The sequence below is a fragment of the Variovorax sp. 01N425 genome (assembly GCF_056399465.1).
In genome coordinates this window covers 168,362-224,400 of record NZ_JBFTRJ010000006.1, presented here as the reverse complement: position 1 = coordinate 224,400, position 56,039 = coordinate 168,362, and the positions used below count along the sequence as shown (strand labels likewise).

Genomic DNA, 56,039 nt, shown 5'->3' with positions numbered 1-56,039 from the left:
AGCGCATGCGCGTGCCGCGCCAGAGGCAGACGCCCATTGCCGCAAGCACCAGCAGCGCCATGCTGAAGGCATGCAGCATGTTGGCGACCCAGCTCCAGAAGCTGCGCTCGGCGCCGTCCTCGGGCTGCCATTGAACTTCATCCGCGGCAGCGCCGTGGGCATGCGCCGCGTCATGGCCGTGGCCTGCAGGCGCGGCCTTCTGCGATTCGTAGCTTTCGGCCGCCTGGATGATCGGCGTGGCCTGCCACTGCTGCACGCCGGTCTGCACGCTGCCCACCAGCACGGCCGCCGCCAGCGCGGACCAGATCAGTCGTTGGAAGATCATGGGACGCTCCGCGCTCAGTGGCAGGGCTTGACCGTGACGTGGCGCACGTCGTGCGCGGCGTTGTGGGCGAGCGGGCTTTCGGCAAAGGCGACGCCGTACAGGACGAACAGGCCCAGCGCTGCGGCGCCGGCCAATTGCAGCAGCAGGCTGCGCGCCGTGCCGGCATGGGCGAAGCCGCCGGTGTGGGAAGTGGTGTGCGTGGAGGAGGCGTTCATTGCGGGTTCCATTCGAGAGAGTGAGGGTTGGAGTTCATCAGGACATGCGCGCGATCGAGACCGTCGCGTGGCGCCCGTCGGCGCCGCGGTGCTTGTGCTTGGGGACGACCAGCGCCGCCATCGGCAGGCCGCCGCCGGCCAGCAGCGCGGCCGCCTCGCTGACCGAAGGCGTGCCGGTGTGGCGGCGCACCGTTTCCGACGGATGCGGCACGGGCACTTCTGCCAGCTGCGCGGCAGAGTAGAAGCGCAACGCCCAGCCGTGGGCCGCGGCCAGTGCCAGCAGGCCCGGTTCGTCGGCCTTCAGGTCGATGCTGGCTGCCGCCGCCACCTGCGCGAGCTGCGTGCCGATGCCGGCCAGCGCTTCGTCGATCGCCTGCTGCAGCGTGGCCTGCGGCGTGCCGCGGTCGCAGCCCAAGCCGATGGCGTAGCGCACGGTGCTCATAGCGGCGGCCGATAGACGACGAGCCGCTCGGCCAGCGCGCTCCAGCGTTCGGCGCTGACTTCGGCCTGCGTGATCCACAGCACGGCCTTGAAGCGCGCGAGGTCGACCTCGTCGAAGCGCGCGAAGCGGTGGATGTTGGCGGGCAGGGGCGTGGGGCGGGTCCACCAGCCGGCGCTGCCCGCTTCCTGCACCACCGCAATCGGCTCGCCGTTCACCACATGGGCCGAGACGCGCGTGATGTTGATCTTGGGTGCCTCCACCTTCCAGCCGAGCTCGCGGCCGAGGATGTCGACCGGAATCGTCTTGCCCACGTCCGACGCGGTGGTCAGCACCGGCGTGGCGCCCAGCAGCGAAGCGACCTGCTCGGCCATCGCGTTGGCGCCACCCACGTGGCCCGAGAGCACCGGAATCACGAACTGCGCGGCGTCGTCCACCACCAGCACGCCCGGGTCCTCGTCCTTGCTCTTGAGGTGCGGCGCGATCAGCCGCACCACGGCACCGAGCGAGACGAAGAACACGACCTGGTCGAAGTCCGCGAACAGCGCTGCGATCTCGTCGCGGAAGGCGCCCGCGTAGGCGCGCACCGGGTTGGGCAAGCCGGCCATGAGCGGCGCGAACTTGTCCGCCACGCACACGCTGGCCTCCGGCAGCTGGCGGGCCAGGCCGGCGGCCTGCTGCGCGCCATGTTTGGTGATGGCCACAAGCACCACACGGGGTGCGGCTTCATTCGTCATTCGGGTTGTCCTCTTCGATTTCGGTGCTGGTCTTCTTGCGGCAGCCGCGCACCAGTTCGCCGCGTTCGCGGCCGGGGTTCTTCACCAGCAGCAGCGACAAGTAGTTGACCTTGCTGCCCTTCAGGCTGGCCACGTCGTGCACGATGCGTTCGACCGGCGAGCCGGCCTTTTCGATGAAGCGGCTGTGCGCGAGCAGGCCGCGCCGCGCCAGCAGGTCGATCAGGTCGTCGAGCAGCGGCTTGACCTTCATGAGCACCAGCGTGTCGAAGTCGTCCAGCATCTTCTCGACCGCCGCAATGCCGTAGGCCGCCGGCACGATGGCCACGGTGTCGTCCTGCTCCGAGAGCGGCAGCTGCAGGCGCGCGCAGGCCGCGTTGAACGAGGTGACGCCGGGCACCACGTCGATGCGCGCGGCCGGGTCGAGCTCGCGCAGCACGCGCGCCAGGTAGCAGAAGCTCGCGTAGGTGGAGGCATCGCCCTCGACCAGGAACAGCACGTCCTGCCCGGTGGCCAGCAGCGCCTGCACGGTCTCCGCGGCCTTCAGCCAGTGGCGCGCGAGCTTCTCGGCGTCGTGGGTCATCGGGAACAGCAGCGCCTGGTGCTGCGCGGGCGCCGACAGGCCGGCGCGCAGCGCGATGTCGAGCGCGTAGCTTTCCTTGCGCAGGCTGCGCACCGGGTAGGTCCAGACCGCATCGGCGCGCGTCAGCAGGGACCAGGCGCGGCGCGTGATCAGGTCCGGATCGCCCGGGCCGAGCGATACGCCGTGGAGCATGCCGGGTGCCGTCATGCCACACCGCCTGCTTGCGCACAGACCAGCCACACCGGGTTCTCGGCCGCGAGCCGGTGCATGTGCAGGATCGGCTTGCTGCGCGAGGCCTGCAGCTGCAGCACGTCCCAGGCCGCGCCCTGCGCCTTGAGCGCCTCGACCGCAGCCGCGAGGTTCTCGATGGTCACGAAGTTCATCACCAGCCAGCCGCCCGGCCGCAGGCGCCGCAGCACCAGCGCGATGAGCTCTGCCAGCTCGCCGCCGGAGCCGCCGATGAAGACCGCATCCGGATCGGCCCAGGCCGCCAGGCCCTCGGGCGCCTTGCCGTGCACCAGGCTGTGGTTGCTGATGCCCATGGCCTGGCGGTTGCGCGCGACGATGGCGCTGTCGTCCGCGTTCTTCTCGATCGCGTAGACATGGCCGCGCCAGCACAGCCGCGCGGCCTCCAGCCCGACCGAGCCGGAGCCCGCGCCGATGTCCCACACCACGCTGTCGGCGCGCAGCTGCATGCGCGCGAGCGAGACGGCGCGCACCTCGTTCTTGGTGATCAGGCCCTTCTCGGGATGGCGCTGCTCGAAGCTCGCATCCGGCAAGCCGAACAGCACCTGCGGCGCGCGCAGCCGCGTGCGCCAGAGCAGCACCACGTTCGGATCGGCAAAGCGCATCTGCGCCGCGGCCGTGATGCGCATGCCGCTGACCACGCGCTCCTCGGGCTGGCACAGGCGCTCGGCCACGGCCATCTCGAAATCGTCGGCCAGGCCTTCGGCCACCAGCATGCGCGCGATGCGGTCGGGCGTGTTGTCGGGGCTGGTGAGCACGGCCAGCCGGTCGTGCTGGCGGATGTCGCGCAGCAGCGCATAGAGGCCGTGCGCGGGCGGCGAGCCGGGGAGCCAGTCGCCCGCATCCTTCGCATGCACGGAGGCAAACTTCATCTCCTGCCACGGCAGGCCGAGCCGCGCGCAGGCCAGCTGCAGCGTCGATACGTTCGGAATGACCTCGATCGCCTCGATGCACAGGCGCGCGGCCAGGAAGGCCGCAATGCCATGGCACAGCGGATCGCCGGTGGCCAGCACGACCACGCGGCGCTCTTCGGCCTGCGCGGCGCGGATCCATTCGGGCACCTGCGACAGCGCGCCCGTGAGATCGCGCTGCACCGCGCCGGGCGCGATGTGCGGCGCGAACAGCGCCAGCGTGCGCGCGGCGCCGATCACCAGTTGCGCCTTTTGCAGGTGGGCCATCGCGCCGCGCCCGAGGCTCGCATCGCCGTCGTCCAGCACGCCGAGGATGCGGCATTTGTTGGTCATGTTGTTGTTCTCGCTGTCGTTCACGGGGCCTCCGCGATCTTTCGGCCTTCGAAGTCGCAGACCAGCACCTTCAGTTCGAACTGGTCGGGGTAGCGCGTGCGCAGCGTCTGGATGACGCGCTGCGCGAGCGCCGTGTGAAAGGCGGTGCCGAGCCCGAGCGCGTCCATGCGCTCGCCGGCATAGCGCGCGGTCTCGTTGCCGCGGATCGCATCGCACACATCGGGCGGCGCGCCGAGTCCGGCGGCCAGGTCGGCCAGCAGGCCGGTGTCGACCTCGGCCCGGCCGGCGTGGGTGATGGTCTCGCCCTGCGCGATCTTGGTGAGCTTGCCGACCATGCCGCCGATCACCACCTTCCGGATTCCGGCCTTGACCGCGGCGCCCATCGCGTAGCGCAGGAAGTCGCCCATCTGCACGAAGGCCGGCTCGGGCAGCTCCGGCATTTCGGCCATCACGAATTTCTCGGTGCGCCCGCCGGTCGTGAGCACGACCACGCCATGGCCCAGCGTGCCCGCCACCTGCACGCCCTGCACCACGCTCGCGCGGTAGGCGGCGGTGGAATACGGCTTGACGATGCCGGTGGTGCCGAGGATCGAAATGCCGCCGAGGATGCCCAGGCGCGCATTGAGCGTCTTCTTGGCCATCTCCTCGCCCTGCGGCACGGAGATCGCGACTTCGAGGCCGACCTCGTCGAGCAGCGCCGCGCCCACCGCGCGCACGTTCGCCTCGATGTTGCGGCGCGGCACCGGGTTGATGGCCGGCCCGCCCACGGCGAGCCCGAGGCCCGGCATGGTGACGGTGCCCACGCCGGTGCCGCCGGCCAGCACCACCTGGCCCGCCAGATCGGGCAGCAGGCGCACGTCGGCCGTGAGATGGGCCTTGTCGGTGCAGTCGGGGTCGTCGCCGGCGTCCTTGATGACCATGGCGTGCGCGCTCGCGCTGTCGACGCGGCCATCGTGTACCGCGAAGCGCACGAGATCACCGTTGGGCAGCAGGCACTCGACGTGGTCGGGCACCTGGCCCGTGACCAGGCCGATCACCGCCGCGCGCGCCGCCGCGGCCGAACACGCACCGGTCGTGAAACCGGTGCGGGTGCCGCGGGGCGCGCCCTTGTCCATCATGCGGCGTGTTCGCGCGCCTCGGCCAGGCCCAGCAGCGCGTGGATCGCGGCCACCACCAGCGTGGAGCCGCCCTTGCGCCCGCGGATCACGATCCAGGGCACCTCGTCTTCGAGCGCGGCCAGGTCCTTCGATTCGGCCGCCGACACGAAGCCCACCGGCATGCCCACCACCAGCGCGGGGCGCGCGCCCTCTTCGCGGATCAGCCGCACGATCTCGATCAGCGCGGTCGGTGCATTGCCGATGCCGACGATCGCGCCGTCGACCAGCCCGAGCCGGTGCGCCTTGCGCATGGCCTGCACCGCGCGCGTGGTGCCTTCGGCCATCGCCTGCGAGATCACGTCCGGGTCGCTGATGAACTGGTGAGTGCCCATGCCGAAGTGCGCGAGGCGCGGCGCCGAGAGGCCGACGCAGATCATCTCGACATCGGCCAGCACGCGGCTGGCGCGCGAGCGGATGGCGGCAATGGCGGCGTCGACTGCCTCCGGGTGGAAGTCGGTCAGGCCGTTGAAGTCGAAGTCGGCGTTCGCATGGATCATGCGGCGCACCACGGGCCACTGGTCGGCCGTGTAGGCATGCGAGGCCACCTCGCGGTCGATCACCGCGAAGGAGTCGTGCTCGATGGCGCGGCCCGCCGCGGTGAGCTGCTCGGTGACGACGTTGGCCGCCGGGGCGTGCGTCGGCTTCATCGCAGCGCCGGCACCGCGTCGTGCGCATGGACGTGGCCATGCGCGTGGTCGTGATCGTGGTCGTGGTCGTGGCCGTGCGCCGCCGCATCGCCATGGTGGTGGCCGCCCAGCCCGTGCTCCACCGCAAAGTCGCGGAACTTGCAGCCGTCGCAAGGCATGAGCGCGGCCGGCGCGCCGCGCCGCAGGTCGTCCACGCGCTGTTCGAGCAGCGCGAAGATCTCGGGCTCGAAGCCGAAGTAGCGCGTGGAAACGAAACGGATCGTCGGGTACTGCGCCTTCAGGTGCTCGACCTGGCGCGCGATGCGTTCGACCAGCGTGCCGTTGAACAGGTAGTAGGGCAGCACCACCACCTGCTTCATGCCCAGCAGGCCCTGGCGCTGCACGGCCTTCTCCAGGCGCGGGTAGGTGATGCCGGTGAAGGCAAGGTCGACCAGCTCGTGGTCGGTCTCCTCCATCAGCCAGCGCGCCATCTTGGCCATGTCGCCATTGGCCTGGCGGTCCGACGAACCCCGGCCCAGGATCACCACGCCGGTGGTGGTCGGGTCGGGCATGTCGAGCGCCTGCATCGCGTCCTTGAGGCGGCGCTTGAGGATCGCGAGGATCGGATCGCAGGCCGTGAGGTGCGGCGCGTAGAGGAACTGCACCATCGGGTACTTGAGCCGGGCGCCGTCGATGGCCTGCGGCACGTCCATCTTCACGTGGCCCGCGGCATTGAGGATGAGCGGCACCACGATCACGCGCCGCGCGCTCTCGGCCGCGCGGCGCAGGCCCTCGCTCATCGTGATCTCGGAGAACTCGATGAAGCAGACCTCGATGCGCCAGCCCGGCTGCCGCTCGCGCCATTGCGCGGCAAAGGCCTCGATCTCGTCGTTGCCGGATTTTTCGCGCGAGCCGTGGCCCACCAGCAGAATGGTTTCGGAGTTCATGGGAGTTCCTGGCGCAGGGTTTGGACGGGAACGCTCGCGCGCCGGAAGCGGTGCGTGAAGCTCGCGTCGTAGAGCTTGGATTTGGCGAGCGTGGTCCACTGCCGCGCGCCCAGCGTGGGGCTGGCGATGATCATCGACTGGCTCGCGATGCGGGCCTCGCGGCACAGCGCCTGGATGGTCGCGACCGTGCCGCGCACGATCTTCTCTTCGCCCGGCCAGCTTGCCTTGTGAACCACCACCACGGGCGCATCGGGCGACCAGCCGGCGGCCGTGAGCGCGGCCGTGACCTTGCCCATCAGGGTGATGCTCAGGAAGATGCACAGCGTGCTGTGGTGCGCGGCGAGCGCCTCGAGCGACTCGCCCTCGGGCATGGGCGTGCGGCCTTCGACGCGCGTGAAGATCACGGTCTGCGTGACCTCGGGCAGCGTGAGGCTTTCCACCGCCGCCGCCGCCGAGGCCATGGCGGAGGACACGCCCGGCACCACGCCGATCGGCACGCCCGCCGCATCCAGCGGCTGCACCAGCTCGATCAGTGCGCCGTACAGGCCCGGGTCGCCGGTCTGCAGGCGCACCACGGTCTCGCAGCGCGCGGCCTGCGCGATCAGCCAGGCCGACATCTGCTCGAGCGTCATGTCCTTGCTGTCGGCAATGGCGCAGTCCGGCCGCGCCCAGCGCATGGCGGTTTCGCTCACGAGCGAGCCCGCGAACAGGATCGCCCCGGCGCGCTCGACGAGGCCGCGGCCCTTGACGGTGATGAGTTCCGGATCGCCCGGGCCCGCACCGACGAACCACACGGTTCCCGGCGTCGGCGCACTGCCTGGAGCGATGGCTCGCTTGTTCATGATGATGATTCCTCCGCGCCCGCCGCGCGATAGATGGTCGGTACGACCGGGCGGGGGGAGAGAAATCGGAGGGGCGCCAGTGGATGCGGTTCCGGCGGATGCACACCTGCATCGAGCCGGACGCCATGCGCCGCCCGCCGATCCTCGCCCACCGCAAGGTCATGCGCTGGTCGTCAGGCCGGTCTCCGGGCTCACGAGCGCAGAGCCATCGGCTCTGCAGCAAGACCACCTTCCCATGCCGTTCGCGGCACAGTGGCGCGGGACCGAATCCCGGGGTCTTGCTTCTTGACTCGTTTACCGTTGCGGGGGCAGCGTCGGCATTGCGCGGTGTTCTCTCCACCGCCGCGCACCGACTTCCCGTTTCACCCTGGCCACCCCGCCGTTTACACGGGGCGCCAGGACACCTGACAACGCGCGCAAAGTGTATCAGCCGCTTGCGGCGGGGCGGCGGGCGATCACCTGTCCAGGCCGAGACGCCCGCGCAGTTCCTTGCGGGCCGCGGCGAAATCGCCCTGGTACGCGGGGTTGTTCTGGATCAGAACAGCCGCGCGTCGGCATGGCTCCCGGGTCTGTGTGGGCAGATCAGCGGGCCGGCCGCAGCCGCAGGCCAACCAGGAGTTCGTTGTAGGACGCGGTCACTGCGGCGTTGCCAGGCAGGTAGCGTTCGAGCGCGGCGCCCAGCTCGTCCTGCTCCGAATGGTTCAGCTCGCTCGCCACGCGCCTGAACTCGGCGTGGTAGCAGGGCAGCATCAACGCCGCCGTGAGCGCGTGGACGTCGTTGCCGCGCGCAAGGCGCTCGTTGCACGCCGCGATGCTTCGATAGATGCCGAGCGCCTGCGCGACGCGGTCGTTCTTGCTGCTGTTCCTGCTGTTCCTGCTGTTGCTGCTCATCGCCGGCTCCTTGTGGCGCGCCGTGGTTGGCGCCGCAAGGCAACTCTAGGGACTGGCGAGCGCAGCGGGGAGTAACAAGATCGTCGTGAATCCGGCCTACTCGACCGCGACCTTCCCCTCCTTGACCAGCCTCGCGAACTTCGCCGTCTCCTCGCGGATGCGGGCCGCCATCTCGGCGGAGCTGTCGCCGATCGGGTCGGCGCCGATCGCGCGCATCCGCTCGGCGAACTCCGGCGACTTGATGATCCTGGCCATCTCGATGTGGAGCTTTGCGGTGATGTCCTTCGGCGTTCCGGCCGGCGCGAGCACGCCGAACCAGGTGCCGATGTCGAAGCCCTTGAGCCCGGCCTCCTCGAGCGTCGGCACCTCGGGCAGTACGGCGGAACGCTTGGCGGTGGTGACGGCCAGCGCGCGCAGCTTGCCGCCCTTGATGTGCTGCAGCACGGGCGTGATGGTGTCGAAGGACATGTCCACCTGCCCGCCCAGCAGGTCGGTGGTGAGCGGACCGCTGCCCTTGTACGGCACGTGCAGCAGCTTGACGCCGGTGCTGGCCTGGAACTGGGTGCCGATCAGGTGTTGCGCCGTGCCGTTGCCGTTGGAGCCGTAGGCCAGCTCCTTCGGCGACGCCTTGGCAAGCGCGACCAGCTCGGCCACCGACTTGGCCGGCGTGAGCGAGGCATTGACCACCAGCACGTTCGGCACCATCGCCACCGTGGTGATCGGCGCGAAGTCTTTCTGGAAGTCGTAGGGCAGCTTCTTGTAGACGCTGGTCGCGATGGTGTGGTGCACCGCGCCCATCAGCAGCGTGTAGCCATCGGGCCTGGCCTTGGCGACGTAGTCGGCGCCGAGCGTGGCGCCGGCGCCCGGCTTGCTTTCCACGATCACGGGCTGGCCCAGGGCCTTGGACAGCGCATCGGCGAGCGCGCGGGCCAGCACGTCGGTGGTGCCGCCGGAAGGAAAGGGCACGACCAGGCTGATCGGCTTGGCCGGCCACGGCTCCTGGGCAGTGGCCCAGGGCGCGATGCAAAGGCCGAGGGCCGCCAGGGCGGTTCCCGCGAGGGCGCGGCGGCGCCCGATGGCGAATGGTTGCTTCAACATGTCTTTGTCTCCTGGCTGACGGTCTGCGCCGTGTGTTTGATTGGGTTACGCGAGCCGTGCGCACACGGCCTGCGTGACCTGCGCGGTGGTGGCGCGGCCGCCGAGATCGCGCGTGTGCAGCGCGGGGTCGGCCGTCACGGCTTCGACCGCCTGCATGACGCGCCGGGCGGCCTCGGCCTCGCCCAGGTGCTCCAGCATCATCACGACCGACCAGAAGGTGCCGACCGGATTGGCCAGGCCCTTGCCCATGATGTCGAAGGCGGAGCCGTGGATCGGTTCGAACATCGACGGGTAGCGCCGCTCGGGGTCGATGTTGCCGGTGGGTGCGATGCCCAGGCTGCCCGCGAGCGCGGCGGCCAGGTCGCTCAGGATGTCGGCATGCAGGTTGGTGGCGACGATGGTGTCGAGCGAGGCCGGCCGGTTGATCATGCGTGCGGTCGATGCGTCGACCAGTTCCTTGTCCCAGGTGACCTCCGGGAACTCCTTCGAGACCTGCAGCGCGATCTCGTCCCACATCACCATCGCGTGGCGCTGGGCGTTGCTCTTGGTGACGACCGTGAGCAGCTTGCGGGGCCGCGACTGCGCCAGTTTGAAGGCGAAGCGCATGATGCGTTCGACGCCGGCGCGCGTCATCATGGACACGTCGGTGGCGGCCTCGATCGGATGGCCCTGGTGCACGCGGCCGCCGACGCCGGCGTACTCGCCCTCGGAGTTCTCGCGCACGATGACCCAGTTCAGATCATGGGGGCCGCAGCGCTTGAGCGGGCCGTCGATGCCGGGCAGGATGCGCGTCGGGCGCACGTTGGCGTACTGGTCGAAGCCCTGGCAGATCTTCAGGCGCAGGCCCCAGAGCGTGATGTGGTCGGGAATATGCGGATCGCCCGCCGAGCCGAACAGGATCGCGTCCTTGCCGCGCAGCGCATCGAGGCCGTCGGCCGGCATCATCGCGCCGTGTTCGCGGTAGTGGTCGCCGCCCCAGCCGAAATTCTCGAACTCGAACGTGAAGCTGCTGCCGGCCGAAGCCAGCGCTTCGAGCACCTGCTGGCCCGCGGGCACGACTTCCTTGCCGATGCCGTCTCCGGGAATGGTTGCGATCTTGTACGTCTTCATGGCGATGCCTGCGGGAGGTTGAAAAAGAGATTCCACTGTAAGAAGCAGCAGCCCGCGGAATCGGCGCTAAAGTGAAGCCATTGTTAACCTGAGTTCAACAGTGGGGCCACGATGAGCAGCGCCATCCTTCCGGCCGATCTCGGCTTCTTTTCCACCCTGGCCAGCGCCGGCAGCCTGAGCGCCGCCGCGCGGGAGCTGGGCATCACCACACCCGCGGTCAGCAAGCACCTGGCGCTGATGGAATCGCGCGCGGGCGTGCTGCTGGTCAACCGCTCCACGCGCCGCATGAGCCTCACGCCCGAGGGCGAGCTGTACCTGGAGCATGCGCGCCGCATCCTCGGCGAGATCGACGGCATGGAGGAGCTGCTGGGCGTGTCGCGCGCCACGCCGCGCGGCCTGCTGCGCGTGAACGCCACGCTGGGCTTCGGGCGCAGCCATGTGGCGCCGCTGATCTCGCGCTTCGTGCGCAAGCATCCGGCCGTGGAGGTGCAGCTGCAGCTGTCGGTCAATCCACCGGCGCCGAGCGAAGACCTGTTCGATGTCTGCGTGCGCTTTGGCGCGCCGCCGGACAGCCGCGTGGTGGCAAGGCACATCGCATCGAACCGCCGGCTGCTGTGCGCATCGCCCGCCTACCTGGCGGCGCGCGGCATGCCCAAGGTTCCGAACGACCTGGCCAGGCATAACTGCATCGGCATTCGCCAGGGCGAGGAAGCCTACGGCGTCTGGCGCCTGACGAGCGGCCGAGGCCGCCATGCGCGCACCGAATCGATCAAGACGCGCGGCAGCCTCGCGACCAACGACGGCGAGATCGCCGTGAACTGGGCGCTCGAAGGCCACGGCATCCTGATGCGGGCGGAGTGGGACATCAACCGCTACCTGCGCAACGGCCGCCTGGTGCAGGTGCTGCCGCAGTACTTCACGCCCGATGCCGACATCTACGCGGTGTATCCGCAGCGGCACCAGCTGGCCGCGCGCGTGCGGGCCTTTGTCGATTTCCTGGCGCTTTCATTCACGCAGCAGGTGGCGTCCGGCAAGGCATAGCCGGACGCGCGCGAGCCGGTCGCGGCAGCTCAGCGTGCCATCGCGCGGCACGCGGCTGCGCAATCGCGGCAGGCCTTGGCGCAGGCCTGGCAGTGCTCGTGCTTGTGCCTGGCGCATTCCTCGCCGCAGGCTTCGCAGATGCCGGCGCACAGCGCGCAGATGGCTTTCGCATGTTCGCTGCCGCGCGCCATGGCGGCCGCGGCAAACTGGCAGGCGGCCGCGCAATCCATGTCGAGCGCGATGCACCGGGCCATCATCTGGACGTCGGGCTCCTTCAGGCAGGACGCGGCGCAGTGATGGCATGCGGTGGCGCAGCCGTTGCACGCCTCGATGCATGCGGCGTAGGTTTGATGTGGCATCACTGTCCCCTTCGAGATTCGAGCCGCGGGAGTTCGCTGCTGCTGACGGCCCATGCTCGCTGGCCCGCCCACCGCAGCTGTAGGAAAGGGGCGCGTCGGTGCGTGAGAACGGCTTGCCGCCGTGCAGCACGGGTGAGAATCCGCGGATGCATCCAACCAGCAGCACCTCATTCCTGCAGTCCACCATCCGGCCCGCCCTTGTGGCCGCAGCCACCGCGGCGCTTGTCGCGGGCTGCGCTTCCGCACCGCCCGGGCCGGCGTCGCAGCCGCCGGGCTCCACGGCGAGTCAGCGGCCCGCAACTGCGCCCGCGCCCGCAGCCCCTGACGCTGCCGCGCTCGAGCAGCAGCGCTTCGCCAAATGGGTGGCAGACTTCCGCGCCACCGCACGCGCATCCGGCATCCGCGAAGCCACCTTGCAAAGCGCCTTCGACCAGGTGCAGTTTCTTCCGCGCGTGATCGAGCTGGACCGCGCCCAGCCCGAGTTCACACGCACGGTCTGGGACTATCTCGACAACACCGTCTCGCCCCAGCGCATTGCCACGGGCCAGGACAAGCTGCAGCAGGTGCGCGCCGAAGCCGATGCGGCCGCCGCGCGCTATGGCGTGCCGGCCACCGTCGTCGTCGCCATCTGGGGCATGGAAAGCAACTACGGCGGCAACTACGGTAGCACCCCGGTCATCGACGCGCTGGCCACGCTCGGCTTCGAGGGCCGGCGCGAAGACTGGGCGCGCCGCGAGCTGCTCGCGGCACTGAAGATCCTCGACAGCGGCGACATCGCGCGCGACCGCATGATCGGCTCCTGGGCGGGCGCCATGGGCCAGACGCAATTCCTGCCGTCGAACTTCCTGGCCTACGCGGTGGATGCCGACGGCGACGGGCGCCGCGACATCTGGGGCAGCATGCCCGACGTGGTGGCCTCGACGGCCAACTTTCTCTCGCGCTCGGGCTGGCAGGCCGGCATGCCGTGGGGCGTGGAGATCAAGTTGCCCGCGGGCTTCGACTACGGCCGCGCCGACATGGCCGTGCGCCAGCCGAGCGCGCAGTGGGCGGCCGAGGGAATCACGAGCATGGACGGCCAGCCGCTGCCGGAATTTGCCGATGGCTCGGTGCTGCTGCCCGCGGGCGCGCAGGGGCCGGCCTTCCTGGTCGGGCCGAACTTTCGCGCCGTGCTGCGCTACAACAACTCGACCAACTACGCGCTCGCCGTGGGCCTGCTCGCGCAGCGCCTGGGCGGCGGCCCCGACGTGCAGGCGCCATGGCCGAGGAACCTGACGGCGCTCTCGCGCAGCCAGATCGCCGAACTGCAGGCCGCGCTCACCCGGCGCGGCTTTGCCACTGGCGCGGCCGACGGCGTCATGGGCCCCGCCACGCGCGAAGGGCTGCGCCGCTACCAGCGCAGCGTGGGCCTGCCCGCGGACGGCTACCCGAGCGCGGAGCTGCTGCAGCGCCTGCAGCAGCCCTAGCCGGCGGGCCCCGTTAAACTGGGGCTGGGTGCGGGGCCGCTTGCTTCTTGTTGGCGGCGCCGCAGGTTCATGCGATGGTCGGGCCGCCACGCGGATCAACCACGCCATCCGTCCCATGCAAGAGCCCACCATCCAGTACCTTGCCGCAGCGATCTTCGCCGTCGCGCTCGTCCACACCTTCGCCGCCAAGCAGTTCGAGCGGCTGTCGCACCGCTTTCCCCGCCATGCCGGCCTCTTTCACCTGCTGGGCGAGGTGGAAGTCGTCTTCGGCTTCTGGGCCATCGTGCTTGTGCTTGCGATGGCCCTGGTCGTTGGCGGCGGGCCGGCACTCGGCTATGCGGAGTCGCGCAACTACACCGAGCCCCTGTTCGTCTTCGTCGTGATGGTGGTGGCCGCCTCGCGGCCCGTGCTGCGCACCGTCATGTCGGGCGTGAGCCTTGTCGCGCGGGTGCTGCCGCTGCCCACGCCCGTTGCGGCGGCATGGCTCGGCCTGGCGGCCGTTCCGCTGCTGGGCTCGCTCGTCACCGAGCCCGCGGCCATGACCATTGCGGCGCTGATGCTCGCGCCGCAGATCTTCAGGCCGCAGGTGCCCGAAGCCGTGAAGTACCTCGCGCTGGGCGTGCTGTTCGTCAACGTGTCGATCGGCGGCACGCTCACGTCGTACGCCGCGCCGCCGGTGCTGATGGTGGCCTCGACCTGGCAATGGGACAGCGCCTTCATGCTTGCCACCTTCGGCTGGAAGGCCGCCGTGGCCGTGCTCGTCAACGCCACCGTGGCCACTTTCGTATTGCGCAAGCACCTGCCCGCGGCTTCGAGCGCGCACGCGGCGCTCTCCGAAGCGCCCGTGCCGCCCGCCGTGGCGCTGGTGCACCTCGTGCTGCTGGCCGGTATCGTGCTGTTCGCACATCATCCGGTGGCGTTCCTCGGGCTCTTCCTGATGTTTCTCGGCTACACGCAAGCCTACGAGCGCCACCAGAGTCCGCTCATCATCAAGGAGGCACTGCTCGTCGGCTTCTTCCTGGCGGGGCTGGTGGTGCTCGGCGGCATGCAGCAGTGGTGGCTGGAGCCGGTCGTATCGAGCCTGCAGCCGCTCGCCTTGTTCTTCGGCGCACTGGGCCTCACGGCCATCACCGACAACGCGGCGCTCACCTACCTGGGTTCGCTGATCACCAACATCTCGGACGAATCGAAGTACATGCTCGTGGCCGGCGCGGTGGCCGGCGGCGGCCTGACGGTGATTGCCAACGCGCCCAATCCCGCGGGCGTCGCGCTGCTCAAGCGCGGCTTCTCCGACGAGACCATCGGCGCCGGCGGACTGCTGCTGGGTGCGCTCGGGCCCACGCTGGTGGCCGCCGCGGCTTTCATGCTGTTGTAGCGATGAAACCGCGCATGGCGCGGATCGAAAGGAGACGAGAACATGCGCACGTTCTTTCGCATCGGCTCGGCCGCAGCTGCGGTGCTCGCGGCGGCCCTGGCCATCGGCGGCTGCTCTTCGCATGGCGGTGCTGTTTCATCCAGGAGCGCAAGGGCGGCACCGCCGCCCACCGATTGCCGCGCCTGGGTCGGCGTCGACCGCAACCACGAACTGCCCGGCTACCGGCTGCCGCAGTCCGATGGCCGCACCGCCTGCGTGCCGTTCGGCGTCAATGCCTACCGCCCGCCAGCGGGCTATGCGGACAGCGACTACTACGTCGACGAATTCACAGATGCGCGGCTGAAGGAGCGCTGGCGCGCCTGCAAGGCCGATGCCGCCTGCTTTGCGCGCATCGATGCGCAGATGCAGCGCTGGCTGCCGCCGAACAAGGCGCGCGCGACGCGCTCGACCGGCGTGGTCGATCCTTCCGGCAGGATCGATCCGGAAGGGCCCGTCGACCTGCGGCAGATCCGGCGTCCGGCCTTCTTCGCCAAGGCGCCCTATGCCGAGGCGATTGCGCGCGCCGATGCCGGCACCTTCGTGGTCGAGTTCACCGTGCCGCGCGACAGCTTCGAGCGCATCGACCTGCAGATGGCCGATCCGGTCAAGCTGCGCGGCTGGTACATCGAAGGCCGCGGCGTCGACGATGGCAAGGGCGGCAGGATGCGCGCGCTGGTCGTCATGGCGCCGGGCGGCGGCGGGCAGCTCACCGCGATCCAGCACCCCGACGAAAAGCCCTACCGCATCGACCCGGCCACGGGCCGCGCGGTCGACGTCAAGTTCCCGAACGCCACCACCGAGACCATGGGCCAGCGCTGGTGGCGCGAGAACCTCGATGCGCTCAACCAGGCGGGCTTCGACGTGCTGGCCTACGACCGGCGCGGCGAGGGCATCTCCGGCGGATTCAGCGACACCCACACGCTGGAGCAGGGCGAGGACGTGTTTCGCGTGCTCGCGCAGTTCGACAGCGGCGACGGCCTGCGGCTGCTCACGCCCGACGGCCGCGTGCTCGAAGGCAAGGAGGCGGCCGGCAAGCTGCTGGGCGGCATGAAGTCGACGCGCATTCCGATCCTGCTTGGCGGCTATTCGCGCGGCTCGATGTCGACCGCATGGGCCATGGCCAAGAACTTTTCGGGCGCGTGCAGCTACGACATGCCGGTGCCCGAATGCCAGCCGCCCAAGGGGCTTTCGAACATCAAGGGCGCCATTCTGTTGTCTTCCTTTGCGAGCGGCGCGGGCTACCTGCCCGCATCGCCCGACCTGGCCGATCGCAACCTGTTCCTTGGCGGCATGGCGGCGGACCACCACATCCTTTTCTATCCGAACTCGGCGCCGCTCGCGGGCATGCACAAGTGGCCGGCCGCCTTCTTCGGCAAGGGCCTGTGGGACCGCGCCGAAACACTCGAAGGCACCATCGCCGCCTACGACCGCATTCGCGGTGCGCGCGAAATCGTGGTGGCCCGCGCGCCCCATTCCATCGAGACCTGGCCCGAGAGCGACAGGCAATACCTGCGCGAGCGGATGGTCGCCTTCGCGAAGGTGGCGATCACGGGCGGCACCACCGTGCCGGGCGCAAAGCCCTGGTCCAACCTCAAGGAGCTGGTCGCGACCACGCCTGATTCTTGGGAGCCGTCGTCGAGGCCGAAGGACGGGCAGGACGCTCCCGCCGGTCGATAACTCGCCTTGACTTCTATTCCATGATGTTGGATATTCATCCGGCATCATGGAAACTCAGCCGCCCAGCCTCAACGACCGCATCGCGCAGCGCGTGCGGGACCTGCGCGCCGACCGCGGCCTTTCGCTCGAGGCGCTGGCGGCGCATTGCGGCGTCAGCCGCTCGATGATCTCGCTCATCGAACGCGGCGAAAGCAGCCCGACGGCGGTGCTGCTCGAGAAACTTGCAACCGGCCTCGGCGTTCCGCTGGCGTCGCTGTTCGAGGCGCCGGTGCCTGCGTCGGGGCCGGTGTCCCGGCTGGCCGACCAGCTGCAATGGCGCGATCCGCATTCGGGCTATGTGCGCCGCAACGTGTCGCCCGGCGGCTCCGCATCGCCGATCCACATCGTCGAGATCCTTTTTCCGCCCAAGGCGCGCGTGGCCTACGAAACCGGCGCGCGGGAACCGCAGGTCCACCAGCAGGTGTGGGTGCTCGAAGGAAGCATCGAAGTCACGCTCGGCGACGAGCGCCACCGGCTCGGCACGGGCGACTGCCTGGCGCTGGTGCTCGACCGTCCCACCAGCTACTACAACCCCACGCGGCAGATCGCGCGCTATGCCGTCGTGATCGCCACCTCGCCCTCTTCCTGGAGATGACATGACCCAACCTGCGGCAACAGACTCCGCGCCACGCATCCGCCTTCTCTCCAGCGTCGGCGACGCGCATGTCCGGCAGCTGGCCGACCTGCTCGTCGACTGCGTCGAAGGCGGTGCCTCGGTCAGCTTCATGCTGCCGCTCACGCCCGAGCGCGCCCAGGCCTTCTGGCAGCGCGTGGCCGAAGGCGTGGCAAGCGGCGAGCGCGCGCTGCTGGTGGCCGAAGACGCGCAAGGCATCGTCGGCACCGTGCAGCTGGTGCTCGGGCAGCCCGAGAACCAGCCGCACCGCGCCGAGGTTTCGAAGATGCTCGTGCACCGGCGCGCCCGGCGCCAGGGCATCGGCGCACTGCTGATGCAGGCCGCCGAACAGCTCGCGCTCGAACACCGAAAGACCCTGCTCGTGCTCGACACCTCCAGCGCCGAGGCCGAGCGGCTCTATGCCCGGCTCGGCTGGACGCGCGTCGGCGTGATTCCGGGCTATGCGCTGCTGCCGGGCGGCGCGCCCTGCGACACCACCTACTTCTATCGCGCGCTGGCGCCGCAGGCGCGGTAGCCCGCGGTGCTGTTGCCGCCCGCGGCGCGCGCTGCGGGTGCGGCTGCCGCCCTGCGGCTCGCGGCCGTATGCAGCAGCAGTCCGCCGACCACCATCGCCATGCCGGCCAGCTCGTGAGCCGATGGCAGCTTGCCCAGCGCGACGCCCATCAGCAAGGCCGACACCGGAACGAAATTCAGGAAGGCCGTGCCGGTGACGGCGCCCAGCGTGCGAACGCCATAGTTGAAGGCCAGCACGGAGATGGCGGAGGGCACCAGGCCCACGAACAGCAGCGCGTGCCACGACAGGCGCAGGCCCTCGGCGCTGGGTGCGTGGCTCGCGCCGAAGGCGGTGGCGAGCAGCGCGCCCGCCAGCAGCAGCGGCCACGAAGCCAGCACCGTGAGCGCCGAATACTCGACCACGTCGAGCGCCGGAAAGCGCGCCGCGCCGCGCGTGTACCAGATCCAGCCCAGCGTGCCGGCAAAGGCCACCGCGTCGCCGAAGAGCGTCGAGCCGGCCGACGAGGCGCCGCCAAAGAGCAGGCCCGACACCATGGCAACGCCCGCGAGCGCCAGCGCCGTTGCCAGCAGCGCCAGCCGCGCGGGCCGCACGCCATCGAAGGCCCAGCGCACCAGCTGCGTAGTCATGGGCGTGGTGGCCACGATCACCGCGCCGTGCGAAGGCACCGAGTGCGCGAGCCCGACGAACAGCATCACGCTGAAGACGCCGAAGCCCGCGGCGCCCCGCAATGCCAGCGGCACCGCATGCAGGCGGAGCTTGCGCCAGGGCACCGCGCCGCGCGGCAGCAGCAGCGCGGCGAACAGCAGGGCCGACATGCTGTAGCGGATCAGCGTGAGCCACATGGGTTCGACGTGGTGCAGGACGTCCTTGCCGACAAGGAACATGGCACCCCATCCGGAGGTGGCGAGCAGCAGCGCGGCAATGCCGAGCGGGCGTGGGTTGGCGGTGGACATGGTGTGCGGGCCTCGTTGCATTGAATCGATGGCACCAAGCTTCGGCTTTTCCGCGCCGCGCGGCCATTCGCTTCTTTGGACCAGGGCCTCCGAAAAAACGAAGGGACGCGGGCCGCGCCAGCGCTCACAATTTGCGCCATGGAGCTCTACCAATTGAAGACCTTCGTCGCCATTGCGAAGGAGGGCAGCCTCACCCGCGCGGCCGAGCGCGTGTTCACCAGCGCGCCGGCTGTCAGCGCCCAGCTCAAGGCGCTGGAGGACGAACTGGGCGTGAAGCTGTTCGAGCGCACGCCGCGCGGCATGGTGCCCACGCAGGCCGGCCGCAGCCTGCTCGAGGAGGCCGAGCGCACGCTGGCCTCGGCCATGCGCATGCGCTCGGCCGCCGAGCAGCTGCGCGGCGCGGCGCAGGGCGTGGTGCGCTTCGGCACCGTGGTCGACCCGGTGGCGCTCAGGCTCGGCGAGGTGCTGGTGAAGCTTGCCGAGCGCCACCCGCAGGTCACGCTGCAGCTGCGGCAAGGCCTGTCCTTCGAGACGCTGGCGGCGGTGCAGCGCGGCGAGCTCGACTGCGCCTACGCGCTCAGCGACAGCGAGCAGGTCGAAGGCATGGAGCTGCTGCGCCTCGTGCCGGTCGAGCTGGTCGTGACGCTGCCGCTGCCGGTTTCCGAGGCCCACCCCGGCCTCACGCTCGACGAGCTCACCCGCCTGCCGTGGGTGGGAACGCCGCCCTCGTGCATCCTGCGCACGCACCTCGAGAAGCTCTTCGCGGGCGCCGGCCGCGACTACCGGCAAGGGCGCACGGCCGACAGCGAGAGCGCGGTGCGCAGCATGGTCGCGAGCGGCATGGGCGCCGGCCTGCTGCGGCTCGACCAGGCCGAGCAGGGCCAGCGCAACGGCGAGCTCGCGATCTGGAACGGCTGGCGCTCGCGCACCTGGCTTTGCTGGCTCGCGGCCGAAGGCCGGCATGCGAGCGCCGTCGAGGCGGTGCGCAGCGCGGTGCTCGAAACCTGGACCTGAGCGGCGCGCGGGGAGGCCGCCGAATTTGCAGCGGGCGCGCGCGGCCTGTCATCATTCGCGCCTGCATGACCCAAGAACCGACTCTTTCCATGGATCTGTTGAACCGCGCCAGGCAGATACTGGCCGCCCCGGACGGCACGCTGCCCGGCGCCGCCGCCACGCCCGAGGCCGGCTGCGTGGTACTGATTGCCATGGGCGACGGCACGAGCCGCGCGCGCGTGGTTGCCGGGCGCGCCGAAAGCGCCGAGCAGGCCTGGCAACAGGCCAGCGATGCAGCAGTTGCGCTCGCACAGCGCATCGGCATGCAGCCGCGCCATGTGCGCGTGGAACTGGTCGACCAGGTCGAGCCCATGAGCTGGGGCGCGCTGAAGGCCCGCCTGGCGGGCACCAGGCGCAACTACTTCAACCATGGCGTGTCCTTCGACGCGAAGTTCGAGGTGGCGCTGCTCGCGCCGGAGATCAACGGCAGCGCCGTCTTCTACAACGGCACCGTGGACCATGCCGAGCCCAATCCGGGCAACCTGCGCCTTCATGCGAAGCGGCGCTTCGGTGCCGAACTCGATTTTCCGCAGGATGACGCGGCGCCGGTGTGGTGCTTCACCACGCGCGCGGCCTATGCCGATACCGAAGGCGCGTGGCCGATCACTCCCGCGGGCCAGTCGGCGGGCTACCGCACGCTGCCCGAGTGGGGCGCCGGCCAGGTGCGCAGCCTCGTGGACAGCGCGAGCGACTATCTTGCGGCGCAGGTCAAGCCCACGGGCGAGTTCCACTACGGATGGTTCCCCTGCTTCGACCGCGCGATTCCCACCTACAACACGCTGCGCCACGCGAGCTCGACCTATGCGTTGCTCGAGGCCTGGGAGCTGACCCGCAGCGACAGCCAGAAGGCGGCCATCGACCGCTCGCTGTCGCTGCTGACGAAGCGGCTGATCCGCCAGGCCGAGCTGCCGGGCGGCACGCGCGCGGCCTACCTGCTGGACGTCGGCGACGAGATCAAGCTCGGCGGCAACGCGGTGTGCCTGCTGGCGCTCGTCAAGTACACGGAGCTCACGGGCGATCCGCAGTACCTGCCGCTGATGGAGCAGCTCGCGCTCGGCATCCAGGCCATGCAGGACCCGGCCAGCGGGCGCTTCGTGCACGTGCTCAACTACCCCTCGCTCGAAGTGAAGGACGCCTTCCGCGTCATCTACTACGACGGCGAAGCCGCCTTCGGCCTGATGCGCCTGTACGGCCTCACGCGCGACGAGCGCTGGCTCGCGGTGGTCGAGAAGGCCTTCGAGCATTTCATTGCCGCGGAGCACTGGCGCGCGCACGACCACTGGCTGAGCTACTGCGTCAACGAGCTCACGCGTGTTCGGCCCGAGACGCGCTACTACCAGTTCGGGTTGCGCAACGTGGCCGACTACCTGGACTTCGTGCTGGAGCGCATCACCACCTTTCCGACCCTGCTCGAGCTCATGATGGCCGCGCGCGAGATGGTGGAGCGCCTGGCCGCCGACCCCGCGCTGCGCCCGCTGCTCGAAGGCTTCGACCGCGCCAAGTTCGACCGCGCGCTCGAGCACCGCGCGCGCTACCTGGCCAACGGCTACTTCTGGCCCGAGCTCGCGATGTTCTTCCGCAACCCGGACCGCATCACCGGTTCGTTCTTCATCAAGCACCACAGCTTCCGCGTGCGCATCGACGACGTGGAGCACTATCTCTCGGGCTACGTGGCTTACCACCGGCTGTTGAAGCACCGCGAAGCATCGGGACTCCCGGCTGCGTGCGGAATTCCCCAAGCCACTTCTGCGCCAGCGCCGGCGGACAGTGGCCGCGCGCCCGTCGCGGTCTGGGGCGGCGACGTGAACCTCGGCCGCCGGCTGCACTACCGCCTGGCAGAGCTCGGCGGCCCGCAGGAGATGCTTGGCGGCATCGCTGCACTTCGCGAGGCGGACCTGCGCATCGCCAACCTCGAATGCGTGGTCGCCACCACCGGCGAACAGGGCGTCGAGAAGGATGAGAGCAGCCCCTACTACTACCGCGCCCGGCCCGAGATGCTCGCGGTGCTGGCCGAAGCGGGCATCGGCATGGTCGCCACCGCCAACAACCACAGCGGCGACTACGGAGCCGCCGCGCTGATGGAGCAGCAGGCGCTGCTGGATGCCGCCGGCATTGCGCACGCGGGCACCGGGCGCAACCTGGATGAGGCGCTGCGGCCGGCCATCGGCCGGGCCGGCGGCGTGCGCGTGGCGCTGTTCTCGCTCGACGCCACGCAGCCGCGCTTCGCGGCAACGGCCGATGCTCCGGGTGCCGCCTGGCTGCCGCTCGGCGATCCCGCCGCCTGGACTGCCACGCTTGCGCCGCGCATTGCCGCCGCGCGTGCCGAGGCCGATGTGGTGCTGGTGGCCGTGCACTGGGGCGCAAACCTCGAAACCGCGCCTTCGCAGGCCGAAATCGATGTCGGCCATGCCATCGTCGATGCCGGTGCCGACGCAATTCTCGGCAGCTCGGCCCATGTGCTGCAGGGCATCGAGATCTACCGCGGCCGGCCGATCCTGCACGATGCGGGCGACCTGCTGTTCGAGTCCATCCGCAACGACCTCGGGGATTCCGGTGTGTTCTCGCTGGCGCTGAGTGTGCGCGGTGTCGAAGAGGTGGTGTTCACGCCCATTGGCGTGGGTTTCGGTTTCTCGCGGCAGCACACGGGCGCGCCGGCCGAGGCCGCGAGTGCGCGCTTCGCCGAGCAATGCCGCGCACTGGGGACCGAAATGGTGCCGGTGGCGGGAGGCCGGTGCGCGGTGAGGCTGTCGCCACCCGAGCGGCGGCCCGCCCTCGCCGCCGCAGCGCCCGCCGCGCGCGCGCCTCGCGCCATCAGGCCGCTCCTCGCGCCCCGGCCCGAATGGATGGCCGATGCGGTGCCGCCCGACGCATGGGTGCCGCCTCTCCAGGCCGGGCCGCTGCGCCTGGTGGGCGTGCGTTGCGCGCCGCGCCAGCTCGTCGGGCGGCGCATGCTGTGGGTGGAGTCTTTCTGGACCGCCGACGCGCCCGTAACGGCCGACCTGCGCATCCAGTTCCGCGCGGTCCCGCTGCGCAGCACCCGCATGCCCGCGTGGGGCGAAGGCATGGACCACGAGCCCTGCGACTGGATGTGGCCGACCAGCCGATGGGAGCCGGGCCGCATCTATCGCGACCGCTACGGGCTGCGCGCGCCTCGCGCCGGCCTGCTGGAGAGCGATGTGCTGCAGCTCGAGCTGCGCGTACGCGGCGCGCTGGCTGGGCTGCCGCCCGCGCGCCGGCTGTCCATCTGGTGCGGCCTGCGCGTGCCCGGTGCGCCGGTGCCATTGCCCGCGCGGCCCGCGCCCGTGCCCGCGGCCCTGCATCCCGGTGCCAGCCCGACCCCGGCGCCGGTCTGGACCGCCGAGCAGCTGCAGCGCATCACGGGCGGCCGATGGCTGGTCGAGCCTCCGCCAGGCTGGTTCGTGAACTCGGTGGTGCGCGGGCCGCGCCATCTGCCGCTGCTGCCGCCGCCTGCGCTTTTCGTCGCGGCCGACTACGACACGCTGGCCGCGCACGAGAACTACAGCAAGCGCCTGCCCGGCAATCCGGACCGCCACGCCGACCTGCCGCCGCTCGAAAAAAAGCTGGCAGGCGCGGTGGTCGCGCATGCGGTGGAAGGACTGGCTCCCGACTTTCCGCTGCTGCAGCTGGACGATCCGATCCGCGGAATGATCGCGCTCGGCGAGGCGGCGCGCGCGCGTTTCAAGGGCTTGGTGGTGGGGGTGACCGGCACGGTCGGCAAGTCGTCCACCATTGCCATGCTGCGCGACCTGCTGCCCGAAGCCGCGCGCGTGCACACCACCGTGGACAACTACAACTCGCGCGTCGGCGTGCCGGCCATGCTGGCCAATCTCGGGTCCGATGCGGACGTGTGCATTCTCGAAATGGCGCAGAGCGGCCTGTGGATGGACCGGGGGCCGATCTCGCTGATGGCGCGGCCGCACGTGGCCATCATCACCGAGGTCGGGCTGTCGCAGACCCGCCAGGCCTCGACCCTCGAACAGACGGCGGCCTTCAAGTCGCGCATCTTCCTGGGGCTGGAGCCTGGCGGCGTCGCGATCGTGCCCGACCACATTCCCTGCCTCGCGCAGGTGGTGCGCGCCGCCGCACTCACGGCGGGCGCCATCTGGGTGGTGGGGCCCGGGCCGGACGCCAACATCCGCGTGCTCGACACGCACCCCGAGCCCGGCGGCGGCTGCCGCGTGCGCATTGCGACGGAGGGCCGCAGCTTCGAGTACCTGTTTCCCATCGCGAGTGCCGGGCTGGTGCGCAACTCGGCCCTGGCGTTTGCCGCGCTGCTGGCGATGGGCTTCGATGCGGATGCCGCCTGCGCGCGCATGCCCGGGGTGCGGCTTCCCGCGTCGGTGATGCAGGTGCGCACGCTGCGCACCCGGGCCGGCATCGAGGCCACGCTGATCGACGACAGCTGGAACGCCGAGGTCATGTCGATGCGCAACGCGATGGAGTTCGTGCGCACCTACCGGCGTGCGGACGATGCGCCGGTGCAGCGCAAGATCGGCGTGCTCGGGCGCATCGTGAACCTCGGGCGCGATTCGCAAGCCCTGCACCGCGGCCTTGCCGAACCGCTGCTGGCCTCCGGCATCGAGCACCTGGTGACGCACGGCGCAGAGATGCGCTGGCTGCGCGAGGATGTACCGGCCGGGCTGCTCGGACCGCACTTCGACGATGCCGAGAAACTCGCGGACTACCTCGGCACCTTCCTGCGCGACGGCGACCTGGTGCTGCTGAAGGGCGACCGCGTCGGTTCCGACTTCGGCACCATCCCCCAAAGGCTGCAGCAGCTGTGACACCCATGGGCGCATGGCGACGGTGCACCCGCTTCGCGTGGCTCCTGCTGGCGCTCGCGCAAGCGGCGTGCGCACAACGCGCAGGCCCCGATCCGCGCGTGCCGGCCGCCTCCAAAGACCAGGCGCTGCAATGGAACCAGCCTGCCGTACGCGCGAACTGCCCCGACCGGCGCGGCTACCTCTGGGTGCAGCCGGCCGAAGGGCCGGCCTGCATCCGCTACTTCGCAAGCGACGAGATCGATGGCGCGCGCGTGGCCATCGTGCAGTTCTCCGGCGACCGCGACGGCGTGATGGACCAGCCGCCCGCGCGCATCCCCGGCAACACCGCGGCGCTGCGCACGCTCGACGCGCAGCGCAGCCGCAACCGCTCCGGCGTGCCGTGGATCTTCATGGCACGGCCCGGCACCTACGGCTCGTCGGGGGACCATCGCAAGCGGCGCGAGCCCGTGGAATTCCATGCCCTCGACGCCGCGCTCGATGCGCTCATGCAGCGCCACCAATTGCAGCGCATCGTGATCCTGGGCCACAGCGGCGGTGCCACGGCCGGCGCGGCGCTCCTCACCATGGGCCGCACGCGCGTGGCCTGCGCGGTGCTGACTTCGGGCGCCTATGGCCTGCTCGAACGCGCGCGCATGCTGGGCATGTCGAGGGGCGGCCGGACCGACACCACCGGCAGTGCGCAGTTCTACGATCCGCTCGAGCATGTGGGCGGCATCGTGCGCGACCCGTCGCGGCGCATCGTGCTGATCGGCAACCGCGACGACCGGAACACGCCCTTCGCCCTGCAGCAGCGCTTTGCCGATGCGGTGGCGCAGGCGGGCCACCGCATCGAGCTGCAGACCCACGCGGCCGAGCCGCCCACCCACCACGACCTCACGGACGGCATCGGCCTGCAAACCGCATCGCTGTGCGCGCGCGAGGCGCTTTTTCCACCAACTCCAGCAACCGAATGAGCAGCAACATCACCACCCGCGAATTCGGCCGCATGCCCGACGGCCGCATCGTGACCGAATACACCCTGGACAACGGCCTGGGCCTGCGCCTGGGTGCCATCAACCATGGCGGCATCGTCACCGCATTGCACGTGCCCGACCGGCATGGGCACAGCGGCAACATCGTGCTCGGCCTGCCGAGCCTTGCGGACTACCTGGGCCCGCATCCGCACCTGGGCACCATCGTCGGGCGCTATGCGAACCGGATCGCGGGTGGGCGCTTCACGCTCGATGGCGCCCAGCACCAGCTCCCGCTGAACAACGGCGCCAACTCGCTGCACGGCGGGCACCGGGGCTTCGGCACGCGCTTCTGGCAGATCGAGCCGGTGCCGGCGGACGGCGCGGCGGGCGAGGAAATCGCCATCGAGCTTCGCTACACCAGCGCCGATGGCGAAGAAGGCTTTCCGGGCGAAGTGCAACTGACGGTGCGCTACGCGCTCAGCACCCGCGAGAACACCTGGCGCATCGACTACCGCGCCGTGACCGACCGGCCCACGGTGCTGAACCTGAGCCACCACGACTACTTCAACCTGGCGGGCGAGGGCGCGGTGCTGGACCATCGGCTCACCATTCCCGCGAGCCGCTACTGCCCCGTGGATGCAGGCCTGATTCCGCTCGGCCTTGCGCCGGTGGCCGGAACGCCATTCGACTTCCGCGCGGCCACGCCGGTCGGCGAGCGCATCGATGCGCCGCACGAGCAATTGCGCGTCGCCGGCGGCTACGACCACAACTGGGTGCTCGACCGCGAGCCCGCCGGCCTGGCGCTGGCGGCGCGGCTCGAGCACCCGCCGTCAGGGCGCGTGATGGAGGTGCACACGACCGAGCCGGCGGTGCAGTTCTATTCGGGCAACTTCCTCGACGGCAGCCTGCGCGGCGCCGATGGCGAGAGCTTGCGGCGCGGCGCCGGGTTGTGCCTGGAAACGCAGCACTATCCCGATTCGCCGAACCAGCCGGACTTTCCTTCGACGGTGCTGCGGCCGGGCGAAGTGTTCAGCAGCAGCACGCTGCACCGCTTCGGCACACTGGCCTAGCCCCCGAACTCGGCCGCAAGCAGGCCGGGGCTGCCGATGCGCACCGCGAACAACCCGCCGGCCAGCGGCTCGGCCTCGAGCTGTTCGGCCGTGAGCCCGCTGCGCGCGGTGCTGATGTAGAGCGTGCACAGGTCCTCGCCGCCGAAGGCGCAGTCCGTGACGTTGCTTGCGGGCAGTTCGATGCGGCACAGCTCGGCGCCGCTCAGCGGGTCGTGGCAGCTCACGCAGTGGCCGCCCCAGCGCGCGATCCAGAGGCGGCCGGCCGCGTCGGTCGTCATGCCGTCGGGCAGGCCATCGCCCTCGGCAAAGCGAAGCCACACCCGCTTGTTGCCCACCGTGCCGGCTGCGCTGTCGAAGTCGTAGGCATAGACGCAGCCTTCCACCGTGGCATTGAAGTACATCGTGCGTTCGTCGAGCGACCAGGTCGGCCCGTTGGTCACGGCAAAGCCGTCGTCGTGGCGCGTGCAGCGGCCGTCGGCGTCGAAGCGGTAGAGCGCGCCGGTCGGTGCCACGCAGTCGAAGTCCATGGTGCCGCCCCAGAAGCGGCCCTGGCGGTCGCACTTGCCGTCGTTGAAGCGGTTGCCGGGCCGGTCGGGCTCGGGCTGGTGCAGGTAGCGCGGCGCCGCATCCACCGCGGGATCGAACAAGGCGAAGCCGCGGCGCATGGTGACGATCAGCCCCGGCGCGTTGGCGCGCTCGGCCAGCGCGGTGATCTCCTCGTCGAACTGCCAGCTGCGCCGCGCGCCGCTGGCCGGGTCGAGCCGGTACAGGCGGCTTTCGAGGATGTCGATCCAGTAGAGCGCCCGTTCGCGCGGCGACCACAGCGTGCCCTCGCCGAGCGTGGCGCCCGCGGGCCACAGGCACTCGGGCTGGCCGAGGATCGATGGCACGCCAAGGGGCGTGGGAGTGGATGCGGTGCGGCCGGTCTGGGTCATTTGTTTTGCGCCTTTGTTGTCTCTGTCCTTGACGCGGCGGATCGTATCAAGGCATATTGATAATAGAAACCAAACTATTTGGCATCAAGTGATATTGATTTTGCAATGTCACCGCCAGCTCTCTGGAGACACGCATCTTGAAGGATTCCCCGCAGCTTTCGATCCATCCCAGCCTGAAGGGCCGCACGGTGTTCGTCACCGGCGGCGGCAGCGGCATTGGCGCGGCCATGGTGGCCGCGTTCGCCGCGCAGGGCGCACGCGTGGCCTTCGTCGACATTGCCGAAGGCGCCAGCGCCGCGCTCGCCCAGCGCATCGCGCAAGAAGGCCATGCCGCGCCATGGTGGCGCGCTTGCGACGTGCGCGACATCGGCGCGCTGCAAAAAGCCATTGCCGACGCGGCCGCCGAGCTCGGCGACTTTGCGGTGCTGGTCAACAACGTGGCAAGCGACGACCGCCACACGCTCGAATCGGTCACGCCCGACTACTACGACAACCGCATGGCCATCAACGAGCGGCCCGCGCTGTTCGCGATCCAGTCGGTGGTGCCGGGCATGCGGCGGCTGGGCTTCGGCTCGGTCATCAACCTGGGCTCCACGGGCTGGCAGACCAAGGGCTCGGGCTACCCCTGCTACGCAATTGCCAAGTCCTCGGTCAACGGCCTCACGCGCGGCCTCGCAGTGGAACTGGGCCGTGACCGCATCCGCATCAACACCGTGTCGCCCGGCTGGGTGATGACCGAGCGGCAGGTGCAGCTCTGGCTCGACGACGAAGGCGAGCAATCGCTCAAGCGCAACCAGTGCCTGCCCGACAAGCTGATGCCCGAGGACATCGCGCGCATGGTGCTGTTCCTCGCGTCGGACGACGCCAGGATGTGCACCGCGCAGGAGTTCACCGTGGACGCGGGCTGGACCTGATCAGTCCATTTCAAGTTTGCGGCCGTAGACGCTCAGGCTCGCGGTCTTCAGCGCCTTCATCATCACCTTGGCCGCCGGCGACAGCAGCCGGTCGGTGCGCGTGATGATGCCGAAGGCGTCCATGTGGCAGGGCATGTCCAGCGGCAGCAGCGACACGATGCCGTGCGCGGCGTAGTAGCGCGCCACGTCGGTCGCGAGCACGGCCACCATGTCGCTCTGCTGCAGCATGCGCGTGATGAAGAGCAGGGCCGAGCTCTCGATGATGTTGTTCGGCGGCACCAGGCCCTCCTCCTGGAACATCAGTTCGAAGCGGTGGCGCAGCACGCTGCCCGCGGGCGGCACGATCCAGCCGGCGCCCACCACGTCGCGCAGCGTGAGGCCGCTCACGCCCAGGAGCGGATGGCCCGGGCGCACCAGCGCGCACACCGGCTCCTCGGCCAGCGCTTCGTAGCGCAGCTGCGACTTGTCGTGCTCGGCGAAGAGCCGCGCCACCAGGATGTCGAGCTTGCCCTGCTCGAGCCGCTCGATCAGCACCGCACTCGTTTCGATCTCGAGCGACACGCGCAGGTCGGGCTGCTCGCGCTTCACCATCGCTACCGCGGGCGGCATCAGCGTGAGGCCGGGCGCGGTGATGGCGCCCACGCCCACCTGGCCGAAGCGGCCGGCCTTGAGCGCGGTGAGTTCGTCGTGCGCCTGGTTCAGGCTGGCCAGCGCCACGCGGGCATGGCGGATCATGGTTTCGCCGTACCAGGTGGGCCGCATGCCGCGCGGCAGCCGGTCGAACAGCGGCACCTCCAGCACGTCTTCCAGGTCCTTCAGCAGCTTGGAGGCCGCTGGCTGGGTCATGTTGAGCACCTGGGCCGCGCGGTGGATGTTGCCTTCCTCCGCCAGCGCCACCAGCAGGAGCAGCTGCCGCGTCTTGAGGCGGGCGCGGATGAACCAATGGTTGTAGTTGGTCATGTCTCGTGGGTTGTTGTTTGTTAAAGCTTTGTGATCAGAGGGTTTTCCAGAATCCAGCGATTGATATGCATTTTGTCGAAAAAATGATTGGATTGATATCAATTCTGTTCATAGACTCGCCGCACTTCCAAAACCAGAGACAAGGTTGGCGCGCAGGTGATTCACGGCGAGATCCATCAGAACGTGCGGCAATACATCAACGGCCGCTGGGAAACCAGCGCGACCACCGGTGTGAGCGCCAATCCTTCGGACACCAGCGAAGTGGTGGCCGAATACGCACGGGCCGATCGCCGCCAGGTGGAGTCCGCGATCCGCGCAGCCGCCGATGCCTTTTCCCACTGGAGCCACAGCACGCCGCAGCGCCGGGCCGACGTGCTCGACCGCATCGGCACCGAACTCCTGGCGCGCAAGGACGAGCTGGGCCTGCTGCTGGCGCGCGAGGTTGGCAAGACCCTGCCCGAGGCCGTGGCCGAGGCGGCGCGCGCGGGGCAGGTGTTCAAGTTCTTCGCGGGCGAGGCACTGCGCGGCGGCGGCGAGAACATGGCCTCGCTGCGCGCGGGCGTGCAGGTCGACGTCACGCGCGAGCCGGTGGGCGTGGCCGGGCTCATCACGCCGTGGAATTCGCCGCTCGCGGTGCCGGCCACCAAGATTGCACCGGCGCTCGCGCACGGCAACTGCGTGGTGTTCAAGCCGGCCGAGCTGGTGCCGGCCTGCGGCTGGACGCTGGCCGAGATCATCAGCCGCGCGGCACTGCCCGCGGGCGTGTTCAACCTCGTGATGGGCAGCGGCCGCGAAGCCGGCCAGGCGCTGGTCGACAGCCCGCTGGTCGATGCCCTGAGCTTCACCGGCTCGGCGCGCAACGGCGAACGCATCCTGCAGGCGGCCGCCGCGCGGCGCGCCAAGGTGCAGCTCGAGATGGGCGGCAAGAACGCGCTCGTGGTGCTGGCCGATGCCGACATCGACCACGCGGTCGACTGCGCGGTGCAGGGCGCCTATTTTTCCAACGGCCAGCGCTGCACGGCGTCGAGCCGGCTGATCGTCGAGGCCGCGGTGCACGATGCCTTCGTCTCGCGGCTTCGCGAGCGGCTCAAGGCGCTGAAGATCGGCCATGCGCTCGAACGCGGCGTCGACGTCGGGCCGCTGGTCGATGAAGAGCGCCTCGCGCGCAGCCTGGCCTGGGTCGGCATTGCGCGCGAAGAGGGCGCTGAGCATGTGTGGGGCGGCGAGCCGCTCCAGCGCGCCACGGCCGGCCACTACATGAGCCCCGCGCTGTTCCTGGCCCAGCCCGGGCACCGCATCGCGCGCGAGGAAATCTTCGGCCCGCTGGCCTGCGTGCTGCGCGCGGCCGACTACGACGAGGCGCTGGCGCTGTGCAACGACACGCCTTCGGGCCTGAGCGCGGGCATCTGCACCAATTCGCTCAAGCACGCGATGCATTTCAGGCGCCATGCCGAAGTCGGCATGACGATGGTCAACCTGCCGACGGCGGGCGTGGACTTCCACGCGCCCTTCGGCGGGCGCAAGGGGTCGGGCTACGGGCCGCGCGAACAAGGGCGCCATGCCGCGGAGTTCTACACGACGGTCAAGACCGGCTACATGCTGGCCTGACCACCACGGACGGTTTTCATCAGCAAGCAAACATAGCACTCAGAAAGAAGGAGACATTCCAATGAAACTCAATCGCCGCACCCTCAATATCGCACTCGCCGCCGCCTCGCTCGGCGGGCTCCTGCCCGCCACCGCGCTGGCGCAGAAGAAGATCGTGCTCGGCTTCAGCCAGGTGGGCGCCGAGAGCGAATGGCGCACCGCCAACACCGAGTCGATCAAGGCCTCGGCCAAGGAAGCCGGCATCGAGCTCAAGTTCTCCGACGCGCAGCAGAAGCAGGAAAACCAGATCAAGGCGATCCGCTCGTTCATCGCGCAGAAGGTGGACGTGATCGCCTTCTCGCCGGTGGTCGAATCGGGCTGGGAGACCGTGCTGCGCGAAGCCAAGGCCGCCAAGATCCCGGTGGTGCTGACCGACCGCTCGGTGAACACCAAGGACGACTCGCTCTACGTGACCTTCATGGGCTCCGACTTCGTCGAGGAAGGCCGCAAGGCGGGCCGCTGGCTGGTCGAGAAGATGAAGGACCAGAAGGGCGAGGTGAACATCGTCGAGCTGCAGGGCACCGTGGGCTCGGCGCCGGCCATCGACCGCAAGAAGGGCTTCGAGGAAATCATCAAGGCCGACCCCAAGTTCAAGATCCTGCGCTCGCAGACCGGCGACTTCACGCGCGCCAAGGGCAAGGAAGTGATGGAAGCCTTCCTGAAGGCCGATGGCAAGAAGATCAACGTGCTCTACGCGCACAACGACGACATGGCCATTGGCGCCATCCAGGCCATCGAGGAAGCGGGCCTGAAGCCGGCCAAGGACATCACGATCATCTCGATCGATGCCGTCAAGGGCGCCTTCGAAGCCATGATCGCCGGCAAGCTCAACGTGTCGGTCGAATGCAGCCCGCTGCTCGGCCCCCAGCTGATGAGCGCCGTGAAGGACATCAAGGCCGGCAAGCAGCTGCCCAAGCGCATCGTGACCGAAGAGACGATCTTCCCGATGGAAGTCGCCGCCAAGGAATTCCCCAACCGAAAATATTGAACTCCCCCAGTCTTCGCGCACTTCGTGTCGCTACGCCAACCCCCTCACCGGGGGCGACACCAGCGGCCCGGCGAAGCCGGTTCCGCGGTGTCCCTGGAAAAGACAGTAATTATTGAAAAAACGGATCGAATCATGAAACGCAACTTCCTCAAGGCCTCGCTCGCAGGCATCGCACTGGCCATCGCCGGCATCGCGCCGCTCGCGCATGCGCAGGACAAGGGCCCGATCGCCATCTCGATGCCGACCAAGTCGTCGGCGCGCTGGATCGCCGATGGCGCCAACATGGTCAAGTACTTCAAGGAGAAGGGCTACAAGACCGACCTGCAGTACGCCGACGACGACATCCCGAACCAGCTCGCGCAGATCGAGAACATGGTGACCAAGGGCTCCAAGGTGCTGGTCATCGCGGCCATCGACGGCACCACGCTGTCCGACGTGCTGCAGAAGGCCGCCGACAAGGGCGTGAAGGTCATTGCCTACGACCGGCTCATCAAGGGCTCGAAGAACGTCGACTACTACGCCACCTTCGACAACTTCCAGGTCGGCGTGCTGCAGGCGCAGTCGATCGAGTCGGCGCTCGGCCTGAAGAGCGGCAAGGGCCCGTTCAACATCGAGCTGTTCGGCGGCTCGCCCGACGACAACAACGCCTTCTTCTTCTACAACGGCGCGATGTCGGTGCTGGAGCCGTACATCAAGAGCGGCAAGCTGGTGGTTCGCAGCAAGCAGATGGGCATGGACAAGGTCGGCACGCTGCGCTGGGACGGCGCGGTGGCGCAGGCGCGCATGGACAACCTGCTGTCGGCCTACTACAGCAAGGACCGCGTCGATGCGGTGCTGTCGCCGTACGACGGGCTGTCGATCGGCATTCTCTCGTCGCTCAAGGGCGTGGGCTACGGCTCGGCGTCGCAGCCGATGCCCGTCGTCTCGGGCCAGGACGCGGAGATTCCGTCGGTCAAGTCGATCCTGCGCAAGGAGCAGACCTCGACCGTGTTCAAGGACACGCGCGAGCTGGCCAAGGTCACGGTGGCCATGGTCGACGCCATGCTGTCGGGCAAGACGCCCGAGGTGAACGACACCAAGACCTACAACAACGGCATCAAGGTGGTGCCTTCCTACCTGCTCAAGCCCGTGAGCGTGGACGGCGGCAACTGGAAGCAGGTGCTGGTCGACAGCGGCTACTACAAGGAAAGCCAGGTCAAGTGAGCGTTGGAATGGCAGCAGCAGCAGCAGCAGCGGACAGCCGCAGCATCCTCGAGATGCGCGGCATCACCAAGACATTTCCGGGCGTGAAGGCGCTCAGCGATGTCAACCTGGCGGTGCGCGCGGGCGAGATCCACGCGGTGGTCGGCGAGAACGGCGCGGGCAAGTCGACGCTCATGAAGGTGCTGAGCGGCGTCTACCCGTGCGACTCGTACACCGGGGAGATCCACTTCGAGGGCGAGCTGCGCCGCTTCAAGGGCATTGCCGACAGCGAGAAGCTCGGCATCATCATCATCCACCAGGAGCTGGCGCTGGTGCCGCTGCTGTCCATTGCCGAGAACATCTTCCTTGGCAACGAAATTGCGCGCGGCGGCGTGATCGACTGGTTCGCCGCCTATGCGAAGACGCGCGAGCTGCTTGCCAAGGTGGGCCTCAAGGAGCCGCCCACCACGCTCGTGACCGACCTGGGCGTGGGCAAGCAGCAGCTGGTGGAGATTGCGAAAGCACTGGCCAAGGAGGTCAAGCTGCTGATCCTCGACGAGCCCACGGCCAGCCTCAACGAGAACGACAGCGACGCGCTGCTGATGCTGCTGCTGGAGCTCAAGCGCCAGGGCATCGCGTCGATCCTGATCTCGCACAAGCTCAACGAGATTGCCAAGGTGGCCGACTCCATCACCGTGCTGCGCGACGGCGCCACGGTGGAGACCATGGACTGCCGCGGCCAGCCGATCAGCGAGGACCGCATCATCCGCGGCATGGTCGGGCGCGACATGGCGCACCGCTATCCGCAGCGCGATCCGAAGATCGGCGAGACGGTGTTCGAGGTGCGCGACTGGCGCGTGCACCATGCGCTGCATGCCGACCGCGAACAGATCAAGGGCGTGGACCTGCATGTGCGCAAGGGCGAGATCGTCGGCATCGCGGGCCTCATGGGCGCGGGCCGCACCGAGCTGGCGATGAGCGTGTTCGGCAAGTCCTACGGCCAGCGCATCAGCGGCACGGTGCTGATGCACGGCCAGCCGGTGGACGTGGGCACGGTGCGCAAGGCCATCGACCATGGCATTGCCTACGTCACCGAGGACCGCAAGGGCCTCGGGCTGGTGCTGGAGGAAAACATCCAGAAGAACGTGAGCCTGGCCAACCTGGAGGCGGTCTCCAGTTCGATGGTGATCGACGACGCGCGCGAATTCAAGGTGGCGAGCGACTACCGCCGGGCACTCAACATCCGTTCATCGGGCGTGGAGCAGCTGGTGGTGAACCTGTCGGGCGGCAACCAGCAGAAGGTGGTGCTCAGCAAATGGCTCTTCACCAAACCCGAACTCCTGATTCTCGACGAACCCACGCGCGGCATCGACGTGGGCGCCAAGTACGAGATCTACACCATCATCGACCAGCTCGCGAGCGAGGGCAAAGGTATTCTCATGATTTCTTCCGAACTGCCGGAACTGCTCGGCATGTGCGACCGCATCTACGTGATGAACGAGGGCCGCTTCGTGGCCGAATTTCCGGCCGCCGAGGCTTCGCAGGAGCGCATCATGCACGCCATCGTGAGCGCGGGGAGTTCCGTCCATGTCGCAGCCTGACGCCAACGCGGTGAACGCCGCCGTCCCCATCGCAGAGGCCGCCCCGAAGCTGCACGCCGGCTTCCTCAAGAACAACCTGCGCGAATACGGCATGCTGATCTCGCTGGTCGCGATCATGGTGCTGTTCCAGGTGCTGACCGACGGCACGCTGCTGCGGCCGCTGAACCTCACCAACCTGCTGCTGCAGAACAGCTACGTCGTCATCATGGCGCTGGGCATGCTGCTGGTGATCGTGGCGGGGCACATCGACCTGTCGGTGGGCTCGGTCTGCGGCTTCATCGGCGCGCTGGCGGCGGTGCTGATGGTGGAGTATGAATGGCACTTCGTGCCGACGGCCATCGTCAGCATTGCGGCGGGCGCGCTCATCGGCGCTGCGCAAGGCTGGTTCGTCGCGTTCCGCAAGATCCCGTCATTCATCGTCACGCTCGCGGGCATGCTGGTGTTCAAGGGGCTCACGCTGGCGCTGCTGGCGGGGCAGTCGGTGGGGCCGTTCCCGGTCGAGTTCCAGCGGCTGAGCTCGGGCTTCATTCCCGATCCGCTGGGCGGTGACACGTTGCGCACCACCTCGCTGGTGGTCGGCGCGCTGGCTGCCGCGGCGCTGGTGTTCTTCAAGCTGCGCGGGCGCGCCAAGCTCGCGGCGCACGGCATGGAGACGGAGCCGTATGTGTTCTTCCTGGTGAAGAACCTGTTCTTCGCGGCCATCATCCTGTTCTTCAGCTACCTGCTCTCGACCTACAAGGGCCTGCCCAACGTGCTGATCGTGATGGCGGTGCTGATCGTGGTGTACGACTTCGTCACCAACCGCACCACCATCGGCCGGCGCATCTATGCGCTGGGCGGCAACGAGAAGGCAGCGCGGCTGTCGGGCGTGAAGACGCAGCGGCTCGCCTTCCTGACCTTCGTCAACATGGGCGCGCTGGCCGCGCTCGCGGGCCTGGTGTTCGCGGCGCGGCTCAACACGGCCACGCCCAAGGCGGGCCTGGGCTTCGAACTCGACGTGATCGCGGCCTGCTTCATCGGCGGTGCCTCGGCCTCGGGCGGCGTGGGCCGGGTGATGGGCGCGGTGATCGGCGCCTTCATCATGGGCGTGATGAACAACGGCATGTCGATCCTGGGCATCGGCATCGACTACCAGCAGGTCATCAAGGGCCTGGTGCTGCTGGCGGCCGTGTTCATCGACGTCTACAACAAGAACAAGTAGGCGAGCGCATGAGCCAGAGCAGCACCAGCCCCGTGCTCGAACTGCGGGGCATCCACAAGCAGTTCGGCGGCATCCCGGTGCTGCGCGACGTGCAGCTGAAGCTCTACCCCGGCGAGATCCATGCGCTCATGGGGCAGAACGGCGCGGGCAAGTCGACGCTCATCAAGGTGCTCACGGGGGTTCTTCCGTCGAGCGGTGGCGAGATGCACCTGGACGGACAACCCATTCATCCCGCCTCGCCGCTGGAGGCGCAGAAGCTCGGCATCAGCACGGTCTACCAGGAGGTCAACCTGTGCCCGAACCTTTCGGTGGCCGAGAACGTGTTTGCGGGCCGCTATCCGCGCTGCGGCGCGGCGCAGGGTTTTCGCATCGACTGGGCGGCGGTGAACCGGCGCGCCGAAGAGCTGCTGGCGCGCATCGGCCTGGACATCGACGTGAGCCGGCTGCTGTCGAGCTATTCGGTCGCGGTGCAGCAGATGGTGGCCATTGCGCGCTCGCTGGGCGTGTCGTCGAAGGTGCTGATCCTCGACGAGCCGACCTCGAGCCTGGACGACGACGAGGTCGAGAAGCTGTTCGAGGTGCTGCGGCGCCTGCGCAGCGAAGGTCTCGCGATCGTCTTCGTGACGCACTTCTTCAACCAGATGTATGCGGTGTCGGACCGCATCACGGTGCTGCGCAACGGCAACTGGGTGGGCGAGTGGCGCGCCGCGGACCTCGGCCCGCAGGCACTGATTGCCGCGATGCTGGGGCGCGAGCTGGCGGCGCAGTCAGCCCGGCCGGCGGCGCTGCCGGCCTTCGATGAAGCGGCGCCCGCCCTGCTGCAGGCCGAGGGCCTGGGCCAGGCGGGCCAGCTGCAGGCCACCGACCTGCGCGTACGCGCTGGCGAGGTGGTCGGCATCGCGGGCCTCTTGGGCGCGGGCCGCACCGAGCTGGCGCGCCTCCTGTTCGGGCTCGAAGCGCCCGACCGCGGCGTGCTGAGCATCGATGGCCGCTCCGTCAGCTTCTCGAACCCTGCCGACGCGATCCGCGAAGGGCTCGCACTGTGCCCCGAAGAGCGCAAGACCGACGGCATCGTGGCCGAGCTCTCGGTGCGCGAGAACATCGCGCTGGCGCTGCAGGCGCGCCTGGGCGTGCGGCGCTTCCTGTCGCGCGCCGAGCAGACGGCGATCGCGGAGCGCTTTGTCGCGTCGCTGGGCATCAAGACCGCGAGCGTGGAAACCCCCATCGGCCTGCTCTCGGGCGGCAACCAGCAAAAAGCCATGATCGCGCGCTGGCTCGCGACCGAGCCGCGCCTGTTGATCCTCGACGAGCCCACGCGCGGCATCGACGTGGCGGCCAAGCAGGAGATCATGGAAGAGATCCTGCGGCTCGCGAAGGCGGGCATGGCGGTGATCTTCATCTCGTCGGAGATGAGCGAGGTGGTGCGTGTCGCGCATCGCATCGTGGTGCTGCGCGACCGGCAGAAGGTGGGCGAACTCCCAGGTGGTTCGACCGAGGACGAGGTCTACGAAATGATTGCCGCAGCATGACGCCTTCTTTGTTTTTCTCCCTCCCCTCCCGGGGGAGGGCAGGGGTGGGGGCACAGCGGCCTTCCGTTGAGCGCTGCCGCATTGCTGGCGCCGCCTGCCCCCATCCCAGCCTTCCCCCGGAAGGGGAAGGAGCAAGGCGGAACACATGACACGCCTCTCCTCCTTCATGAGCCACCGCCTCGCCTGGCCCATCGTCACGCTGCTTCTGCTGCTCGCGGTCAACACCGCGTTCAACGCCAGCTTCCTGCACCTCGAATGGCGCGACGGCCACCTGTACGGCAGCCTGGTCGACATCCTCAACCGCGCGGCGCCGCTGGTGCTGGTGTCGCTGGGCATGACGCTGGTGATTGCCACGCGCGGCATCGACATCTCGGTGGGCGCGGTCGTGGCCATTGCGGCGGCCGTCGCGGCCTGGATGATCGGCGGCTCGGTGGCGAGCGACGTGAGCCGGTTCCCGATGCCGCTTGCGATCCTCGCGGCCCTGGGCGTTGCACTGCTCTGCGGCCTCTGGAACGGAATGCTGGTGGCCAAGGTCGGCATGCAGCCGATCATTGCCACGCTGATCCTCATGGTGGCGGGCCGCGGCGTTGCGCAGCTCATCGCCGACGGGCAGATCATCACCATCTACTACAAGCCCTTCTTCTTCCTCGGCAGCGGCTACCTGCTGGGCCTGCCGTTCTCGCTGTTCATCGTGGCCGCGGTGTTCGTGCTGCTCTACCTGGCCATCACGCGCACGGCGCTCGGGCTCTTCATCCAGGCGGTGGGCATCAACCCGACGGCCGCGCGCGTGGCCGGCGTGCAGGCGCGCAGGCTCGTCGTGGGCGCCTATGCGTTCTGCGGGCTGTGCGCGGGCGTGGCGGGCCTTTTGATCAGCTCCAATGTCAAGAGCGCGGACGGCAACAACGCCGGCCAGCTGCTGGAGCTCGACGCGATCCTGGCCGTGACCTTGGGCGGCACCGCGCTCACGGGCGGACGCTTCAGCCTCATGGGCAGCGTGATCGGCGCGCTCATCATCCAGACGCTGACCTATGCAATCTATTCGCTGGGCGTGCCGCCGGAGATCAACCTCGTCGTGAAGGCGGTGGTGGTGTTCGCGGTGATGCTGCTGCAATCGCCGGAGTTCCGGGCACAAGTGCGCACGCTGGTGCAGCGGCCGGTGCATGAGGGGGAACGGGCATGAGCGCGGTGATCGAAGCGGCACCCTCACCCCAGCCCTCTCCCGCGAGCGGAAGAGGGGGCAGGGCAGGGTTCAATCCCAAGTATTTGCCGCTGGCCGCAACCATCTCGCTCTTCGTGCTGGTGGCCACGCTGGGCTCGGTGTTCTACGACGGCTTCTTCTCGGCGCAGGTGTTCCTCAACCTGCTGATCGACAACGCCTTCCTGATCGTCGTGGCCGTGGGCATGACCTTCGTGATTCTTTCGGGCGGCATCGACCTGTCGGTGGGCTCGGTGATCGCGCTCACCACGATGGTGTCGGCCTCGCTGGTCGAGAAGCACGGCTGGAGCCCGGCGGTGGTCATTCCGCTGGTGCTGGCCATGGGCACGGCCTTCGGCGCGTTCATGGGACTGCTCATCGAGCGCTTCAGGCTGCAGCCCTTCATCGTCACGCTCGCGGGCATGTTCCTGGCGCGCGGGCTTTGCTACCTGATCAGCATCGACTCCATCAGCATCACCAACGCCTTCTATGCCGAGGTCTCGCAGATCCGCATTCCGGTCTGGGGCGAGGCTTCGCTGTCGATCAGCGCGGTGATCGCCATCGGCGTGCTGCTGGCGGCGGTGTTCATTGCGCACTGCACGCCCTTCGGCCGCGCGGTGTATGCCATTGGCGGCAGCGAGCAGTCGGCCCTGCTGATGGGCCTGCCGGTGCGCTCCACCATCATCGGCGTCTACACGCTGTCGGGCTTCTGCTCGGCGCTCGCGGGCGTGATCTTCACCTTCTACATGCTCTCGGGCTACGGCCTGCATGCGCTGGGGCTGGAGCTCGATGCGATTGCGGCGGTGGTGATCGGCGGCACGCTGCTCACGGGCGGCGTCGGCTATGTGGCGGGCACGCTGTTCGGCGTGCTGATGCTCGGGATCATCCAGACGCTGATCTCCTTCGACGGCACGCTGAGCTCGTGGTGGACGCGCATCGTGGTGGGTGCGCTGCTCTTCGTGTTCTGCCTGCTGCAGCGCTTCTTCACTTCGCGTGCGCCACGGCGCTGACGCTTTTTTTCTTTCTCGCTTTCAGGAAACTTCCGCATGCCGGACAACACCCCCAAGAAGAAGCTGCGCTCGACCGAATGGTTCGGCTCGGCCGACAAGAACGGCTTCATGTACCGCAGCTGGATGAAGAACCAGGGCATACCGGACCACGAGTTCGACGGCCGGCCGATCATCGGCATCTGCAACACCTGGTCGGAGCTCACGCCCTGCAATGCGCACTTCCGCAAGATCGCCGAGCATGTGAAGCGCGGCATCTCGGAGGCGGGCGGCTTTCCGGTCGAGTTTCCGGTGTTCTCCAATGGCGAATCGAACCTGCGGCCCACCGCCATGCTCACGCGCAACCTTGCGAGCATGGACGTCGAAGAGGCCATCCGCGGCAACCCGGTCGATGCGGTGGTGCTGCTCACGGGCTGCGACAAGACCACGCCCGCATTGCTGATGGGCGCGGCCAGCTGCGACATCCCGGCCATCGTGGTCACGGGCGGACCGATGCTCAACGGCAAGCTCGACGGCAAGGACATCGGCTCGGGCACGGCCGTGTGGCAGTTGCACGAGTCGCTCAAGGCCGGCGAGATCAACCTGCACCAGTTCCTCTCGGCCGAAGGCGGCATGTCGCGTTCGGCCGGCACCTGCAACACCATGGGCACGGCCTCCACCATGGCCTGCATGGCCGAGGCGCTGGGCACTTCGCTGCCGCACAACGCGGCCATTCCCGCGGTCGACGCGCGGCGCTACGTGCTCGCGCAGATGTCGGGCATGCGCGCGGTCGAGATGGCGAAGGAGGGGCTCACGCTGTCGAAGATCCTCACGCGCGAGGCCTTCGAGAATGCCATTCGCGTCAATGCCGCCATCGGCGGGTCGACCAATGCGGTGATCCACCTGAAGGCCATTGCGGGGCGCATCGGCGTCGACCTGGAACTGGAAGACTGGACGCGCATCGGCAGCAACACGCCGACCATCGTCGACCTGTTGCCCTCGGGCCGCTTCCTGATGGAGGAGTTCTACTACGCGGGCGGCCTGCCCGCGGTGCTGCGGCGCCTGGGCGAGAACGGCCTCTTGCCGCACCCCGGCGCGCTCACCGTCAACGGCCAGTCGATCTGGGACAACGTGCGCGAGGCGCCGAGCCTCAACGACGAGGTGATCCGCCCGCTCGACAAGCCGCTGATCGCCGACGGCGGCATCCGCATCCTGCGCGGCAATTTGTCGCCGCGCGGCGCGGTGCTCAAGCCCTCGGCCGCATCGCCCGAACTGCTCAAGCACCGCGGCCGCGCGGTGGTGTTCGAGAACCTGGAGCACTACAAGGAGCGCATCGTCGACGAGAGCCTCGAGATCGACGCCAGCTCGGTGATGGTGATGAAGAACTGCGGCCCCAAGGGCTACCCTGGCATGGCCGAGGTCGGCAACATGGGCCTGCCGCCCAAGCTGCTGCGGCAGGGCGTGAAGGACATGGTGCGCATCTCGGATGCACGCATGAGCGGCACGGCCTACGGCACGGTGGTGCTGCACGTCGCGCCCGAGGCGGCTGACGGCGGACCGCTTGCGGCGGTGCGCGACGGCGACTGGATCGAGCTCGACTGCGATGCGGGCCGCCTGCACCTGGACATCAGCGACGAAGAGCTGGCCGCGCGCCTGGCTTCGCTCAGCAGTGCCGACGCGCAGCCCATGAGCACGCGCGGCGGCGGCTACCAGAAGCTCTACGTCAACCACGTGCTGCAGGCCGACGAAGGCTGCGACTTCGATTTTCTGGTGGGCTGCAGAGGCTCCGCCGTTCCCCGCCATTCACACTGATCCACCATGACCCCCAGATACCGCGGCATCTTCCCGGTGGTGCCGACCACCTTCACCGAACAGGGCGCGCTCGACCTCGAGAGCCAGAAGCGCTGCGTCGACTTCATGATCGACGCGGGCTCGGACGGCCTGTGCATCCTGGCCAACTTCTCCGAGCAGTTCGTGCTGTCCGACGACGAGCGCGAGGTGCTCACGCGCACGGTGCTCGAGCATGTGGCGGGCCGCGTGCCGGTGATCGTCACCACCACGCACTACAGCACCCGCATCTGCGCCGAGCGCAGCCGGCGCGCGCAGGACATGGGCGCCGCCATGCTGATGGTGATGCCGCCCTACCACGGCGCCACCTTCCGCGTGCCCGAGCCGCAGATCTTCGAGTTCTACGCCGGCCTGTCCGATGCGGTGAACATCCCGATCATGATCCAGGACGCGCCCGCGAGCGGCACGCTGCTGTCGGCGGCCTTTCTCGCGCGCATGGCTCGCGAGATCGAGCACGTCGCCTACTTCAAGATCGAAACGGCCGGTGCCGCGTCGAAGCTGCGCGAGCTGATCCGCCTGGGCGGCGATGCGGTCGAAGGCCCGTGGGACGGCGAAGAGGCCATCACGCTGATGCCCGACCTCGATGCCGGCGCCACCGGCTCGATGACCGGCGGCGGCTATCCCGACGGCATCCGCCCGATCATCGAGGCGCACCGCGCGGGCGACCGCGACAAGGCCTTCGCCCTCTACCAGCAGTGGCTGCCGCTCATCAACTACGAGAACCGCCAGGCGGGCCTCCTGGCCTGCAAGTCGCTCATGAAGGAGGGCGGCGTGATCGCTTGCGAGGCGCCGCGCCATCCGCTGCCGGCGATGCACCCCGAGACGCGCGCCGGCCTGATCGAGACGGCGAAGCGGCTCGACCCGATGGTGCTGCGCTGGGGGCGTTGACAGTGGCGCCGCGCCCCTTGACGAAGTAGGGCGCGACGATCTCGGTCAGCCAGTCCATCACGGCCAGCACGCGCGGTGCGAGCTGGCGCCGGTTGGCATAGAGCAGCGAAACCGGCATCGGGCGCGCGCTGAACTCCGGCATCACCTGCACCAGCCCGCCCGCGGCCAGGCTCGCTTCCAGGCCCGCGAACGGCGCCTGGATCAGGCCCAGGCCGGCCCGCGCGGCCGCCTGGTAGGCGTCGGTGCCGTTCACCGTGACGGTCGCCGCCACGGGCCATGTCCTGTACACGCCATCGGCGGGGTCGAGGTACTCCCAGCCTGCGTCGCTGGAGGCGAGCGTCTGCGCGAAATGAACGACCTGGTGCTGCGCCAGGTCGTCGAGCGTGCGGGGCGTGCCGTGCGCGCGCAGGTAGCCGGGGCTCGCCGCATTGGCCATGCGCAGTGCACCGAGCGGCCGCGCGACGAGTTCCGAATCCCCGAGCATGCCCACGCGCAGCACGCAGTCGAAGCCTTCGTGCACCAGGTCGACACGGCGGTCCGAGGTGCTGATGCCGACTTCGAGCGCGGGATGCCGCGCGAGGAATTCGGGCAGGCGCGGAATGACGAGGTCGCGCGCGATGGCGTTCGGCAGGTCGACGCGCAGCCGACCCGTGAGGCCGCCGGCGTGCGAACGGAACATGGTGGCGAGCTGCTCGCCCTCGGCCAGGTAGTCCTTGCAGCGGTCGAGGAAGCGCGCCCCGTCCTCGGTGAGCCGCACGCTGCGCGTGGTGCGCTGCAGCAGCCGCGTGCCCAGCCGCTCCTCGAGCTGCTGCACGGCCACCGAGACGCGCGCGCGGGTCAGGCCGAGCTGGTCCGCAGCACGGCTGAAGCTCGCGAGCTCGGCCACCCTCGAGAAGATGCGCAATTCATCGGTGTTCATGGCCGAGGATTGTTTCCTTTTTGGTTGACAGTGTGCGCAGTTTCCCGGAATTTATCTTTCTGACGGTAATTTTTAAAGTCCACCCATCGACTCATCGATCAACCCACCAAGGACTTTGAAATGACAGCTTCCACAACCGCCAACCCCTTGCGCATCGCACTCGTCACCGGCGGCAGCCGCGGCCTCGGCCGCAGCGCCGCGCTGGCGCTCGCCGCCGATGGCGTCGACGTGATCCTCACCTACGTGTCGAACGACGCCAGCGCGCAGGCGGTGGTGGCGCAGATCGAGGCGAAGGGGCGCCGCGCCGTCGCCCTCAGGCTCGATGTCGGGGACAGCACGACCTTCGCCGCATTCGCGGATTCGGTGAAGGCGGCGCTGGCTGCCACCTGGCAGCGCGAGCGCTTCGACTTCCTGGTGAACAACGCCGGCGTGGGCCTGCACGCGAACTTCGAGGACACGACGGAAGCCCAGTTCGACATGCTCTTCAACGTGCACTTGAAGGGGCCGTACTTCCTCACGCAGAAGCTGCTGCCGCTCATCAACGACGGCGGACGCATCGTCAACGTATCGTCGGGGCTCACCCGGTTCTCGATCGCCGGTGCATCCGCCTATGCCGCGATGAAGGGCGGCGTGGAAACGCTCACACGCTACCTCGCGAAGGAACTCGGCGCGCGCGGCATTGCGGCCAACACGATCGCGCCGGGTGCGATCGAAACCGACTTCAGTGGAGGCATGGTGCGCGACAACCCGCAGGTGAACGCGATGGTGGCCGGTTTCACCGCGCTCGGACGCGCGGGCCAGCCCGACGATATCGGCGGAGTGATCGCGCTCTTGTTGGGGGAGGGCAGTCGCTGGGTGAATGCCCAGCGCATCGAAGCTTCCGGAGGGATGCTGGTCTGAGCGCGCAGCCCCGGCCGCTTGGGGCTCAGCTCTTCTCGAGCTCGCTCACTTGCAGGGACAGGTCGAACAGCTTCGACTTGCTCGCGTAGTAGCGGTCGAGCCGCCATTCCTTCAGGATGTCCATGGCGAGCTCGAAGCTCTTGTAGTCGAGGCTGTAGAGCGTGACCAGCTCGAAGCTGCGTTCGGATTCGAGCGCCAACACGAGCTGCGCCAGGATTTTGGACGACTCGTTGGCCGGGTCCGTTTCTATGAATCGGCGAGCGACCTTGATGGCATTCATGGGATAGTGTTCCTCGGTAGGCAGAGACCGAGAACTATAGCTAGCACGCCCTCGTGCTTTATGACAGTCGTGTGACATGCGAAGGTCATTGCCCTTGACGGGCATGGCGCATGCATCCACCGCCGCCCGGTGCGGGCGGCGGGGACGCCGCTGGATCGCGTGCTTCAGCGCTTCAGCGCATCGGTGCCGGCATGGGAGCCGGCATCGGCGCCGGCTCCATCGGCGCGATGGGCGCAATGGCCGGCGGCGGGACCCGCGAAGGCGCGGGCATCGGCGCCGGCATCGCGGCGGCGGGTGCCGGCATGACGACGGTGGTGACCGATTCGCGGATCACGCCGCCGCCCATCACGCTGCCATCCACATTGCCGCGGGTGTTGCCGCTGCCGCCCATCACGCGGGCCTCGCAGTCGGCGCGGTCGGCCGGTGGCTGGAGCCCGCAGCGCGCGAGGGCGTTGCGCTGGTAGTCGGGCGCGCTGGTCAGGCCGCCGCGTGCGGCTTCCTGGCGTGCGGCGCCGGCCTCGCGGATGCAGGCCGCGCGGTCCTGCTGGTTGTGGCCGCAGACCGCGAGTTCCTGCTGGTAGGTGGAATCGCCGCGGCGCGGCTGGGCCGAGGCCGAGGTGGCGGCGGCCAGGCCGCCCACGGCAATCAGGGCGGCAATCATCGAACGGGTGGTGCTGTTCATGGGGTGCTCCTTGGAGTGACCTGAAACATGAAACTGTTGGACAAGTCGGGCCGCGCCGGGTTCCTTGCGGCCCCTGCCGGTCAGCGCGCGGGTGCGGCCGGCTGTACCGGCTGTGCCGGCAGCGGTGTCACTGTTTCGCGGATGACGCCGCCGCCCATCACGCTGCCTTCGGTGCTGGTGCGTGCGCCGCCCTGCAGGCGCGCCTCGCAGTCGGCGCGGTCGGCCGCGGGCTGTTCGCGGCAGCGCGCCATGGCATTGGCGTCGTAGCGGCCGGGGCTCGCGCTCGTGAGGCCGTTGCGGCCCGCTTCCTGGCGCGCGGCGCCGGCTTCGCGCAGGCAGGCCGCGCGGTCCTGCTGCACGCCGTCGCAGGTGGCGCGCTCCTGCTGCGCACGTGCGGCCGTGCCGGGCGCCTGCGCTTGTGATGCGCCGGAAAAAAGCAGGCCGCTTGCTGCAAGAAGCGCGGCAGCACAAAGGGTGGAACGAACTGTTGTTGTCATCGGGTGCTCCTGGTTGAGGCGCGCCCTCCGAAAGCGCGACCGGACACGCAGTGTGGTCCGGTGCAGGCCGTGCGGGGTGTGGGACGGCACAGACAGCAGCCCCGGCCGGACTCGCCCTTGCGTGTGGGACGTGTCCGGCATGGGCCGGCGCGCGGCCGGCCCGGTGCGGGTCAGCCCGCCGCGATGCGCTGCGCCAGGTGCGCGAGCGCTTCCTCGACCTGGTCGACCAGGATCAGCGACAGGTCGCCCGGCTGCAGCCGCGCAAGCGCGGTGTCGATGGCGACGAACTCGCCGCGGATCTCGTCGATGTAGCGCGTGCGCGCCGCGCCCTGCAGGCCCTGGCGCAGCAGCGCCATCACCTCGCCGTCGGCACGGCCGCGCTGGGCCGCGTCCTGGTAGAGGATCACGTCGTCGAAGGCCTGGCCGAGGATGGCGGTCTGGTCGCGGATGTCGGAATCGCGCCGGTCGCCCGCGCCGCTGATCACCACCGAGCGCTTGTTGGCCGGCATGGTGTCCACGGCCGAGACCAGCGCGCGCATGGCGTCGGTGTTGTGGCCGTAGTCGGCGATCACGGTGGCGCCGCGGTAGTCCATGACGTTGAAGCGCCCCGGCACGCCGGCCGCGTCGTTCAGGAAGCTCGCGAGGCCGCTGCGGATGGTGTCCCAGTCCAGGCCCACGGCCCATGCGGCGGCCACGGCCGCCATCACGTTGTCGACCTGGAAGCCGATGGTGCCGCCGCGCGTGATGGGCACGTCGCGCAGCGCGATGCGCTCGCGCCAGGAGCCTTCGGCCGCGACCAGCGTGTCCTGGTCGACGTAGACGGTGCGCTTGCCCTGCGCGCGGTGCGTGGCCATCACGGGGTGCTGGCGGTCGGCGGTGAAGAAGATCACGTGGCCCGGGCAGCCGGCGGCCATGGCGGCGACGTTGACGTCGGCGGCATTGAGCACCGCGTAGCCGTCGGGCGCGACGTTGCGCACGATCACGCGCTTGAGCACCGCGAGGTCTTCGACGGTGGTGATGTAGTTCAGGCCCAGGTGGTCGCCGCTGCCGATGTTGGTGACCACGGCCACCTGGCAGCGGTCGAAGCCGAGGCCTTCGCGCAGCACGCCGCCGCGCGCCACTTCGAACACGGCCGCATCCACGTCGGGGTGCATGAGCACGTTGCGCGCGCTCTTGGGGCCGCTGCAGTCGCCGCTGTCGGTCTGGCGGCCGTCGACGTACACGCCGTCGGTGTTGGTCATGCCGGTGCGCAGGCCGCTGGATGCGAGCAGGTGGTTGATGAGGCGCGCCGTGGTGGTCTTGCCGTTGGTGCCGGTCACGGCCACCACCGGAATGCGGCCGTCGTCGCCATGCGCGAACAGCGTGTCCATGACGGCTTCGCCCACCGCGCGGCCGCGGCCGAACGAGGGCGAGATGTGCATGCGCAGGCCGGGCGCGGCATTGACCTCGACCACGCCGCCGTGCTGTTCCTCGAGCGGGCGCAGCACGTTCTCGCAGACCATGTCGACGCCGCAGATGTGCAGGCCGACCATCTGCGCCGCATCGACCGCGCGCGCGGCCACTTCGGGGTGCACGGTGTCGGTCACGTCGGTGGCGGTGCCGCCGGTGGACAGGTTGGCATTGTTGCGCAGTACCACGCGCTGGCCGCGCGCGGGCACGCTGTCGGGCATGAGGCCCTGGGCCTCGAGGCGGCCGATGGCGATGTCGTCCAGGCGGATCTTGGTGAGCGAGGTGGCATGGCCTTCGCCGCGCCGCGGGTCGAGGTTCACGGCGTCGATCAGCTGGCGCACGGTGGCGCTGCCGTCGCCGATCACGTGCGGCGGATCGCGCCGCGCGGCGGCCACCAGGCGGTCGCCCACCACCAGCAGGCGGAAGTCGAAGCCCGGCAGGAATTTCTCGACCATGACCTCGCCATAGGCGGCGGCCGAATCGTAGGCGGCGGTGAGCTGCTCCTGGGTCGTGATGTTGACCGTGACGCCCTTGCCCTGGTTGCCGTCCTGCGGCTTCACCACCACGGGCAGGCCGATCTCCACGGCCGCGGCCCAGCCGTCCTGCGCATCCGAAACCGGGCGGCCCAGCGGCACCGGCACGCCGGCCGCGTTGAGCAACTGCTTGGTGAGTTCCTTGTCCTGCGCGATCGATTCGGCCACGCCGCTGGTGCTGTCGACCTCGGCCGCCTGGATGCGGCGCTGCTTGGAGCCCCAGCCGAACTGCACCAGGCTGCCGCTGGTGAGCCGGCGGTAGGGAATGCCGCGCGCCACGGCGGCATCGACGATGGAGCCGGTGCTCGGGCCCAGGCGCTCGGACTCGTCGAGGTCGCGCAGCTCGGTGATGGCGGCGGCGGCGTCGAAGGCGGTGTCGGCCTGCGCGGCCGCGATCAGCTGTTCGGCCAGTTCGATGGCGCGCCGGCCCACGGCCTCTTCGCTGTACTGGAACACGACCTGGTAGACGCCTTCTTCCACCGTGGGCGAGGTGTGGCCGAAGTTGACCGCGCAGCCGGCCTGGGCCTGCAGCGCCACGGCCGCGTTCTCGAGCACGTGCGCCAGGGCCATCGGCTGGCCCAGCACCATCGGATGCAGCTCGCCGATGTGGGGGAACAGCGCGCGCAGGCGTGCTTCGAAGCCCGGCAGGCGGCTGATGGCGTTCTCGTCGCCTTCGCAGGCAACCACCGCTTCGATGGCGGTGTGGCGGCTCCAGAGGTTGGGGCCGCGCAAGGCGCGGATACGGGTGACTTTCATGGGGCGGCGGTGCGCTTCAGGCGAGTTGCAGTTGGGGGGACGAAAGCGGCTGTGTCTGCGAAAGCTGCAGCGAGGCCAGCGCCGCCTGCAGGTCGGCCTCGAAGGCCTCGACGCCGGCGCCGATGAGGTTCAGCGGAATGCCCAGCGCCCAGGCCGCGGCCACCGCGGCCAGCACGCTCTCCAGGCTCACGCCCGCGTGCGTGGCGCGCCAGACGGTCAGGCGGCCGAGGCCGGGCAGGAAGGATTCGCTGCTGCCGTTGGCCAGCACCACGCGGTCCTGCCGCACCAGCACGGCCTTGCCGCCGGCGGCCTGGTGCGCGGTGAGCGCGGCAGCCTGCGGGTCGGCCGCATAGAGAATGACGGCGCCGTCGCACAGCGGGGCCAGGCCCGCCACGCGCGGATCGCCCGCGTTGAGCACCGCGGTGCCTTCGCCCAGCACCACGTCGACCTGCGTGCGCAGCACCTTGACCATCTGGTCGCTCTCGGTGATGTCGTAGTCGGCCAGCGCCTCGGCGCCTTCGAGGTCGGTCACGATGCCGAGCTCGCAGCGGTCGTAGGCCAGGCCGTCGCGCAGGATGGTCTCGGCGCCGTTCTCGATCACCACGGCTTCCACCGCGCGGTTCACCAGCAGGCGGCGGCCGGCTTCCCAGTTGGCGCTGTCGCGCGCATCGACGCGGCGGCGCTCCAGGAACAGGCCGTCGCGGCAGGCCAGGCCCGTGTGGCGCCCGCCCAGGTTGATGAGCCAGGCGACCAGGCGCGCGAGCACCGCGGTGTCGCGCGAGCCGGCCACGCCGATCACGGGGATGCGGCCCGGCGCATCGCCCGGGAACAGGTGGTCGCAGATCGCGCGGCCCACCGGGCGCGGCGAGCCGACGGCCGGCTTCAGGTGCATCAAGAGGCCGGGGCCGGCATTCACTTCGACGATGGCGCCGCGCTGCGGGCCGAGCGGCTTGCCGATGTCCAGTGCCACCAGGTCGATGCCCGCGATGTCCAGGCCCACCACGCGTGCGGCCAGCACGGCGGCATGCGCGACTTCAGGATGGACCTGGTCGGTGCAGTCGTTGGCCATGTTGCCGTTGCGCTGGATCGTAACCACGCGGCCGGCCGCCGGCACCGAGGCGCCGTCGAGCTCCTGGCGCTTGAGTTCGAGCTGCAGCTTGGCGTCGGTGTCCAGCACGATCAGGTCGAGCGGGTATTCCTCTTCGGCGCCGCGGCGCGGATCGCTGTTGAGCTGCTTGTCGATCAGCTCGGCCACGGTGCTCTTGCCGTCGCCGGTCACGGTGATGATCTCGCCGCGCGCGGCCGCCACCACCTCGCCGCCCACCACCAGCAGGCGGTGTTCGTGGCCGCGGATGAAGCGCTCGACCATCACGTCGCTGCCTTCGGGCTCGGCCACCGCGAAGGCGGCCATGACTTCGTCGCGCGTGGTCAGCTCGAGCGACACGCCGCGGCCGTGGTTGGCGTCCGAGGGCTTCACGACCACCGGCAGGCCGATGTCCTCGGCCGCTTCCCAGGCTTCCTCGGCGCTGGCCACCACCTGGCCCTCGGGCACCGGCACGCCGCAGCTCGCGAGCAGCGACTTGGTCAGCTCCTTGTCGCTCGCGATCGATTCGCCGATGGCGCTGGTGTAGTCGGTCTCGGCGGTCCAGATACGCTGCTGGTTGGCGCCATAGCCCAGCTGCACCAGGTTGCCGCTGTTGAGCCGGATGTGCGGAATGCCGCGGTCGGTGGCGGCGGACACGATGGCCGCGGTGCTCGGGCCGAGGTAGCAGTCCTCGACCTTGGCCTTGACCGCATCGACCGCCTTCTGCACGTCGTCTGCGGTGAAGGGATCGTTGTTGATCGCCGCCATCAGCAGGCGGTGGCCCTGGGCCAGCGCCACGCGGGCCACCTGCTCGTCGCGCGCGCGGAACACCATGCGGTAGACGCCGTGCTCCGAGGTGCTGCGGGTCTGCCCGAAGCCGGTCGGCATGCCGGCCAGGTTCAGCAGCTCGATCACCACGTGCTCCAGCACGTGGCCCGACCAGGTGCCTTCGGTCAGCCGCTGGATGAAGCCGCCGCGCTCGCCCACGCCGCAGTGGTGCTCGATGAGCGCCGGCAGCAGCGCCGTGAGCCGGTCGGTAAAGCCGTCGATCTTGTTGGAGGGGTAGTCCTCCAGCTGGCCCAGGTCGAGCCAGACTTCCAGCACGGGCCGGTAGGTCCAGAGGTTCGGACCGCGCAAATAGTTGATGCGCAGCAGGCGGATGTCGTCGAAACGGGTCATGCAAACGTTCGATGTGCTTTGGCCGAGCACCGCGGCGCCTTCAAGCGCGCCCATGGCAATCGGTCAGAATCGGCGCCCGACAAAGGACGCCATGGCGCGGTCCCTGCGGCCCGCGACGGGCAAGAGTCAAAGAAACACAATGCAACATCACGATCCAGTCGGCACCCGGGAGGGCGAAATCGAGGCGGCCTCAGACGCGCTGAAAAGCCGGCTCGCAGCCGCGGAAAACGTTCTGGTCACACTGCCGGTTGACCTTGACGATGAACTTCTGTTTACCTTTGGGCTCGTGGCCCTCACCGACCGGCGGCTGCTGGCGCTGCAACCGGATGGCCAGTGGTGTGAGTGGACACTATCAGATTCGGCCCTCCGTTTGCATTTGAGCGACCATTCGGGCGTTGGAACGCTCGATCTGGTGGGTGCCGAAGGGCGCCTTGCGCGCTGGCGCTACACGCTGGCGAGCCAGCCGGCCGCGCTGCGGCTACTCAAGCTCTTCGGCCAGCGCGAGAACGGCACTGTCGCCGAGGCGACAGCCGAGCCCGACGGCGACGACCTGGCCCTGCCCGACGCCGAGCTCCAGGCACCGCCCTCCACCTGGGTGCTGCTGCGGCTCGGCCGCTTCGCCAAGCCCTACCGCAAGCAGCTGATCGCAGGCTTCCTGCTGACGCTGGTCTCCACGGCCGCGACGCTGGTGCCGCCCTACCTGACCATCCCGCTGATGGACGACATCCTGATTCCGTTCCAGAACGGGCAGAAGATCGACCCGGCGCGCGTCGGGCTCTACCTGAGCGGGCTGCTGGGCGCGGCGCTGGTCGGCTGGGGCCTGGGCTGGGCGCGCACCTACCTGCTGGCGCTGGTGTCCGAGCGCATCGGCGCCGACCTGCGCACCACCACCTACGAGCACCTGCTCACGCTGCCGCTCGACTATTTCGGCGGCAAGCGCACCGGCGACCTGATGGCGCGCATCGGCTCGGAAACCGACCGCATCAACGTGTTCCTCTCGCTGCACGCGCTCGACTTTGCGAACGACGTGCTGATGATCGTGATGACCGCGGTCATCCTGGTTTCCATCAACCCGCTGCTGGCCGTGGTCACGCTGGTGCCGCTGCCCTTCATCGCCTGGATGATCCACGTGGTGCGCGACCGGCTGCGCACCGGCTTCGAGAAGATCGACCGCGTGTGGTCCGAGGTGACCAACGTGCTGGCCGACACCATCCCGGGCATCCGCGTGGTCAAGGCCTTTGCGCAGGAGCGCCGCGAAGCCGAGCGCTTCCGCGTGGCCAACGCCTACAACCTGCAGGTCAACGACAAGCTCAACCGCACCTGGTCGCTGTTCACGCCCACCGTCTCGCTGCTGACCGAGATCGGCCTGCTCGTGGTCTGGGGCTTCGGCATCTGGCAGGTGGCGCGCGGCAGCATCACGGTGGGTGTGCTCACGGCCTTCATTGCCTACATCGGCCGCTTCTACACGCGGCTCGATTCGATGAGCCGCATCGTCTCGGTCACGCAGAAGGCGGCGGCCGGCGCCAAGCGCATCTTCGACATCCTGGACCACGTGAGCAACGTGCCCGAGCCCGCCAACCCGGTGAAGATCGAGCGCGTGCAGGGCCGCATCGAGATGAGCGGGCTGGGCTTTCGCTACGGCTCGCGCGCCGTGATCCACGACCTCGACCTGACCATCGAGCCCGGCGAGATGATCGGCCTGGTGGGCCACAGCGGCTCGGGCAAGAGCACGCTGGTCAACCTGATTTGCCGCTTCTACGACGTGACCGACGGCGCCATCAAGGTCGACGGCACCGACATCCGCCGCTTTGCCGTGGCCGACTACCGGCGCCACGTGGGGCTGGTGCTGCAGGAGCCGTTCCTGTTCTTCGGCACCATCGCGCAGAACATCGCCTACGGCAAGCCCGACGCCACACGCGCCGAAGTGGTGGCCGCCGCGCGCGCCGCGCATGCGCACGACTTCATCCTGCGCCTGCCGCACGGCTACGACTCGCTGGTGGGCGAGCGCGGCCAGGGCCTGTCGGGCGGCGAGCGGCAGCGCATCAGCATTGCGCGCGCGCTGCTCATCGACCCGCGCATCCTGATCCTTGACGAGGCCACCTCGGCCGTGGACACCGAGACCGAGAAGGAAATCCAGAAGGCGCTCGACAACCTCGTGCAGGGCCGCACCACCATCGCCATTGCGCACCGCCTCTCGACGCTGCGCAAGGCCGACCGGCTGGTGGTCATGGACCGCGGCGAGGTGGTCGAGGTCGGTCCGCACGACGCCCTGATGGAGAAGCAGGGCGCCTACTGGCGGCTCTACCAGGCGCAGCTGCGCCAGGCCGACGAGGAGGCGAGCGAAGGCGCCGTCGACGAACGCGCCGGCGCGCAGCTGCCCCTGGTCATCAGCCATGCGGCCCATCCCGCCGGAGACGCATGATGAACGACACCATTCCCACTTTCGACCTCGAGCGCGATGCCTTCGGCCGCCTGGTGCTGACCGATGCCGAGGGCGAGCGCCACGTGGGCGTGACGCCTGTGCGCGCCTTTCCGCTCAGCGCGCCCGGCGAGGGCGTGTCGCTGGTCGGCAGCGAAGGCCGCGAGCTGGTCTGGATCGACCGCCTCGAGGCCCTGCCGGCGGCGGCGCGCGCGCTGCTCGAACAGGAGCTCGCGGTGCGCGACTTTGCACCCACGCTGCTCAAGTTGCATGGCGTGTCGAGCTTCGGCGTGCCCAGCACCTGGACCGTGAGCACCGACCGCGGTGACACCAGCTTCGTGCTCAAGGCCGAGGAAGACATCCGCCGGCTCGAAGGCGGCGCACTGCTGATTGCCAGCGCGCACGGCGTGCAGTTCCGCATTCCCGACGTGAAGGCGCTCGACCGCGCCTCGCGCAAGCTGCTGGAGCGCTTTCTCTAGACCGCCGCGCGTTCAGGCCGACGCGGCGCCGCCCGATGCGGCCGGCAAGGCAGGCGCCGGCTGGGTGGCCGCCCGGGCCTGCCGGTGGCCCCAGTCGGTGATCGGCTTCTCGAACCGGCGGTAGAGAAAGTCGGAGACAAGCAGTGCCACGCCGAAGGACGCGAACAGCAGCGTCGCCCCCGCCACCGTGGTGGGCGAGATGCCGATCACGGCCTGCGCCGCGAGGTACTGCACCAGGTACATCGCGTACGAGCGGCGCCCCACGAACAGCATGAAGCGCGACGAAAGAAGCCTGCGCAGCCAGCTGTCCGCCGCAACCAGCGAAGGCAGCCACAGGCCCACCAGCACCACGTACACGGCAATCAGCTGCGGCTCGCCGAAGCGCGCGCTGATCGTGAGCGACTTGCGGTGCACCAGGAACAGGGCGAGCGCGATCGCGATGGCGGCCGTCTGCGTCATGAGGCCGCGCATCCATGCGAAGGTCCGGCGCGTGTGCATCGCGATCGCCACCATCGAGCCCACCAGCATGCCAAGGTAGTGCCAGGGCGAGAATCCGGCCGGGTGGGCACCGGTCATCCAGACGGCAACCAGCAGCGCGAGGCTGCATGCAGCGGTCCCGAAGCGCGAGGCGGCGGTGGAACCGAACAGCGTGAACAGCGCCGGCCACACCAGGTAGTACTTCCACTCGACGCCCAGCGTCCAGGTCATCTGCAGCGGCGCGAAGCCGGCAAACTCGTTCAGCAGCGTGAGGTAGTAGGGCGTGGCCGCCTTCATCTGCTCCCAGGCCGCGCCCTGGGCGAGGTAGCTCAGCGCGAGCACCAGCAGGTAGACCAGAAAATAGAGCGGCAGGATCCGGGCCGCGCGCCGGATGTAGAAGGCCTTGAGCGACACCGTGCCGGTGGCATCGCGCTCGCGCAGCAGCAGCGTGGTGATCAGGAAGCCGGAGAGCACGAAGAAGGCATGCACGCCGAGCCAGCCCGAGAACTTGTCCCAGCGCGGACCGCCGAAGTGGAACCCGAAGACAAGAAAGACGGCCACCGCCCGCAGCCCATCGAGCGCTGCGAAATTGCGGGTCTCCAGGTAATCGCCGAGGCCGTGGATCGACCCTTGTTCGCGCATGTTGTGCGTTGCCTCTCCTTCGAATCGCGCGGATTCTGCCCGAGATAGCACTTTGGTGGTGCATCGGCAGGGCCGGACGGCCGCGGCTGTTGGTGCGGCGCCACGTTGCGCCGCCAAGGCTGCGAAAATCGCGGTTTTGAAGAGACGGACATGCCCCTGCACACCACCGCCCTCGTCCTGTTCTCCGGCGGCCAGGATTCGACCACCTGCCTTGCGGACGCGCTGTCCAAGTACCAGCGCGTCGAGACGCTGGGCTTCGACTATGGCCAGCGGCACCGCATCGAGCTCGACGTGCGCGGCACCATCCTTGCCAGGATGCGCGAGCGCTTCCCCGACTGGGCGCCGCGCCTGGGCGAGGACCACGTGCTCACGCTGGCCGCGCTGGCCCAGCTCGGCGGCTCCTCGCTCACCGAGGAGGTGGCCTTTGAAATGCAGGCCGACGGCCTGCCCAACACCTTCGTGCCGGGGCGCAACCTGCTGTTCCTCACGCTGGCCGGCGCGCTGGCCTACCGGCGCGGGCTGCAGGTGATCGTCACCGGCGTCTGCGAGACCGACTTCTCGGGCTACCCCGACTGCCGCGACGACACCATGAAGGCCATGCAGCTCGCGCTCTCGCTCGGGCTGGAGCGCCGCCTGGTGATCGAGACGCCGCTGATGTGGATCGACAAGGCCGAGACCTGGCAGATGGCGCATCGCCTGGGCGGCGAGCCGCTGGTCGAGCTGATCGTGGAAGAAACCCACACCTGCTACCTCGGCGACCGCGAACATCGCCAGGCCTGGGGCTACGGCTGCGGCGAGTGCCCGGCCTGCGAGCTGCGCAAGAAGGGCTGGGAGCGCTACGCCTCGCGCCCCCAGCAGGTCTAGGTGGCCGCAGTCTCCAGCCGGTAGCGCGCGCCGCCCGCCGGTGCGCCTTCGGGCTGGGGCACCAGCGTCCAGCGCTGGTTGTGGAAGTCGCCGACCGCCGCGCGGTGCGCGATCGACACCATGGCGCCGCCCGCGGCCTTCACCCGGTCGGAGAGCCGCTTGTAGAGCACGCCCTCGGCCTCGGCATCGAGTGCGCTGGTGATCTCGTCGGCAAAGAGCCACGACGGCTTCTTCAGCAGCACACGCGCGATCGACAGCCGCTGCTGCTCGCCGCCCGAAAGCTTCTGGCTCCAGGCATCGCTGTCGTCGAGGCGGTCCACGAGGTTGGGCAGCAGCGCATCGGCCAGCGCCTGGCGCAGCTCGGCATCGCTGTAGTTCTCGGCCGGATTCGGATAGGTCAGCGCATTGCGCAGGGTGCCGTCCGGCACGTAGGGCCGCTGCGGCATGAACACCGCGCCCTCGGGCACCTTCACATGGCCGCGTGCGAACGGCCAGATGCCGGCAAAAGTGCGGAACAGGGTCGACTTGCCGCTGCCCGACGGCCCCTGCAGCAGCACGCTGTCGCCCGGCTGG

General features: G+C 69.2%; 49 protein-coding genes, 1 pseudogene and 1 riboswitch (2 of these 51 running past the window's edge). Of the genes and pseudogenes, 25 read left to right on the top strand and 25 right to left on the bottom strand.

All coding sequences use genetic code 11. The annotated features are described in order from the left end of the window. The 13 genes from AC1DSC_RS12920 to AC1DSC_RS12860 all read right to left on the bottom strand — a co-directional run. Positions 1-325 carry the 5' portion of a CbtA family protein gene (locus AC1DSC_RS12920; RefSeq protein WP_012746164.1) on the bottom strand. Its footprint begins 467 nt before the window's first position, so the window shows 325 of its 792 coding nt (coding positions 1-325); it begins with the start codon at positions 323-325; its stop codon lies off the left edge, out of view. A 14-nt stretch (positions 326-339) separates the two neighbouring features. After that, positions 340-540: a CbtB domain-containing protein gene (locus tag AC1DSC_RS12915; RefSeq protein ID WP_012746165.1), complete on the bottom strand. Its 201-nt coding sequence runs from the start codon at positions 538-540 to the stop codon at positions 340-342. A gap of 37 nt (positions 541-577) precedes the next feature. After that, positions 578-982 (bottom strand): cobalamin biosynthesis protein, encoded by a 405-nt coding sequence (locus tag AC1DSC_RS12910; RefSeq protein ID WP_012746166.1) that lies wholly within the window; start codon positions 980-982, stop codon positions 578-580. Next, the gene (locus tag AC1DSC_RS12905) at positions 979-1,716 is read right to left on the bottom strand and encodes a cobalamin biosynthesis central domain-containing protein (RefSeq protein ID WP_012746167.1); all 738 of its coding nucleotides are present in this window, start codon (positions 1,714-1,716) and stop codon (positions 979-981) included. Before AC1DSC_RS12905 ends, AC1DSC_RS12910 begins: the two co-directional genes overlap by 4 nt. After that, a complete protein-coding gene (gene cobI / locus AC1DSC_RS12900) occupies positions 1,706-2,503 on the bottom strand; it encodes a precorrin-2 C(20)-methyltransferase (protein ID WP_012746168.1) in 798 nt (265 codons plus the stop codon). Before cobI ends, AC1DSC_RS12905 begins: the two co-directional genes overlap by 11 nt. After that, on the bottom strand, positions 2,500-3,786 hold the full coding sequence (cbiE, locus tag AC1DSC_RS12895; protein WP_196230432.1) for a precorrin-6y C5,15-methyltransferase (decarboxylating) subunit CbiE: 1,287 nt from the start codon (positions 3,784-3,786) through the stop codon (positions 2,500-2,502). Before cbiE ends, cobI begins: the two co-directional genes overlap by 4 nt. Positions 3,787-3,806: 20 nt before the next feature. Continuing rightward, on the bottom strand, positions 3,807-4,904 hold the full coding sequence (locus AC1DSC_RS12890) for a cobalt-precorrin-5B (C(1))-methyltransferase (RefSeq protein ID WP_012746170.1): 1,098 nt from the start codon (positions 4,902-4,904) through the stop codon (positions 3,807-3,809). Then, positions 4,901-5,590 carry a precorrin-8X methylmutase gene (locus tag AC1DSC_RS12885; RefSeq protein WP_012746171.1) on the bottom strand — a complete coding sequence of 230 codons (690 nt, stop codon included), beginning with the start codon at positions 5,588-5,590 and terminating at the stop codon, positions 4,901-4,903. The genes AC1DSC_RS12890 and AC1DSC_RS12885 overlap by 4 nt, the downstream gene beginning before the upstream one ends. After that, a complete protein-coding gene (locus tag AC1DSC_RS12880; RefSeq protein WP_012746172.1) occupies positions 5,587-6,516 on the bottom strand; it encodes a sirohydrochlorin chelatase in 930 nt (309 codons plus the stop codon). Before AC1DSC_RS12880 ends, AC1DSC_RS12885 begins: the two co-directional genes overlap by 4 nt. Further along, entirely contained in the window at positions 6,513-7,358 is an 846-nt protein-coding gene (cobM, locus tag AC1DSC_RS12875) for a precorrin-4 C(11)-methyltransferase (protein WP_018903601.1), read from the bottom strand. The genes AC1DSC_RS12880 and cobM overlap by 4 nt, the downstream gene beginning before the upstream one ends. 159 nt (positions 7,359-7,517) lie before the next feature. Beyond that, positions 7,518-7,781: riboswitch (cobalamin riboswitch) on the bottom strand. Positions 7,782-7,940: 159 nt separating this feature from the next. Then, positions 7,941-8,249 (bottom strand): hypothetical protein, encoded by a 309-nt coding sequence (locus AC1DSC_RS12870; protein WP_012746174.1) that lies wholly within the window; start codon positions 8,247-8,249, stop codon positions 7,941-7,943. A 96-nt stretch (positions 8,250-8,345) separates the two neighbouring features. Further along, positions 8,346-9,347, bottom strand: coding sequence for a tripartite tricarboxylate transporter substrate binding protein (locus tag AC1DSC_RS12865; RefSeq protein ID WP_012746175.1), 1,002 nt, complete (start codon positions 9,345-9,347; stop codon positions 8,346-8,348). Positions 9,348-9,392: 45 nt separating this feature from the next. Then, positions 9,393-10,457 carry a tartrate dehydrogenase gene (locus AC1DSC_RS12860; RefSeq protein WP_012746176.1) on the bottom strand — a complete coding sequence of 355 codons (1,065 nt, stop codon included), beginning with the start codon at positions 10,455-10,457 and terminating at the stop codon, positions 9,393-9,395. Between the two features lie 111 nt (positions 10,458-10,568). On the opposite strand from AC1DSC_RS12860, the gene AC1DSC_RS12855 reads away from it, so the two are divergent. After that, the gene (locus AC1DSC_RS12855; RefSeq protein WP_018903600.1) at positions 10,569-11,498 is read left to right on the top strand and encodes a LysR substrate-binding domain-containing protein; all 930 of its coding nucleotides are present in this window, start codon (positions 10,569-10,571) and stop codon (positions 11,496-11,498) included. A gap of 29 nt (positions 11,499-11,527) precedes the next feature. Here AC1DSC_RS12855 and AC1DSC_RS12850 read toward each other — a convergent pair whose 3' ends face one another. Beyond that, complete coding sequence (locus AC1DSC_RS12850) at positions 11,528-11,857, bottom strand: four-helix bundle copper-binding protein (RefSeq protein ID WP_012746178.1); 330 nt, start codon at positions 11,855-11,857, stop codon at positions 11,528-11,530. A gap of 146 nt (positions 11,858-12,003) precedes the next feature. On the opposite strand from AC1DSC_RS12850, the gene AC1DSC_RS12845 reads away from it, so the two are divergent. From AC1DSC_RS12845 to AC1DSC_RS12825, 5 genes are all read left to right on the top strand, one after another. Beyond that, the gene (locus tag AC1DSC_RS12845; protein WP_012746179.1) at positions 12,004-13,320 is read left to right on the top strand and encodes a lytic murein transglycosylase; all 1,317 of its coding nucleotides are present in this window, start codon (positions 12,004-12,006) and stop codon (positions 13,318-13,320) included. Between the two features lie 115 nt (positions 13,321-13,435). Continuing rightward, complete coding sequence (locus tag AC1DSC_RS12840) at positions 13,436-14,695, top strand: putative Na+/H+ antiporter (protein WP_012746180.1); 1,260 nt, start codon at positions 13,436-13,438, stop codon at positions 14,693-14,695. Positions 14,696-14,737: 42 nt separating this feature from the next. Continuing rightward, positions 14,738-16,411: an alpha/beta fold hydrolase gene (locus AC1DSC_RS12835; RefSeq protein WP_012746181.1), complete on the top strand. Its 1,674-nt coding sequence runs from the start codon at positions 14,738-14,740 to the stop codon at positions 16,409-16,411. A gap of 46 nt (positions 16,412-16,457) precedes the next feature. Then, positions 16,458-17,045, top strand: a complete 588-nt coding sequence (locus AC1DSC_RS12830; protein WP_012746182.1) for a helix-turn-helix domain-containing protein — start codon at positions 16,458-16,460, stop codon at positions 17,043-17,045. A 1-nt stretch (position 17,046) separates the two neighbouring features. After that, on the top strand, positions 17,047-17,598 hold the full coding sequence (locus AC1DSC_RS12825) for a GNAT family N-acetyltransferase (protein ID WP_012746183.1): 552 nt from the start codon (positions 17,047-17,049) through the stop codon (positions 17,596-17,598). Here AC1DSC_RS12825 and AC1DSC_RS12820 read toward each other — a convergent pair. Continuing rightward, complete coding sequence (locus tag AC1DSC_RS12820) at positions 17,568-18,551, bottom strand: DMT family transporter (protein WP_012746184.1); 984 nt, start codon at positions 18,549-18,551, stop codon at positions 17,568-17,570. The two genes, AC1DSC_RS12825 and AC1DSC_RS12820, sit on opposite strands and share 31 nt — an antisense overlap. Before the next feature lie 138 nt (positions 18,552-18,689). Between AC1DSC_RS12820 and AC1DSC_RS12815 the strand changes: the two genes are divergently transcribed. The 4 genes from AC1DSC_RS12815 (at position 18,690) to AC1DSC_RS12800 (ending at position 26,432) form a co-directional block, all read left to right on the top strand. After that, positions 18,690-19,565 (top strand): LysR family transcriptional regulator, encoded by an 876-nt coding sequence (locus AC1DSC_RS12815; RefSeq protein ID WP_012746185.1) that lies wholly within the window; start codon positions 18,690-18,692, stop codon positions 19,563-19,565. An 89-nt stretch (positions 19,566-19,654) separates the two neighbouring features. Beyond that, on the top strand, positions 19,655-24,409 hold the full coding sequence (locus tag AC1DSC_RS12810; protein ID WP_062363103.1) for a CapA family protein: 4,755 nt from the start codon (positions 19,655-19,657) through the stop codon (positions 24,407-24,409). A gap of 5 nt (positions 24,410-24,414) precedes the next feature. Continuing rightward, positions 24,415-25,362 carry an alpha/beta hydrolase family protein gene (locus tag AC1DSC_RS12805; protein ID WP_012746187.1) on the top strand — a complete coding sequence of 316 codons (948 nt, stop codon included), beginning with the start codon at positions 24,415-24,417 and terminating at the stop codon, positions 25,360-25,362. Then, positions 25,359-26,432, top strand: coding sequence for an aldose epimerase family protein (locus tag AC1DSC_RS12800; protein ID WP_062363098.1), 1,074 nt, complete (start codon positions 25,359-25,361; stop codon positions 26,430-26,432). Before AC1DSC_RS12805 ends, AC1DSC_RS12800 begins: the two co-directional genes overlap by 4 nt. On the opposite strand, the gene AC1DSC_RS12795 is transcribed toward AC1DSC_RS12800, so the two are convergent. Next, positions 26,429-27,367 (bottom strand): SMP-30/gluconolactonase/LRE family protein, encoded by a 939-nt coding sequence (locus AC1DSC_RS12795; protein WP_012746189.1) that lies wholly within the window; start codon positions 27,365-27,367, stop codon positions 26,429-26,431. The two genes, AC1DSC_RS12800 and AC1DSC_RS12795, sit on opposite strands and share 4 nt — an antisense overlap. A gap of 137 nt (positions 27,368-27,504) precedes the next feature. On the opposite strand from AC1DSC_RS12795, the gene AC1DSC_RS12790 reads away from it, so the two are divergent. Continuing rightward, positions 27,505-28,281 (top strand): SDR family NAD(P)-dependent oxidoreductase, encoded by a 777-nt coding sequence (locus tag AC1DSC_RS12790; RefSeq protein ID WP_012746190.1) that lies wholly within the window; start codon positions 27,505-27,507, stop codon positions 28,279-28,281. On the opposite strand, the gene AC1DSC_RS12785 is transcribed toward AC1DSC_RS12790, so the two are convergent. After that, positions 28,282-29,241, bottom strand: a complete 960-nt coding sequence (locus AC1DSC_RS12785) for a LysR family transcriptional regulator (RefSeq protein WP_012746191.1) — start codon at positions 29,239-29,241, stop codon at positions 28,282-28,284. It abuts the gene before it with no gap. Positions 29,242-29,397: 156 nt separating this feature from the next. Here AC1DSC_RS12785 and AC1DSC_RS12780 point away from each other — a divergent pair, with 156 nt between their 5' ends. From AC1DSC_RS12780 to AC1DSC_RS12735, 10 genes are all read left to right on the top strand, one after another. Then, on the top strand, positions 29,398-30,849 hold the full coding sequence (locus AC1DSC_RS12780) for an aldehyde dehydrogenase family protein (RefSeq protein WP_012746192.1): 1,452 nt from the start codon (positions 29,398-29,400) through the stop codon (positions 30,847-30,849). Between the two features lie 61 nt (positions 30,850-30,910). Continuing rightward, positions 30,911-31,876, top strand: coding sequence for an ABC transporter substrate-binding protein (locus AC1DSC_RS12775; protein ID WP_028254012.1), 966 nt, complete (start codon positions 30,911-30,913; stop codon positions 31,874-31,876). Between the two features lie 132 nt (positions 31,877-32,008). Continuing rightward, positions 32,009-33,079: a multiple monosaccharide ABC transporter substrate-binding protein gene (gene chvE, locus AC1DSC_RS12770; protein WP_012746194.1), complete on the top strand. Its 1,071-nt coding sequence runs from the start codon at positions 32,009-32,011 to the stop codon at positions 33,077-33,079. Between the two features lie 8 nt (positions 33,080-33,087). Then, entirely contained in the window at positions 33,088-34,659 is a 1,572-nt protein-coding gene (mmsA, locus tag AC1DSC_RS12765; RefSeq protein ID WP_028253962.1) for a multiple monosaccharide ABC transporter ATP-binding protein, read from the top strand. Continuing rightward, positions 34,646-35,860 (top strand): multiple monosaccharide ABC transporter permease, encoded by a 1,215-nt coding sequence (mmsB, locus tag AC1DSC_RS12760; RefSeq protein WP_018903592.1) that lies wholly within the window; start codon positions 34,646-34,648, stop codon positions 35,858-35,860. Before mmsA ends, mmsB begins: the two co-directional genes overlap by 14 nt. A gap of 8 nt (positions 35,861-35,868) precedes the next feature. Further along, positions 35,869-37,389, top strand: a complete 1,521-nt coding sequence (locus AC1DSC_RS12755; RefSeq protein WP_028253963.1) for a sugar ABC transporter ATP-binding protein — start codon at positions 35,869-35,871, stop codon at positions 37,387-37,389. A 145-nt stretch (positions 37,390-37,534) separates the two neighbouring features. Next, a complete protein-coding gene (locus AC1DSC_RS12750; RefSeq protein ID WP_028254138.1) occupies positions 37,535-38,569 on the top strand; it encodes an ABC transporter permease in 1,035 nt (344 codons plus the stop codon). Then, the gene (gene yjfF / locus AC1DSC_RS12745) at positions 38,566-39,594 is read left to right on the top strand and encodes a galactofuranose ABC transporter, permease protein YjfF (protein WP_012746199.1); all 1,029 of its coding nucleotides are present in this window, start codon (positions 38,566-38,568) and stop codon (positions 39,592-39,594) included. The genes AC1DSC_RS12750 and yjfF overlap by 4 nt, the downstream gene beginning before the upstream one ends. Before the next feature lie 36 nt (positions 39,595-39,630). Further along, positions 39,631-41,382 carry an IlvD/Edd family dehydratase gene (locus AC1DSC_RS12740; RefSeq protein WP_028253965.1) on the top strand — a complete coding sequence of 584 codons (1,752 nt, stop codon included), beginning with the start codon at positions 39,631-39,633 and terminating at the stop codon, positions 41,380-41,382. Positions 41,383-41,388: 6 nt separating this feature from the next. Then, positions 41,389-42,306, top strand: coding sequence for a dihydrodipicolinate synthase family protein (locus AC1DSC_RS12735; protein WP_028253966.1), 918 nt, complete (start codon positions 41,389-41,391; stop codon positions 42,304-42,306). A gap of 52 nt (positions 42,307-42,358) precedes the next feature. Here AC1DSC_RS12735 and AC1DSC_RS12730 read toward each other — a convergent pair. Continuing rightward, a pseudogene (locus AC1DSC_RS12730) lies at positions 42,359-43,225 on the bottom strand (LysR family transcriptional regulator); the annotation flags it as partial. Between the two features lie 120 nt (positions 43,226-43,345). On the opposite strand from AC1DSC_RS12730, the gene AC1DSC_RS12725 reads away from it, so the two are divergent. Beyond that, a complete protein-coding gene (locus AC1DSC_RS12725; RefSeq protein ID WP_028253967.1) occupies positions 43,346-44,125 on the top strand; it encodes an SDR family NAD(P)-dependent oxidoreductase in 780 nt (259 codons plus the stop codon). Positions 44,126-44,150: 25 nt separating this feature from the next. Here AC1DSC_RS12725 and AC1DSC_RS12720 read toward each other — a convergent pair whose 3' ends face one another. The 5 genes from AC1DSC_RS12720 to AC1DSC_RS12700 form a co-directional block, all read right to left on the bottom strand. After that, complete coding sequence (locus AC1DSC_RS12720; RefSeq protein WP_018903584.1) at positions 44,151-44,405, bottom strand: hypothetical protein; 255 nt, start codon at positions 44,403-44,405, stop codon at positions 44,151-44,153. A 172-nt stretch (positions 44,406-44,577) separates the two neighbouring features. Continuing rightward, positions 44,578-45,087, bottom strand: a complete 510-nt coding sequence (locus AC1DSC_RS12715; RefSeq protein ID WP_028253968.1) for a hypothetical protein — start codon at positions 45,085-45,087, stop codon at positions 44,578-44,580. An 80-nt stretch (positions 45,088-45,167) separates the two neighbouring features. Beyond that, positions 45,168-45,584 (bottom strand): hypothetical protein, encoded by a 417-nt coding sequence (locus AC1DSC_RS12710; protein WP_028253969.1) that lies wholly within the window; start codon positions 45,582-45,584, stop codon positions 45,168-45,170. 170 nt (positions 45,585-45,754) lie between these two features. Next, the gene (gene cphA, locus AC1DSC_RS12705; RefSeq protein WP_018903581.1) at positions 45,755-48,322 is read right to left on the bottom strand and encodes a cyanophycin synthetase; all 2,568 of its coding nucleotides are present in this window, start codon (positions 48,320-48,322) and stop codon (positions 45,755-45,757) included. Between the two features lie 16 nt (positions 48,323-48,338). Next, positions 48,339-50,585, bottom strand: a complete 2,247-nt coding sequence (locus AC1DSC_RS12700) for a cyanophycin synthetase (protein ID WP_012746208.1) — start codon at positions 50,583-50,585, stop codon at positions 48,339-48,341. A 139-nt stretch (positions 50,586-50,724) separates the two neighbouring features. Between AC1DSC_RS12700 and AC1DSC_RS12695 the strand changes: the two genes are divergently transcribed. Both AC1DSC_RS12695 and AC1DSC_RS12690 read left to right on the top strand, forming a co-directional pair. Further along, on the top strand, positions 50,725-53,007 hold the full coding sequence (locus AC1DSC_RS12695) for a cyanophycin metabolism-associated ABC transporter (protein ID WP_028253970.1): 2,283 nt from the start codon (positions 50,725-50,727) through the stop codon (positions 53,005-53,007). After that, on the top strand, positions 53,007-53,483 hold the full coding sequence (locus tag AC1DSC_RS12690) for a cyanophycin metabolism-associated DUF1854 family protein (RefSeq protein WP_028253971.1): 477 nt from the start codon (positions 53,007-53,009) through the stop codon (positions 53,481-53,483). The genes AC1DSC_RS12695 and AC1DSC_RS12690 overlap by 1 nt, the downstream gene beginning before the upstream one ends. A 12-nt stretch (positions 53,484-53,495) precedes the next feature. Here AC1DSC_RS12690 and AC1DSC_RS12685 read toward each other — a convergent pair whose 3' ends face one another. Beyond that, positions 53,496-54,602 (bottom strand): acyltransferase family protein, encoded by a 1,107-nt coding sequence (locus tag AC1DSC_RS12685; RefSeq protein ID WP_028253972.1) that lies wholly within the window; start codon positions 54,600-54,602, stop codon positions 53,496-53,498. Between the two features lie 150 nt (positions 54,603-54,752). On the opposite strand from AC1DSC_RS12685, the gene queC reads away from it, so the two are divergent. After that, positions 54,753-55,466, top strand: coding sequence for a 7-cyano-7-deazaguanine synthase QueC (gene queC, locus AC1DSC_RS12680; RefSeq protein ID WP_028254139.1), 714 nt, complete (start codon positions 54,753-54,755; stop codon positions 55,464-55,466). On the opposite strand, the gene AC1DSC_RS12675 is transcribed toward queC, so the two are convergent. Next, on the bottom strand, positions 55,463-56,039 hold the final stretch of the coding sequence (locus AC1DSC_RS12675; RefSeq protein WP_028254140.1) for an ABC transporter ATP-binding protein/permease. 1,205 nt of this gene lie beyond the right edge of the window; the window shows 577 of its 1,782 coding nt (coding positions 1,206-1,782); its start codon lies off the right edge, out of view; its stop codon occupies positions 55,463-55,465. The two genes, queC and AC1DSC_RS12675, sit on opposite strands and share 4 nt — an antisense overlap.

Bases quoted from the DNA above. Each gene is read 5' to 3' on its own strand.
- AC1DSC_RS12915 (WP_012746165.1), bottom strand. From the start codon at position 540: ATGAACGCCTCCTCCACGCACACCACTTCCCACACCGGCGGCTTCGCC.
- AC1DSC_RS12910 (WP_012746166.1), bottom strand. From the start codon at position 982: ATGAGCACCGTGCGCTACGCCATCGGCTTGGGCTGCGACCGCGGCACG.
- AC1DSC_RS12905 (WP_012746167.1), bottom strand. From the start codon at position 1,716: ATGACGAATGAAGCCGCACCCCGTGTGGTGCTTGTGGCCATCACCAAA.
- cobI (WP_012746168.1), bottom strand. From the start codon at position 2,503: ATGACGGCACCCGGCATGCTCCACGGCGTATCGCTCGGCCCGGGCGAT.
- cbiE (WP_196230432.1), bottom strand. From the start codon at position 3,786: ATGACCAACAAATGCCGCATCCTCGGCGTGCTGGACGACGGCGATGCG.
- AC1DSC_RS12890 (WP_012746170.1), bottom strand. From the start codon at position 4,904: ATGATGGACAAGGGCGCGCCCCGCGGCACCCGCACCGGTTTCACGACC.
- AC1DSC_RS12885 (WP_012746171.1), bottom strand. From the start codon at position 5,590: ATGAAGCCGACGCACGCCCCGGCGGCCAACGTCGTCACCGAGCAGCTC.
- AC1DSC_RS12880 (WP_012746172.1), bottom strand. From the start codon at position 6,516: ATGAACTCCGAAACCATTCTGCTGGTGGGCCACGGCTCGCGCGAAAAA.
- cobM (WP_018903601.1), bottom strand. From the start codon at position 7,358: ATGAACAAGCGAGCCATCGCTCCAGGCAGTGCGCCGACGCCGGGAACC.
- AC1DSC_RS12870 (WP_012746174.1), bottom strand. From the start codon at position 8,249: ATGAGCAGCAACAGCAGGAACAGCAGGAACAGCAGCAAGAACGACCGC.
- AC1DSC_RS12865 (WP_012746175.1), bottom strand. From the start codon at position 9,347: ATGTTGAAGCAACCATTCGCCATCGGGCGCCGCCGCGCCCTCGCGGGA.
- AC1DSC_RS12860 (WP_012746176.1), bottom strand. From the start codon at position 10,457: ATGAAGACGTACAAGATCGCAACCATTCCCGGAGACGGCATCGGCAAG.
- AC1DSC_RS12855 (WP_018903600.1), top strand. From the start codon at position 10,569: ATGAGCAGCGCCATCCTTCCGGCCGATCTCGGCTTCTTTTCCACCCTG.
- AC1DSC_RS12850 (WP_012746178.1), bottom strand. From the start codon at position 11,857: ATGCCACATCAAACCTACGCCGCATGCATCGAGGCGTGCAACGGCTGC.
- AC1DSC_RS12845 (WP_012746179.1), top strand. From the start codon at position 12,004: ATGCATCCAACCAGCAGCACCTCATTCCTGCAGTCCACCATCCGGCCC.
- AC1DSC_RS12840 (WP_012746180.1), top strand. From the start codon at position 13,436: ATGCAAGAGCCCACCATCCAGTACCTTGCCGCAGCGATCTTCGCCGTC.
- AC1DSC_RS12835 (WP_012746181.1), top strand. From the start codon at position 14,738: ATGCGCACGTTCTTTCGCATCGGCTCGGCCGCAGCTGCGGTGCTCGCG.
- AC1DSC_RS12830 (WP_012746182.1), top strand. From the start codon at position 16,458: ATGGAAACTCAGCCGCCCAGCCTCAACGACCGCATCGCGCAGCGCGTG.
- AC1DSC_RS12825 (WP_012746183.1), top strand. From the start codon at position 17,047: ATGACCCAACCTGCGGCAACAGACTCCGCGCCACGCATCCGCCTTCTC.
- AC1DSC_RS12820 (WP_012746184.1), bottom strand. From the start codon at position 18,551: ATGTCCACCGCCAACCCACGCCCGCTCGGCATTGCCGCGCTGCTGCTC.
- AC1DSC_RS12815 (WP_012746185.1), top strand. From the start codon at position 18,690: ATGGAGCTCTACCAATTGAAGACCTTCGTCGCCATTGCGAAGGAGGGC.
- AC1DSC_RS12810 (WP_062363103.1), top strand. From the start codon at position 19,655: ATGGATCTGTTGAACCGCGCCAGGCAGATACTGGCCGCCCCGGACGGC.
- AC1DSC_RS12805 (WP_012746187.1), top strand. From the start codon at position 24,415: ATGGGCGCATGGCGACGGTGCACCCGCTTCGCGTGGCTCCTGCTGGCG.
- AC1DSC_RS12800 (WP_062363098.1), top strand. From the start codon at position 25,359: ATGAGCAGCAACATCACCACCCGCGAATTCGGCCGCATGCCCGACGGC.
- AC1DSC_RS12795 (WP_012746189.1), bottom strand. From the start codon at position 27,367: ATGACCCAGACCGGCCGCACCGCATCCACTCCCACGCCCCTTGGCGTG.
- AC1DSC_RS12785 (WP_012746191.1), bottom strand. From the start codon at position 29,241: ATGACCAACTACAACCATTGGTTCATCCGCGCCCGCCTCAAGACGCGG.
- AC1DSC_RS12775 (WP_028254012.1), top strand. From the start codon at position 30,911: ATGAAACTCAATCGCCGCACCCTCAATATCGCACTCGCCGCCGCCTCG.
- chvE (WP_012746194.1), top strand. From the start codon at position 32,009: ATGAAACGCAACTTCCTCAAGGCCTCGCTCGCAGGCATCGCACTGGCC.
- mmsA (WP_028253962.1), top strand. From the start codon at position 33,088: ATGGCAGCAGCAGCAGCAGCAGCGGACAGCCGCAGCATCCTCGAGATG.
- mmsB (WP_018903592.1), top strand. From the start codon at position 34,646: ATGTCGCAGCCTGACGCCAACGCGGTGAACGCCGCCGTCCCCATCGCA.
- AC1DSC_RS12755 (WP_028253963.1), top strand. From the start codon at position 35,869: ATGAGCCAGAGCAGCACCAGCCCCGTGCTCGAACTGCGGGGCATCCAC.
- AC1DSC_RS12750 (WP_028254138.1), top strand. From the start codon at position 37,535: ATGACACGCCTCTCCTCCTTCATGAGCCACCGCCTCGCCTGGCCCATC.
- yjfF (WP_012746199.1), top strand. From the start codon at position 38,566: ATGAGCGCGGTGATCGAAGCGGCACCCTCACCCCAGCCCTCTCCCGCG.
- AC1DSC_RS12740 (WP_028253965.1), top strand. From the start codon at position 39,631: ATGCCGGACAACACCCCCAAGAAGAAGCTGCGCTCGACCGAATGGTTC.
- AC1DSC_RS12735 (WP_028253966.1), top strand. From the start codon at position 41,389: ATGACCCCCAGATACCGCGGCATCTTCCCGGTGGTGCCGACCACCTTC.
- AC1DSC_RS12725 (WP_028253967.1), top strand. From the start codon at position 43,346: ATGACAGCTTCCACAACCGCCAACCCCTTGCGCATCGCACTCGTCACC.
- AC1DSC_RS12720 (WP_018903584.1), bottom strand. From the start codon at position 44,405: ATGAATGCCATCAAGGTCGCTCGCCGATTCATAGAAACGGACCCGGCC.
- AC1DSC_RS12715 (WP_028253968.1), bottom strand. From the start codon at position 45,087: ATGAACAGCACCACCCGTTCGATGATTGCCGCCCTGATTGCCGTGGGC.
- AC1DSC_RS12710 (WP_028253969.1), bottom strand. From the start codon at position 45,584: ATGACAACAACAGTTCGTTCCACCCTTTGTGCTGCCGCGCTTCTTGCA.
- cphA (WP_018903581.1), bottom strand. From the start codon at position 48,322: ATGAAAGTCACCCGTATCCGCGCCTTGCGCGGCCCCAACCTCTGGAGC.
- AC1DSC_RS12700 (WP_012746208.1), bottom strand. From the start codon at position 50,585: ATGACCCGTTTCGACGACATCCGCCTGCTGCGCATCAACTATTTGCGC.
- AC1DSC_RS12695 (WP_028253970.1), top strand. From the start codon at position 50,725: ATGCAACATCACGATCCAGTCGGCACCCGGGAGGGCGAAATCGAGGCG.
- AC1DSC_RS12690 (WP_028253971.1), top strand. From the start codon at position 53,007: ATGAACGACACCATTCCCACTTTCGACCTCGAGCGCGATGCCTTCGGC.
- AC1DSC_RS12685 (WP_028253972.1), bottom strand. From the start codon at position 54,602: ATGCGCGAACAAGGGTCGATCCACGGCCTCGGCGATTACCTGGAGACC.
- queC (WP_028254139.1), top strand. From the start codon at position 54,753: ATGCCCCTGCACACCACCGCCCTCGTCCTGTTCTCCGGCGGCCAGGAT.